Annotated in this window: 49 protein-coding genes and 1 pseudogene (1 of these 50 cut by a window edge); 14 read left to right on the top strand and 36 right to left on the bottom strand. The window is 73.6% G+C overall.

Features of this window, described 5'->3' with window-relative positions:
• Nucleotides 1-192 precede the first annotated feature (192 nt).
• The 3 genes from LFA75_RS20545 to LFA75_RS20535 all read right to left on the bottom strand — a co-directional run bounded on the left by LFA75_RS20545 (nucleotide 193) and on the right by LFA75_RS20535 (nucleotide 3330).
• Nucleotides 193-1395 carry an HNH endonuclease gene (locus LFA75_RS20545; protein WP_225235446.1) on the bottom strand — a complete coding sequence of 401 codons (1203 nt, stop codon included), beginning with the start codon at nucleotides 1393-1395 and terminating at the stop codon, nucleotides 193-195.
• A 75-nt stretch (nucleotides 1396-1470) separates the two neighbouring features.
• Nucleotides 1471-1989, bottom strand: a complete 519-nt coding sequence (locus LFA75_RS20540) for a VanZ family protein (RefSeq protein ID WP_225235445.1) — start codon at nucleotides 1987-1989, stop codon at nucleotides 1471-1473.
• A gap of 126 nt (nucleotides 1990-2115) precedes the next feature.
• Entirely contained in the window at nucleotides 2116-3330 is a 1215-nt protein-coding gene (locus LFA75_RS20535) for a 3-deoxy-7-phosphoheptulonate synthase (protein WP_225235444.1), read from the bottom strand.
• A 166-nt stretch (nucleotides 3331-3496) separates the two neighbouring features.
• Here LFA75_RS20535 and LFA75_RS20530 point away from each other — a divergent pair, with 166 nt between their 5' ends.
• The 4 genes from LFA75_RS20530 to LFA75_RS20515 all read left to right on the top strand — a co-directional run bounded on the left by LFA75_RS20530 (nucleotide 3497) and on the right by LFA75_RS20515 (nucleotide 6562).
• Complete coding sequence (locus LFA75_RS20530) at nucleotides 3497-4243, top strand: SDR family NAD(P)-dependent oxidoreductase (protein WP_225235443.1); 747 nt, start codon at nucleotides 3497-3499, stop codon at nucleotides 4241-4243.
• A gap of 61 nt (nucleotides 4244-4304) precedes the next feature.
• Nucleotides 4305-4934: a TetR/AcrR family transcriptional regulator gene (locus LFA75_RS20525; protein ID WP_225235442.1), complete on the top strand. Its 630-nt coding sequence runs from the start codon at nucleotides 4305-4307 to the stop codon at nucleotides 4932-4934.
• A gap of 77 nt (nucleotides 4935-5011) precedes the next feature.
• Nucleotides 5012-5527, top strand: a complete 516-nt coding sequence (gene msrA / locus LFA75_RS20520) for a peptide-methionine (S)-S-oxide reductase MsrA (protein ID WP_225235441.1) — start codon at nucleotides 5012-5014, stop codon at nucleotides 5525-5527.
• 60 nt (nucleotides 5528-5587) lie between these two features.
• Nucleotides 5588-6562: a quinone oxidoreductase family protein gene (locus LFA75_RS20515; RefSeq protein WP_225235440.1), complete on the top strand. Its 975-nt coding sequence runs from the start codon at nucleotides 5588-5590 to the stop codon at nucleotides 6560-6562.
• Here the strand turns inward: LFA75_RS20515 and LFA75_RS20510 are convergent, their stop codons facing one another.
• The 7 genes from LFA75_RS20510 to LFA75_RS20480 all read right to left on the bottom strand — a co-directional run bounded on the left by LFA75_RS20510 (nucleotide 6563) and on the right by LFA75_RS20480 (nucleotide 13142).
• Nucleotides 6563-7318 carry an amino acid ABC transporter ATP-binding protein gene (locus tag LFA75_RS20510; RefSeq protein ID WP_225235439.1) on the bottom strand — a complete coding sequence of 252 codons (756 nt, stop codon included), beginning with the start codon at nucleotides 7316-7318 and terminating at the stop codon, nucleotides 6563-6565.
• Entirely contained in the window at nucleotides 7315-7983 is a 669-nt protein-coding gene (locus tag LFA75_RS20505) for an amino acid ABC transporter permease (RefSeq protein ID WP_225235438.1), read from the bottom strand. The genes LFA75_RS20510 and LFA75_RS20505 overlap by 4 nt, the downstream gene beginning before the upstream one ends.
• A 19-nt stretch (nucleotides 7984-8002) precedes the next feature.
• The gene (locus LFA75_RS20500) at nucleotides 8003-8785 is read right to left on the bottom strand and encodes an amino acid ABC transporter substrate-binding protein (RefSeq protein ID WP_225235437.1); all 783 of its coding nucleotides are present in this window, start codon (nucleotides 8783-8785) and stop codon (nucleotides 8003-8005) included.
• A 129-nt stretch (nucleotides 8786-8914) separates the two neighbouring features.
• Entirely contained in the window at nucleotides 8915-9871 is a 957-nt protein-coding gene (locus LFA75_RS20495; protein WP_225235436.1) for a VWA domain-containing protein, read from the bottom strand.
• Nucleotides 9868-10788, bottom strand: a complete 921-nt coding sequence (locus LFA75_RS20490; protein WP_225235435.1) for a DUF58 domain-containing protein — start codon at nucleotides 10786-10788, stop codon at nucleotides 9868-9870. Before LFA75_RS20490 ends, LFA75_RS20495 begins: the two co-directional genes overlap by 4 nt.
• A 5-nt stretch (nucleotides 10789-10793) precedes the next feature.
• Nucleotides 10794-12122 (bottom strand): AAA family ATPase, encoded by a 1329-nt coding sequence (locus LFA75_RS20485; protein ID WP_225235434.1) that lies wholly within the window; start codon nucleotides 12120-12122, stop codon nucleotides 10794-10796.
• 33 nt (nucleotides 12123-12155) lie between these two features.
• Nucleotides 12156-13142 (bottom strand): phosphatase PAP2 family protein, encoded by a 987-nt coding sequence (locus LFA75_RS20480; protein WP_225235433.1) that lies wholly within the window; start codon nucleotides 13140-13142, stop codon nucleotides 12156-12158.
• 170 nt (nucleotides 13143-13312) lie between these two features.
• On the opposite strand from LFA75_RS20480, the gene acnA reads away from it, so the two are divergent.
• The 3 genes from acnA to LFA75_RS20465 are packed head-to-tail and all read left to right on the top strand — an operon-like array spanning nucleotide 13313 to nucleotide 17700.
• On the top strand, nucleotides 13313-16135 hold the full coding sequence (gene acnA, locus LFA75_RS20475; RefSeq protein WP_225235432.1) for an aconitate hydratase AcnA: 2823 nt from the start codon (nucleotides 13313-13315) through the stop codon (nucleotides 16133-16135).
• Nucleotides 16136-16138: 3 nt separating this feature from the next.
• On the top strand, nucleotides 16139-16900 hold the full coding sequence (locus tag LFA75_RS20470) for an SDR family oxidoreductase (protein ID WP_225235431.1): 762 nt from the start codon (nucleotides 16139-16141) through the stop codon (nucleotides 16898-16900).
• A complete protein-coding gene (locus tag LFA75_RS20465; protein ID WP_225235430.1) occupies nucleotides 16897-17700 on the top strand; it encodes a sirohydrochlorin chelatase in 804 nt (267 codons plus the stop codon). Before LFA75_RS20470 ends, LFA75_RS20465 begins: the two co-directional genes overlap by 4 nt.
• Before the next feature lie 4 nt (nucleotides 17701-17704).
• On the opposite strand, the gene LFA75_RS20460 is transcribed toward LFA75_RS20465, so the two are convergent.
• The 6 genes from LFA75_RS20460 to LFA75_RS20435 all read right to left on the bottom strand — a co-directional run bounded on the left by LFA75_RS20460 (nucleotide 17705) and on the right by LFA75_RS20435 (nucleotide 23669).
• Entirely contained in the window at nucleotides 17705-18502 is a 798-nt protein-coding gene (locus LFA75_RS20460; protein ID WP_225235429.1) for a sulfurtransferase, read from the bottom strand.
• Nucleotides 18499-18933: an SgcJ/EcaC family oxidoreductase gene (locus LFA75_RS20455; RefSeq protein WP_225236098.1), complete on the bottom strand. Its 435-nt coding sequence runs from the start codon at nucleotides 18931-18933 to the stop codon at nucleotides 18499-18501. Before LFA75_RS20455 ends, LFA75_RS20460 begins: the two co-directional genes overlap by 4 nt.
• 55 nt (nucleotides 18934-18988) lie before the next feature.
• On the bottom strand, nucleotides 18989-20881 hold the full coding sequence (locus LFA75_RS20450; RefSeq protein ID WP_225235428.1) for an ABC transporter ATP-binding protein: 1893 nt from the start codon (nucleotides 20879-20881) through the stop codon (nucleotides 18989-18991).
• Nucleotides 20882-20888: 7 nt separating this feature from the next.
• Entirely contained in the window at nucleotides 20889-21680 is a 792-nt protein-coding gene (locus LFA75_RS20445) for an enoyl-CoA hydratase/isomerase family protein (protein ID WP_263639397.1), read from the bottom strand.
• Nucleotides 21677-21928: a helix-turn-helix domain-containing protein gene (locus LFA75_RS20440; protein ID WP_225235427.1), complete on the bottom strand. Its 252-nt coding sequence runs from the start codon at nucleotides 21926-21928 to the stop codon at nucleotides 21677-21679. Before LFA75_RS20440 ends, LFA75_RS20445 begins: the two co-directional genes overlap by 4 nt.
• A gap of 130 nt (nucleotides 21929-22058) precedes the next feature.
• Nucleotides 22059-23669, bottom strand: a complete 1611-nt coding sequence (locus LFA75_RS20435; protein ID WP_318250038.1) for an ABC-F family ATP-binding cassette domain-containing protein — start codon at nucleotides 23667-23669, stop codon at nucleotides 22059-22061.
• A gap of 567 nt (nucleotides 23670-24236) precedes the next feature.
• Here LFA75_RS20435 and LFA75_RS20430 point away from each other — a divergent pair.
• Nucleotides 24237-26156, top strand: coding sequence for an SCO7613 C-terminal domain-containing membrane protein (locus tag LFA75_RS20430; RefSeq protein ID WP_225235425.1), 1920 nt, complete (start codon nucleotides 24237-24239; stop codon nucleotides 26154-26156).
• Between the two features lie 175 nt (nucleotides 26157-26331).
• Here the strand turns inward: LFA75_RS20430 and LFA75_RS20425 are convergent, their stop codons facing one another.
• From LFA75_RS20425 to LFA75_RS20380, 10 genes are all read right to left on the bottom strand, one after another.
• Nucleotides 26332-26751 carry a hypothetical protein gene (locus LFA75_RS20425; protein WP_225235424.1) on the bottom strand — a complete coding sequence of 140 codons (420 nt, stop codon included), beginning with the start codon at nucleotides 26749-26751 and terminating at the stop codon, nucleotides 26332-26334.
• Nucleotides 26752-26768: 17 nt separating this feature from the next.
• Nucleotides 26769-27146, bottom strand: a complete 378-nt coding sequence (locus LFA75_RS20420; protein ID WP_225235423.1) for a metal-sulfur cluster assembly factor — start codon at nucleotides 27144-27146, stop codon at nucleotides 26769-26771.
• Nucleotides 27143-27619 carry a Fe-S cluster assembly sulfur transfer protein SufU gene (gene sufU, locus LFA75_RS20415; RefSeq protein ID WP_225235422.1) on the bottom strand — a complete coding sequence of 159 codons (477 nt, stop codon included), beginning with the start codon at nucleotides 27617-27619 and terminating at the stop codon, nucleotides 27143-27145. Before sufU ends, LFA75_RS20420 begins: the two co-directional genes overlap by 4 nt.
• Complete coding sequence (locus LFA75_RS20410) at nucleotides 27619-28941, bottom strand: cysteine desulfurase (protein ID WP_225235421.1); 1323 nt, start codon at nucleotides 28939-28941, stop codon at nucleotides 27619-27621. Before LFA75_RS20410 ends, sufU begins: the two co-directional genes overlap by 1 nt.
• On the bottom strand, nucleotides 28938-29735 hold the full coding sequence (gene sufC / locus LFA75_RS20405) for a Fe-S cluster assembly ATPase SufC (protein ID WP_225235420.1): 798 nt from the start codon (nucleotides 29733-29735) through the stop codon (nucleotides 28938-28940). Before sufC ends, LFA75_RS20410 begins: the two co-directional genes overlap by 4 nt.
• Before the next feature lie 23 nt (nucleotides 29736-29758).
• Complete coding sequence (locus LFA75_RS20400; RefSeq protein WP_225235419.1) at nucleotides 29759-30103, bottom strand: Rieske (2Fe-2S) protein; 345 nt, start codon at nucleotides 30101-30103, stop codon at nucleotides 29759-29761.
• Nucleotides 30100-31419, bottom strand: a complete 1320-nt coding sequence (gene sufD / locus LFA75_RS20395; protein ID WP_225235418.1) for a Fe-S cluster assembly protein SufD — start codon at nucleotides 31417-31419, stop codon at nucleotides 30100-30102. Before sufD ends, LFA75_RS20400 begins: the two co-directional genes overlap by 4 nt.
• Nucleotides 31419-32855: a Fe-S cluster assembly protein SufB gene (gene sufB / locus LFA75_RS20390; RefSeq protein WP_225235417.1), complete on the bottom strand. Its 1437-nt coding sequence runs from the start codon at nucleotides 32853-32855 to the stop codon at nucleotides 31419-31421. Before sufB ends, sufD begins: the two co-directional genes overlap by 1 nt.
• The gene (locus LFA75_RS20385) at nucleotides 32852-33652 is read right to left on the bottom strand and encodes a helix-turn-helix transcriptional regulator (protein WP_225235416.1); all 801 of its coding nucleotides are present in this window, start codon (nucleotides 33650-33652) and stop codon (nucleotides 32852-32854) included. The genes sufB and LFA75_RS20385 overlap by 4 nt, the downstream gene beginning before the upstream one ends.
• Nucleotides 33653-33777: 125 nt before the next feature.
• Nucleotides 33778-36285: an ATP-dependent Clp protease ATP-binding subunit gene (locus LFA75_RS20380; protein ID WP_225235415.1), complete on the bottom strand. Its 2508-nt coding sequence runs from the start codon at nucleotides 36283-36285 to the stop codon at nucleotides 33778-33780.
• 159 nt (nucleotides 36286-36444) lie between these two features.
• On the opposite strand from LFA75_RS20380, the gene LFA75_RS20375 reads away from it, so the two are divergent.
• Nucleotides 36445-37356: a COX15/CtaA family protein gene (locus LFA75_RS20375; RefSeq protein WP_225235414.1), complete on the top strand. Its 912-nt coding sequence runs from the start codon at nucleotides 36445-36447 to the stop codon at nucleotides 37354-37356.
• Nucleotides 37357-37686: 330 nt separating this feature from the next.
• Here the strand turns inward: LFA75_RS20375 and LFA75_RS20370 are convergent, their stop codons facing one another.
• Nucleotides 37687-38985, bottom strand: a complete 1299-nt coding sequence (locus tag LFA75_RS20370) for a transposase (protein ID WP_225235413.1) — start codon at nucleotides 38983-38985, stop codon at nucleotides 37687-37689.
• A 476-nt stretch (nucleotides 38986-39461) separates the two neighbouring features.
• On the bottom strand, nucleotides 39462-40379 hold the full coding sequence (locus LFA75_RS20365; RefSeq protein ID WP_225235412.1) for a heme o synthase: 918 nt from the start codon (nucleotides 40377-40379) through the stop codon (nucleotides 39462-39464).
• 208 nt (nucleotides 40380-40587) lie between these two features.
• On the opposite strand from LFA75_RS20365, the gene tkt reads away from it, so the two are divergent.
• From tkt to pgl, 5 genes are all read left to right on the top strand, one after another.
• Nucleotides 40588-42807 (top strand): transketolase, encoded by a 2220-nt coding sequence (gene tkt / locus LFA75_RS20360; RefSeq protein ID WP_225235411.1) that lies wholly within the window; start codon nucleotides 40588-40590, stop codon nucleotides 42805-42807.
• Nucleotides 42808-42821: 14 nt separating this feature from the next.
• Nucleotides 42822-43925 (top strand): transaldolase, encoded by a 1104-nt coding sequence (tal, locus tag LFA75_RS20355; protein WP_225235410.1) that lies wholly within the window; start codon nucleotides 42822-42824, stop codon nucleotides 43923-43925.
• An 83-nt stretch (nucleotides 43926-44008) separates the two neighbouring features.
• The gene (gene zwf, locus LFA75_RS20350) at nucleotides 44009-45526 is read left to right on the top strand and encodes a glucose-6-phosphate dehydrogenase (RefSeq protein ID WP_225235409.1); all 1518 of its coding nucleotides are present in this window, start codon (nucleotides 44009-44011) and stop codon (nucleotides 45524-45526) included.
• 31 nt (nucleotides 45527-45557) lie between these two features.
• Entirely contained in the window at nucleotides 45558-46664 is a 1107-nt protein-coding gene (locus LFA75_RS20345) for a glucose-6-phosphate dehydrogenase assembly protein OpcA (RefSeq protein ID WP_225235408.1), read from the top strand.
• The gene (gene pgl / locus LFA75_RS20340; protein WP_225235407.1) at nucleotides 46661-47395 is read left to right on the top strand and encodes a 6-phosphogluconolactonase; all 735 of its coding nucleotides are present in this window, start codon (nucleotides 46661-46663) and stop codon (nucleotides 47393-47395) included. Before LFA75_RS20345 ends, pgl begins: the two co-directional genes overlap by 4 nt.
• Nucleotides 47396-47417: 22 nt before the next feature.
• Here the strand turns inward: pgl and LFA75_RS20335 are convergent, their stop codons facing one another.
• From LFA75_RS20335 to LFA75_RS24180, 8 genes and pseudogenes are all read right to left on the bottom strand, one after another.
• Entirely contained in the window at nucleotides 47418-47759 is a 342-nt protein-coding gene (locus LFA75_RS20335) for an RNA polymerase-binding protein RbpA (RefSeq protein ID WP_225235406.1), read from the bottom strand.
• A 136-nt stretch (nucleotides 47760-47895) separates the two neighbouring features.
• Entirely contained in the window at nucleotides 47896-48129 is a 234-nt protein-coding gene (gene secG, locus LFA75_RS20330) for a preprotein translocase subunit SecG (protein WP_263639396.1), read from the bottom strand.
• Nucleotides 48130-48180: 51 nt separating this feature from the next.
• Nucleotides 48181-49911: an ABC transporter substrate-binding protein gene (locus LFA75_RS20325; RefSeq protein ID WP_225235405.1), complete on the bottom strand. Its 1731-nt coding sequence runs from the start codon at nucleotides 49909-49911 to the stop codon at nucleotides 48181-48183.
• A 43-nt stretch (nucleotides 49912-49954) separates the two neighbouring features.
• Nucleotides 49955-50764, bottom strand: a complete 810-nt coding sequence (gene tpiA / locus LFA75_RS20320; RefSeq protein ID WP_225235404.1) for a triose-phosphate isomerase — start codon at nucleotides 50762-50764, stop codon at nucleotides 49955-49957.
• Nucleotides 50764-51972, bottom strand: a complete 1209-nt coding sequence (locus tag LFA75_RS20315) for a phosphoglycerate kinase (protein WP_225235403.1) — start codon at nucleotides 51970-51972, stop codon at nucleotides 50764-50766. The genes tpiA and LFA75_RS20315 overlap by 1 nt, the downstream gene beginning before the upstream one ends.
• A 2-nt stretch (nucleotides 51973-51974) precedes the next feature.
• Nucleotides 51975-52976, bottom strand: coding sequence for a type I glyceraldehyde-3-phosphate dehydrogenase (gene gap, locus LFA75_RS20310; RefSeq protein ID WP_225236095.1), 1002 nt, complete (start codon nucleotides 52974-52976; stop codon nucleotides 51975-51977).
• A 122-nt stretch (nucleotides 52977-53098) separates the two neighbouring features.
• The gene (locus tag LFA75_RS20305; protein WP_225235402.1) at nucleotides 53099-54010 is read right to left on the bottom strand and encodes a GGDEF domain-containing protein; all 912 of its coding nucleotides are present in this window, start codon (nucleotides 54008-54010) and stop codon (nucleotides 53099-53101) included.
• A gap of 64 nt (nucleotides 54011-54074) precedes the next feature.
• Nucleotides 54075-54198 (bottom strand): annotated as a pseudogene (locus LFA75_RS24180) (histidine kinase N-terminal 7TM domain-containing protein); its annotated part runs 536 nt beyond the window's last position; the annotation flags it as partial.

Below are 54198 nucleotides of genomic sequence, written 5' to 3'. Positions count from 1 at the left end.
GAGAGGGGGGTCGAGGGACGCAGAAACGGGGGGTGCTGGGGGGCGGTCGAGTGGGTATAAAGAGCAGGCCCGGTTCGCCAGGCCGGGCCCGGGCTGCGCGGGGGGGGGGACCGGGGTGGGGTTTTCCCGGCCGGGAGCCCCCCCAAAGGCCCCCCCCCCCCCCCGCAGCCGCAGCTCTGACCGCCGCCGGGGTCAGACGAGGCGTGGTTCGAGGAGGATCTCGGTGTCGTCGGGGCGGTAGGTACGCCATCGCCCACCGGCGTCACGTTCGATGCGGAACCCGTGGTGGACCTTGGTGTGGTGCCGTTCGCACAGCAGCGCCGAGTTCTCCAGCGAGGTCTCCCCGCCGTGCGCCCAGTGCACGAGATGGTGGACATCGGCCCAGTGGTGGGGTGCGCAGCAGCCGGCGAACACGCAGGTCTTGTCCCTCGCCACCACCGCCCGCCGAAGCGCCGGGGTGACCACCCGGTGGGCGCGGCCCAGGTCCAGCGGGACCCCGTCGGGGCCCATCACGATCCGGGAGACCACCGCATCGCAGGCCAACCATCGGGCCCGGGCGGCGGAGATGACCGCACCGAAGCCGGTGGCCGCCGTCCCGGGCCCGGTGCCCTCGCCGACCAGGTCGTCCGCGTTCACCGTGACGACCACGTGCGGCTTCTGGGTCCGCAGCACCGGCAGGTCCCCGGCGGCGAGCTGGTTGTCCGCCAGCTGCACCAGCGCGTCGGCGTTCAGCTGCCACCGCGATCGCAGGTCACCCTGCGGCCGGTCGGCCTGCACGATCGACTCCAGCGCCGCCTTGACCTTCTCCCCGCCCACCGCATCCAGGTCGAACCGGCCGGTCACGCTGCCGTCGGCGTGCGTGGCCACGCTGAGCCGCCGGTCCTCGGTGGGGTCAGGCTCAGCACCGTCGGGGTCCAGGGCGGCCTCGAACGCCTTCACCGCCACCGCCAGGGTCTGGTGCGACGAGGAGACAGCCAGCGCTGCCCACGTGCGGTCGAACGCGGCCAGGTCGACGTCCTGCTCAGCCGCCCGGGCCCGTTCCCGCTCCCCCACCGTCGAGGCCACCACGTCGACCTGCGCGGCGGTCACCGCACCCTCGGCGAACCCTGCGGCCAGCGCCGGGAAGTGCTCCAGCGCGCGACCGGTCCGCACGATCCGGCTCGCCTCGGCGGCCGAGAGCCGCAGGTGCCCGATCAACCAGGACCGCATCGACACCAGCCCGTCGTGCTCAGGGGCCTGGGTCAGCTCGGCGTGCCGGGCAGTGCGGGCGATCTCGGCATCCAGCCGATTCCGCGCCGCCACCAGCACCGCCGTCCGCTCCAGGGTCTGACCACCGGTGAGCCCGTGCAGGTCCTCTGCTCCGAAGCTGTCCAGGGCCGACCCGAGCTCGCTCACGACACCTCCCCGGCATTCGAATATGTGTTCGAATCCTACCGCGCGGCGCTCACCCAGACAAGCCGAACGTGCAGCTCAGAGCGCATATGTGGTCGGCGTGGGGGCCGGCCGGTCGGGGCGTCGACGAGCCCGCGACCACCGGCTGTGCAGCAGAAGTGCACCGCCGCCCAGGGCGACGCCGAGCGCCGTCCCCAAGGTGTTGCTCGACCAGTCGGTGGTGTCGCAGGCCCGGCCGAGGTCGAGGGCGACGGCCTGCACCGCTTCGATCCCGACCGACGACAGGGTGCCGCCGACCAGCGTCGCCAGCGGCCGTCGGGTGGCGATGGTCAGGAGCAGAGCAGGGACGGCGAACAGCAACACGTTCGCCATCAGCTCCGGGGTCGCGAACTGCGGCAGCGACCACTGCACCGTGCAGCCGACGACGGGGGACCGCCGTCCGGTCGGGGCCATCGTGAGGACGGCGACCGGGACCAGCGAGAGCGCCGCCGCCCAGCGCGCCCGGCCCGGGTGGGCGGCCAACCAGCTCCCCAGCGGCAGCCCGAGCACGAGCAGCAGCACCGCGCCGACGGCGTTGGACCAGGGGTGGTCGATCACCCAGTTCGTGATCACGGTGCGGTCGGGCGGTGGAGGACGGGCACGAGTCCGAGCATCACCGGCCGGCCGGGCGGGCGGATCCTCCGGAGGTACCGAGCGGGTCGGCCTCCAGGCCCAAGCCTCCCGTCAGCCCCGGCGGGCCCGGACGGCGGCGGCGAGCTCGGCGAGCAGCTCCTCGGTGGTCGGCAGGTCCACGCAGGCGTCGGTGACGCTCTGCCCGTAGGTCAGCGAACCGGGAGCGGTCCGGTCCAGGTCCTGCCGACCGGCGACCAGGTTGCTCTCCACCATCACGCCGCGGATGCCCTGCTCGCCGCCGGCCACCTGGCCGGCGAGGTCGCGCACGACCTGGATCTGGCGCAGGTGGTCCTTCTGGCTGTTGCCGTGCGAGGCGTCGACCACCAGCACCTCGGGCAGCCCGCGGGCGGCCAGCCGGCGCTTGGTGTCGGCGACGTGCGCCGCGGAGTAGTTCGGCCCGGCGGCGTCCCCGCGCAGGATGACGTGCCCGGTGTCGTTGCCGGTGGTGCCCAGCTGGGCGGAGACGCCGTGCCGGTCGACGCCCAGGAAGTCGTGCGGCGACCGGGCGGAGATGACCGCGGAGACGGCCACGTCGATGCTGCCCTCCGGCGAGTTCTTGAACCCGACCACGGAGGAGAACCCGGACACCCGCTCGCGGGCGGTCTGGTCGGTGACGTTGCGGGCGCCGACGCCGTTGTAGGTGACCAGGCCGTCCACGTACTGCGGGGTCAGGGCGTTGAGCGGCTCGGCGGCGACCGGGACGCCGAGCGCCGTGATCTCGGCCATCAGCATCCGGGTGGCGACCAGGCCGACGCTGATCCGGCTGGAGCCGTCGAGGAACGGGTCGTAGGCGAAGCCCTTCCAGTCCACCTCGGTGCGGGGCTTCTCGGTGTAGGTCCGCATGACGATCTCGAGGTCGGCGCCGTGCCGCTCCCGCATCGCGGCCAGGAAGGCCGCGTACTCCAGCGCGGCGACCGGGTCGTGGATCGAGCACGGCCCGGCGATGACGGCCAGCCGGTCGTCCTCGGCCCGGACGACGGCACCCACGGCCCGCCGTCCGGCCCGGGTGGTGTCCGCCGACGCCGCGGTCAGCGGGACCAGCGCCGCGACCGCAGCCGGCGTGACGACCGCGCTGGCGCCGGTGATCCGGGCGTCGACCAGGTCCCCGGGGTCGACCGCCCCGCCCGGCGCGATGCCGAGCGCCGCGTGCACGCCGGGCAGCAGCTCCGCCTGCGCGGCGTCGACCTGCTCGTTGACCCGGTGCTGCACCTCCAGCAGGGCGTCGGCGATCCGGGTCGCGGTGGGCAGGAGCTCGTCGGGGGTCATGCGGGGCGCTCCTCGTCTGGGTGCCCGGAGGGCACGAGGGCGGAGGTTACCGGCGAGCCCGGACGCACCACTGCCTCGCAGATCACCCGAGAAGTTTTTGACTGCTCGGTCCAGCAAGGCGTACGTTCGGGACCGTTCAGTCAACAACGTCCTCGAGGAGATCGTCATGACCGCAGTGCTCGACGGCAAGACCGCCCTGGTGACCGGTGGGACCTCGGGGATCGGGCTGGCGGTCGTCCGCCGGTTCGTCGCCGAGGGTGCGCACGTCGTCCTCACCGGACGGCGTCAGGCGCAGCTCGACGCGGTGGCCGCCGAGTTCGGCGACGCCGTGACCGCCGTCCGGGCCGACGCCTCGGACCCCGCCGACGTGGCCGCCCTGTTCGAGGTGGTCGCCGCCCGCGGCACCGGGCTGCACGCCGTGCACGTCAACGCCGGCATCGGGGAGTTCAAGCCGCTCGGCGAGGTGACCGCCGCCGACATCGACGCCGCGTTCGGCACCAACGTGCGCGGCACCACGCTGACGGTGCAGGGCGCCCTCCCCCACCTGGCCGACGGTGCCGCGATCGTCGTGACCGGGTCCACCGCGGCGTCCGGGACCGAGCGCAACTTCGGGCTGTACGGCGGGTCGAAGGCGGCCATCGCGACGATGACCCGCACCTGGGCGGCTGAGCTGGCCCCGCGCGGCATCCGGATCAACACCGTGATCCCCGGCCCCACCGAGACCCCCGGCCTCAAGGGCCTGGCCCCGGGCAACGGCGACGCACTCGTCGAGCAGATCGCCGCCGGGCTGCCCTTCGGCCGGGTGCTGCGCCCCGAGGAGGTCTCCGCCGTCGTCCTGTTCCTGGTCTCGGACCAGAGCTCGGGGATGACCGGCAGCGAGGTCTACGTCGACGGCGGCTCCTCGATCGCCTGACCGCCCTTGCCGGTGTCCCATCATGGACGGAGCGGTCCAGAACCCCAACCGGAGGACGACCATGGCCAGACCCCGCACGTTCGACGAGGCCGACGTCATCGCCCGCGCCCGCAAGGCGTTCGCCGAGACGGGCTTCGCCGGGACGTCGCTGGACACCCTGCTGGAGGCCACCGGCCTGGCGCGGCAGAGCCTCTACAACGCCTTCGGCGGCAAGAAGGAGCTCTTCATGCGGGCGTTCCTCAGCGACGCCGCCGAGGCCGTCGACGCCGTCGAGTCGATCCGGCACGGGGCCGACAGCCCCCTCGTCCGCATCCGGTCCCAGCTGGTGAAGGTCGCCGTCGAGCACGGCGGGGGGCAGGCGGCCCCGTCGCTGTTCACCAAGGCCGCCGTCGAGCTCTCCGCGCAGGACGACCAGGTCGCCTCGACGGTCGCCGCGGCGTTCGAGTCGATGCAGACGCACTACGGCGCCTGCATCGCCGACGCCCAGGCCGCCGGCGAGATCGACGCCGCCGCCGACGCCGGCTCGCTGGGGGCGTTCTTCGTCGCCCTCATCGAGGGGATGTCCACGCTCGGCGGGTCGGGCGTGCCCCGCGCGACCCTCCTCGACATCGGCCTCACGAGCATGGCGGCCATCCCGATCACCGAGCTCGGCCGCGAGCACCTGGGCACGGACGACGGCGACTGGACCTGAGGCCCCGGACCCCGCGCGGGAAGCAGGCTCGTGCTCGCGGTGTTCCCGGGGTGTACTCGACGAGAGGGAGACACACCATGACCACCGAGACCGCGATCCTCGCCGGCGGCTGCTTCTGGGGCGCGCAGGAGCTGCTGCGCAAGCGCCCGGGGGTGCTCTCCACCCGGGTCGGCTACTCCGGCGGCGACACCCCGAACGCCACGTACCGCAACCACGGCGACCACGCCGAGTCCGTCGAGATCGTCTTCGACCCCGACGTGATCTCCTACCGCGAGGTGCTGGAGTTCTTCTTCCAGATCCACGACCCCTCGACGAAGGACCGGCAGGGCAACGACGTCGGCCGCAGCTACCGGTCGGAGATCTTCACGACCAGCGACGAGCAGCGCCGGGTCGCCCTCGACACCATCGCCGACGTGGACGCCTCCGGCATCTGGCCCGGCCCGGTCGTCACCGAGGTCAGCCCGGCCGGCCCGTTCTGGGAGGCCGAGCCGGAGCACCAGGACTACCTGCAGCGGATCCCCTACGGCTACACGTGCCACTACGTGCGTCCGGACTGGGTGCTCCCCCGCCGCGCGGCGGAGTCCGCCCGCTGAGTCACCCGGCAGGCGCCCCACCCCGGCCACCCGGGGTGGGGCGCCCCTAGCCTGACCGGCATGCGTGCAGTCCAGATCACCCGCTTCGGCGGCCCCGAGGTCCTCGACGTCGTCGACCTCCCCGACCCCACCCCGGCCGACGGCCAGCAGCTGTACCGGGTCAGCGCGGCCGGGGTGAACTACGCCGACACCCACCAGGTCGAGGACTCCTACCTGGCCAAGCAGGAGCTGCCGCTGATCCCCGGCGCCGAGTTCGTGGGGACGCCCGACGGCGGGGGCGACCGGGTCGTCGGGCTGCTGCTGGGCGGCGGCGGGTACGCCGACACCGTCGTCACCGACCCGCGGATGACCTGGGCCCTGCCGGACGGCGTCACCGACGACCAGGCGCTGTCGCTGGTCCTGCAGGGCACCACCGCCTGGCACCTGCTGCGCACCAGCACCCACCTGGCCGCCGGTGAGTCCGTCGTCGTCATGGCCGGCGCGGGCGGCGTGGGCACGCTGGCCATCCAGCTCGCGAAGCGCTGGGGTGCAGGCCGGGTCATCGCCACCGCGTCGTCACCGGACAAGCGCGCGCTGGCCGAGGAGCTGGGCGCCGACGCCACCGTCGACCCGGCGCTGGCCGACGACGACCCCAAGGCGTTCACCGCTGCGCTGCGCGAGGCCAACGGCGGGAAGCGGGTCGACGTCGTCCTGGAGATGACCGGCGGCAACGTCTTCGACGGCGCACTGTCCGCGCTGGCCCCGTTCGGCCGGATCGCGGCCTACGGCATGGCCTCCCGGCAGGCCGCCTCCGCGGTCGCGCCGGCGTCGCTCATGGGCACCAGTCGCGGCGTCGTCGGGTTCTGGCTGGCGCACTGCACCGCCCGGCCGCAGATGCTGGACGACGCGATGACCGACCTGCTCGCGCTCACCGCCGCCGGCGACCTGCGCCCGGTGATCGGCGGCCGGTACCCGATGACCGCCGTCCGCGAGGCCCACCAGGACCTCCGCTCGCGCCGCAGCACCGGGAAGCTGGTCCTCGACCCCGCCCGCTGATCAGAGGGGGTCGAGCAGACGCTGCAGGAACTGGCGGGTGCGGGGTTCCCGCGGCTCGACCAGCACCTCCGACGGCGGCCCCTGCTCGACCACGACCCCGCCGTCCAGGAACAGGACCTGGTCGGCGACCTGCCGGGCGAAGCGCATCTCGTGGGTGACCACGACCATCGTCCAGCCCTCGGCGGCCAGGGACTGCATCACCCGCAGCACCTCGCCCACCAGCTCGGGGTCCAGCGCGCTGGTCGGCTCGTCGAACAGCACGACCCGGGGCGTGGTGGCCAGCGCCCGGGCGATGCCGACGCGCTGCTGCTGCCCGCCCGACAGCTGCACCGGGTAGGAGTCCGCCTTGTCCGCCAGGCCCACCCGGGCCAGCAGCTCGCGGGCCTCCTCCTGCGCCTGCGCACGCGGCCGGCCCTGGGCGAGCACCGGACCCGACGTCACGTTCTCCAGCACCGTCAGGTGCGGGAACAGGTTGTGCGCCTGGAAGACCATCCCGCTCTGGTCGCGCAGCCGGGCCACCGCCCGGGTGCCGGGGCGGTCCGCCCAGTCCAGGTGGACGTCGCCGACCCGGACCGTGCCGGTCTCCGGCCGCTCCAGGCCGTTGAGGCTGCGCAGCACCGTGGTCTTGCCGGAGCCCGACGGCCCGATCAAGCAGGTGACCGACCCGGCCGGCACGACGACGTCGACGCCGCGCAGCACCTGGTTGTCCCCGAAGGACTTGACCAGCCCGCGGGCCTCGAGCAGCGGGGCGGTCATGCGGCCACGTACCGGGACAGCCGGGTCTCCAGCCGGGTCTGGCCGAAGGAGAGCACGAGGCACACCACCCAGTAGTAGACGGCCGCCAGGCCGTAGAGCGTGAAGAACTCGAAGCTCGGCGCCGCGATCTCCTGCGCCCGGCGCAGCAGCTCCGTGACCAGGATGGTGGAGACCAGCGAGGTGTCCTTCACCAGCGAGATCAGCGTGTTGCTCAGCGACGGGACGGCGATCCGGGCCGCCTGGGGCAGCACCACCCGGCGCAGCGTGGTCGTCCGGTTCATCCCGACGGTCATGGCCGCCTCCCACTGCCCGCGGGGCACCGCCAGGATCGCCCCGCGCACGGCCTCCGAGGCGTAGCCACCGACGTTGAGGCTCAGCGCGATGATCGCGCTGGGCCACGGGTCGATGGTCAGCCCCAGGGACGGCAGGCCGAAGAACACGATGAACAGCTGCAGCAGCAGTGGCGTGCCGCGGATGATCGACACGTAGGCCCGGGCGATGCCCGCCACCAGGCGGTTGCCCGACAGCCGCATCAGCGCGAGCAGCACCGCCAGGGCCAGGCCCAGCACGAAGCTCACCGCGGTGAGCGGGATCGTCCCGGTCACCAGCCCGTCGAACAGCGGGCCCAGGCTGCTGCGGACCAGGTCCCAGTCGATCCCGTTCACCGCCGCACCGCCCGCCGGGTCACTGGCCGCTGACGTCCTCGCCGAAGTACCGCTCGGAGATCTCGGCCAGCGTGCCGTCGGCCCGCAGGGACTCCAGCGCGTCGTCGACGCGGGACTGCAGGTCGGCGCTGTCCTGGCGGAACACCAGCGCCTGCTCGCTGGGCTCGTCGATCTCCGCGGCGATCTTGACCTCGTCGTCCCCGGTGGTCTTCTGGTACTCCAGGAAGGCGAGGCTGTCGTTGATCGTCACGTCCACGCGGCCCTGCTTGAGCAGCGTGATCGCCTGGGTGAAGCCCTCGACGGTCTCGATCGTCGCGCCGGCCTCGGTGGCGACCTCGGAGAACGAGCTGGTGAGGGACTGCGCGCTGGTCAGGCCCGCGACGTCGGCGAGCGAGGTGACGCTGTCGTCGTCCGCGCGCGTGATGACCACGCCGGAGGAGACCGTGTACGGCGTGGAGAACAGGTAGCTCTCCTCGCGCTCGGGGTTGATCGTCACCTGGTTGGCGATGACGTCGTACCGGTCGGCCTCCAGGCCGGCGAAGATCGAGTCGAACGTGGTCTCGCTGAACTCGACCTCCATGCCGAGCTCCTCGCCGACCGCCCGGGCGACCTCGACGTCGTAGCCGGTCAGCTCGTCGGTGTCCGGGTCGTTGAAGGAGAACGGGGCGTAGGTGCCCTCGGTGGCGACGCGGAGGACGTCGCCGTCCCCACCGCCGGAGGCCCCGTCGTCGGAGCCCCCGCTGCAGGAGGTCAGCAGCAGGGCGGCGGCGAGGGACAGCGTCAGGGTCACACGGGTGCGCACGGGTGGCTCCGGGGTTCAGGGGTTCGGGGTCCGACGAGGTGCTCGCGGTCGAGCGGGCTCACCCGGACAACCCGGGCTGCCCCCGAGCATTCCGCCGGGTGGCCGGTCCCACAACCGGCAGCACCTGGGTCAGAGCAGGCGGTTGGTCCAGAGCAGGGACAGGACGACGCCGAGGAAGGCGAAGAGGATGCCGCCGCGGACGAACCACGGGCTGATGTCCTGCGGCTCGGTGGTGTAGCCGATCTGGCTGCCGAGGTCGGCGTAGATCTGCTCCAGCTCCGACGCACTCGCCGCCTCGGAGTAGCTGCCGCCGGTCTCGTCGGCGACCTGCTCCAGGGTGGCTCGGTCGACCGGCACCGGCTGCGACTGGCCCTCGATCTCCACGGTGCCGAAGTCGGTGCCGAAGGCGATCGTGGACACCGGCACCTCCGCGGCGATCGCGGAGGCCACCGCGTCCAGCGGCTCGGCGCCCACCGTGCTGAACCCGTCGGACAGCAGCACCACCCGGGCCGGCGGCGCCGCCTCCCCGGCGTCCTGCAGCGTCGAGGTGAAGTTCTGGATCGCGGTCAGCGACGTCAGGATCGCGTCTCCGATCGCGGTCGCCTCGTCCAGCTGCAGGTTGTCGATGGCCACGCTGACCGACTCGCGGTCGGTGGTCGGCGGCACCAGCGTGGTCGCCCGGCCGGAGAACGACACCAGGCCCAGGTTGATCTGCGCCGGCAGGATGTCGACGAACTCCTTGGCCGCGGTCTTCATCGCCTCGAACCGGCTGGGCTCGACATCGGTGGCCTGCATCGACAGGGACACGTCCAGCGCCAGCACGACCGTGGCCCGCTCCCGCGGCACCCGCACCTCGGTCGAGGGCTGGGCCAGCGACAGCACGAACGCCCCCAGCCCGAGGACGACGAGGCCGAACGCGAGGTGCCGGCGCCAGCCCGGGCGCTTGGGCACCAGCGCACCGAGCAGCGCGACGTTGGTGAACCGCGCGGCGTACTTCTGCCGGCGGCGCTGCAGCAGCACGTAGAACCCGGCCAGCGCCACGACGGCGAGCAGGGCCAGCAACCACCACGGGGCCTGGAAGCTCATCGGGACGCTCCCCCTGCCCCGGCGCGACGGCGGTCCGCGACGAACCGGACGACGTCGGCCACCCAGTCCCGGTCGGTGCGCAGCTGCAGGTGCCCCGCGCCGACCCGGCGCAGCGTGCGGGCGATCTGCTGGCGCTGCGCGGCGGCCCCGGCGGCGAACCGGCGGCGCACCTCGTCGTTGCCGGTCGGCACCTCCAGCATCTGGCCGGTCTCCGGGTCCACCACGGTGAGCAGCCCGACGTCGGCCAGCTCCAGCTCGCGGGGGTCCACGACCTCGACGGCGAGCAGCTCGTGCCGCACCGACAGCCCGCGCAGCGGCTTCTCCCACTCGGCGTCGCCGAGGAAGTCCGACACCACGCACACCAGCCCGCGCCGGCGGGGCGGCCGGCGCAGCGACTCCAGCGCCGCGGCCAGGTCGCCGCGGCGCCCGCCCTCGGCGCGCGGGGTGGCCACCACCTGGCGCAGCATGCGGTCGGCGGCCAGCCGGCCGGGCAGGGCCGGGTACCGGTCCACCCGCTCGCCGGTGGTCACCACCGCGCCCAGCCGGTTGCCGTCGCGCACGGTGAGGTGGCTGACCGCGGCCAGCCCGGCGATGGCCAGGTCCCGCTTCTCGCAGGCCGCCGTCCCGAAGTCCAGGGACGCCGAGAGGTCCAGCACCACCCAGGTCTCGAGCTCGCGGTCGGCGATGGTCTCCCGCACGTGCGGGGTCTGCGTCCGGGCGGTCACGAACCAGTCCATCCGGCGGACGTCGTCCCCCGGGTGGTAGGTGCGCGAGTCGCCGGCCTCGGTGCCCGACCCCGGCACGAGGCCGAGGTGGTCGCCCTGCAGCAGGCCGTCGAGCCGGCGCCGCACGGTGAGCTCGAGGCGCCGCAGCAGGACCCCGGCGTCACCGCCCTCGCCGAACCGGACGGGTTCCACCGACGTCACGCGGACTGCGGACCCTGCTGCTGGGGACCCTGCGGGCCCTGCTGGGGACCGAGCTGCGGCGGGCCCTGCTGCGGGCCACCCCAGGGACCCTGCGGGACCTGCGGGCCACCGGGGCTCCCGGGACCGAACCCGCCGGCGCGCTGGCGCGGGGAGACCTGCGGCAGCGGCACGCTCTGCACGATCCGCTTGACCACGTGGTCGGCGGGGACGCCGTCGGCCAGCGCGTCGTAGGAGAGCACCAGCCGGTGCCGGAGCACGTCGGCGGTGATGTCCAGGACGTCCTGGGGCAGCACGTAGTCCCGGCCGCGGACCAGCGCCAGGGCGCGGCTGGCCGACACCAGGCCCAGCGTCGCGCGCGGGCTGGCGCCGTAGGTCACCCAGTTCGCGACGTCGGGCATGCCGTGCTCGCGCGGGGACCGGGTGGCCACCACCAGGCGGACGACGTAGTCGACCAGCGCGTGGTGCACGAAGACGCCCGACGCGGTGCGCTGCAGCCGGCGCAGGTCGTCGATGCCCAGGACCGTCTCGGCGTGCGGCGGGTTGGCGCCCATCCGGTAGACGATCTCCCGCTCCTCCTCCGGCGTCGGGTAGTCCACGAGCACCTTCATCAGGAAGCGGTCCCGCTGTGCCTCGGGCAGCTGGTAGACGCCCTCGCTCTCGATCGGGTTCTGCGTCGCCAGCACCAGGAAGGGGTCGGGCAGCGGGTGCGTCACGCCGCCGATGGACACCTGGCGCTCGGCCATGACCTCCAGCAGCGCCGACTGCACCTTGGCCGGGGCCCGGTTGATCTCGTCGGTGAGCACGAAGTTGGCGAACACCGGGCCGAGCTCGGTGTCGAAGGCGTCCTGGCCGGCCTTGTAGATGCGGGTGCCGATGATGTCGGCGGGCACCAGGTCCGGGGTGAACTGCAGGCGGGCGAACGACCCGCCCACCGCGGTGGCCAGCGTCTCCACGGCGAGGGTCTTCGCGACGCCCGGGACGCCCTCGAGCAGGACGTGGCCGCGGGCGAGCAGGCCGACCAGCATCCGCTCGACCAGGCGGTCCTGCCCGACGATGACCCGCTTGACCTCGAACTGCACCCGCTCCAGCAGGGCCGCGTCGGTGGCCGGTGGGGTGTGCTGCTGCGGGGACGGGGCGGGCGNCTCCCCCACCCCTAGGGCGTCGAGCCCGGCGGCCAGCGCCCGGCCCCGCCGGGCGACCTCTCGGTAGGTCAGCCCGCCCAGCGACGGTGCGGGCTGGGTCGGCTCGTCGACGACGCCGATCCGGTCGCCGTAGACGAGCTCGGCGCGGTCGAGGAAGTCGCGGGTGGTCAGCGGGACGCGCATGCCGGCTCCGGGTGGTCGGGGCCGACCCGGGGGTCAGCCGCGGAGAGTGGTCGCCGTCACGCTATCGCCGCGGGTCGACCACCGGCGTTGCACGGTGCGCGCAACGCTCCCCAGCCGGGGCACCGCCAGCCAGACGCCCCCCGCGTACAGCGCCCCCAGGACGGTGTCGACGACGTAGTGCTCGCCGGACCAGACCAGCACCAGCGGCATCGCGACGGCGTAGGCGACCAGCAGCGCCCGCTGCCACCGGTGCCGCACAAGGCCCAGCCCGACCAGGCAGAGCAGGACGGCGAACGCCGTGTGCAGCGACGGGACGGCGGCCACCGGGTTCACCTGGCCCTGCCCGGCGTGCAGCAGGGCCTGGGCGCGCGGCAGCCCGAGCACGGCCCAGCCGTCGCCGCCGAGCCGGTGCACCTCGCCGACCACGCCCTCCCGGGCGGCCAGCCAGGGCGGCGCGGCCGGGTAGAGCACGTAGGTGGCCAGCCCGGCCAGCGACAGCGCGACCACCAGCCGGGCGTACCGCGCCCAGCGCGCCCGGTCGCGCACCCACAGCACGGCCAGCAGCAGCGGGGTGAGGACGAAGTGCGAGCTGTAGACCAGCGTCACCAGCACCGCCAGCCAACCCGGGGCGGTCAGGTGCGCCTGCAGCCAGACGGTCGGGACGACGCCGAAGACCGCCCGGTCCACCGCGGCGGGCTCGACGACGTGGACGGCGGCCCCCAGGGTGTTCGCCACGCCCCGGCTGGCGTCGTAGAGCAGCAGCACCGCCCCGAGCGGGACCCAGTCGGCCAGCAACCGCGCCGCGGACCGCCACCCGTGGCCGACGCAGCGGCAGGCCAGGCCGGTGAGCACCCACAGCAGCACGCCGAGCCGGTCGGTGGGCAGCCCGGCAGCGACGCAGACGGCGACGAACGCGGCCAGGTGGACCGCCGACAGCGTCGTCCGCACGGCCCGGCCCCGGACCCGAGGCACGACCGGGGCAGGGGTCACCGCGGTGGCGGGCACCGCGGTGGTGGTCACGCCGCGGACGCTAGGGGTTCCGACGCCGTCCACCCCGGAGACACCCCGCCGGAGGTGACCGGCGCCACCGCTGCCCGGGAAGGGTTGCCTAACCCCGCACGGCGCGCACGGGGCTGGGATGATGGCCGGTGGCAAGGAGCGCGACGGACCATCGAGGGTGAGGCGCAAGAGTGGCAGCCAGCAAGGACAGCTTCGGAGCCCGGGCGACGTTGAGCGTCGACGGCACCGACTACGACATCTTCCGGCTCGACGCGGTGGAGGGCGCTGACAAGCTGCCCTACAGCCTCAAGATCCTCCTGGAGAACCTGCTCCGCACCGAGGACGGCGCGGACATCACCGCCGACCACGTGCGGGCGATCGCCGGCTGGGACCCCTCGGCCGAGCCCGACCAGGAGATCCAGTTCACCCCGGCCCGCGTGGTCATGCAGGACTTCACCGGCGTGCCCTGCATCGTCGACCTGGCCACCATGCGCGAGGCCATGGCCGACCTCGGCGGCGACCCGACGAAGATCAACCCGCTCGCCCCGGCCGAGCTGGTCATCGACCACTCCGTCATCTCCGACGTGTTCGGGACCCCCGAGTCCTTCGAGCGCAACGTCGAGATCGAGTACCAGCGCAACGGCGAGCGCTACCAGTTCCTCCGCTGGGGCCAGGGCGCCTTCGACGACTTCAAGGTCGTCCCCCCGGGCACCGGCATCGTCCACCAGGTCAACATCGAGCACCTGGCCCGCGTGGTCTTCTCCCGCGACGAGGACGGGAAGACCCTCGCCTACCCCGACACCTGCGTGGGCACCGACAGCCACACCACGATGGTCAACGGCCTGGGCGTGCTGGGCTGGGGCGTCGGCGGCATCGAGGCCGAGGCGGCCATGCTCGGCCAGCCCGTCTCCATGCTCATCCCCCGCGTCGTGGGCTTCAAGCTCACCGGCCAGCTGCCCGACGGCGCCACCGCCACCGACCTGGTCCTCACGATCACCGAGATGCTGCGCAAGCACGGCGTCGTCGGGAAGTTCGTGGAGTTCTACGGCGCCGGCGTCTCCGCCGTCCCGCTGGCCAACCGCGCCACCATCGGCAACATGAGCCCGGAGTTCGGCTCGACCGCCGCGATCTTCCCGATCGACGGCGAGACGATCCGCTACCTGCAGCTCACCGGCCGCAGCGACGCCCAGGTCGCCCTGGTCGAGGCCTACGCCAAGACCCAGGGCCTGTGGCACGACGAGACCCGCGAGCCGGTCTTCTCCGAGTACCTCGAGCTGGACCTGGCCACGATCGTGCCCTCGATCGCCGGCCCGAAGCGCCCGCAGGACCGCGTGCAGCTGTCCGACGCCAAGGCCGCCTTCCGCGAGGTGCTGCCCACCTACGCCGGCTCCGCCGACGACAGCGTCGACGACGCCCCCACCGCCGAGTCGGTCTCCGACGAGGGCGTGGAGGAGACCTTCCCGGCCTCGGACCCGGTCTCGGCCAGCAACGGCAACGCCGGCGCCGAGCCGCACACCGTCGTCCCGGCCCGGGTACCGGACCGCGCCTCCAAGCCGACGAAGGTCGTGCTCGAGGACGGCACCGAGACCTACGTCGACCACGGCCACGTGACGATCGCCTCGATCACCTCGTGCACCAACACCTCGAACCCCTCGGTGATGATCGGTGCGGCGCTGCTGGCCAAGAACGCCGTCGAGCGCGGGCTGACCAGCAAGCCGTGGGTGAAGACCACCCTGGCGCCGGGGTCCAAGGTCGTCATGGACTACTACGAGAAGGCCCAGCTCACCCCGTACCTGGAGAAGCTCGGCTTCTACCTGGTCGGCTACGGCTGCGTGACCTGCATCGGCAACTCCGGGCCGCTCCCCCCGGCGATCAGCGAGGCCGTCAACGAGGCCGACCTGGCCGTCGTCTCGGTGCTCTCGGGCAACCGGAACTTCGAGGGCCGGATCAACCCGGACGTGAAGATGAACTACCTGGCGTCCCCGCCGCTGGTCATCGCCTACGCGCTGGCCGGCTCCATGGACGTCGACCTGAACAACGAGCCGCTGGGCCAAGACCAGGACGGCGTGGACGTCTACCTGCGCGACATCTGGCCCTCGCCGATCGACGTGCAGCGCACGATCGACGAGTCGATCACCAAGGAGATGTTCGTCGACGACTACGCCGACGTCTTCGCCGGTGACGAGCAGTGGCGCTCGCTGCCCACCCCCGAGGGCAAGACCTTCGACTGGGACGCGCAGAGCACCTACGTCCGCAAGCCCCCGTACTTCGACGGCATGCCGGCCGAGCCGGCCCCCGTCGAGGACATCGCCGGGGCGCGCACCCTGGCCGTGCTGGGTGACTCGGTGACCACCGACCACATCAGCCCGGCCGGCTCGATCAAGGCCGACTCCCCCGCCGGGAAGTACCTGTCCGAGCACGGCATCGAGCGTCGGGACTTCAACTCCTACGGCTCGCGCCGCGGGAACCACGAGGTCATGATCCGCGGCACCTTCGCCAACATCCGGCTGCGCAACCAGCTGGTGCCCGGCACCGAGGGCGGCGTCACCAAGAACCACCTGACCGGCGAGACGACGACGATCTACGACGCCTCGCGCGGCTACATCGACGCCGGCGTGCCGCTGGTGGTGCTCGCGGGCAAGGAGTACGGCTCCGGGTCCTCGCGCGACTGGGCCGCCAAGGGCACCGCGCTGCTGGGCGTCAAGGCCGTCATCGCCGAGAGCTACGAGCGGATCCACCGCTCCAACCTCATCGGCATGGGCGTGCTGCCGCTGCAGTACCCCGAGGGCCAGAACCGGGAGTCCCTGGGCCTGACCGGTGACGAGGAGTTCACGATCACCGGCATCACGGCGCTCAACGACGGGTCCACCCCGCGGACGGTCAAGGTCAAGGCCGGGGACGTCGAGTTCGACGCCCGGGTCCGGATCGACACCCCCGGCGAGGCGAACTACTACCGCAACGGCGGGATCATGCAGTACGTGCTGCGCTCCCTCCGCGGGTCCGTCCCCGCCTGATCCGTGGACCTGGGGCTGGGCGGTCGCGGGTACCTGCTCACCGGCGCGAGCCGGGGGCTGGGTGCCGCGACCGCCCGTGCCCTGGTCGACGACGGGGCCCGGGTGCTGGTCAGCTCCCGGTCCCGAGGATCCGTGGACGCCGCCGTCGCCGCCCTGGGTGGGGCGCCGGCGGCGTACGGCCTGGCCGCCGACCTCGCCGACACCTCGTCCGCCCAGGACCTGGTGGCCGCGGCGGTCCGCGACCTCGGCCGGGTCGACGGCGCCCTGGTGTCCGTCGGCGGGCCGAAGCCCGGGTCCGTGCTGGACACCGACGAGGCCGACTGGCGCGACGCGGTCGACTCCGTCCTGCTGGGCACCATCCGGCTGGTGAAGGCTTTGGTGCCCGTGCTGGCCGAGGGGTCGGCGATCGGGCTGGTGCTGTCCACCTCGGTGCGGCAGCCGATCGGTCACCTGGCCATCTCGAACGGCCTGCGGCCGGGGCTGGCGATGACCGCCAAGGCGCTGGCCGACGAGCTGGGCCCCCGCGGCATCCGGGTGTTCGGCCTGCTGCCCGGCACCATCGCCACCGACCGGATCACCGACATCGAGGCCGCGTCGGGCGACGCCGCCGCGATGCGGGCCCGCACCGAGTCCGGCATCCCGCTGCGCCGGGTCGGCCGGCCCGAGGAGTTCGGCGCGGTCGCCGCCTTCCTGCTCTCCCCCGCGGCGAGCTACGTGACCGGCACGATGGTCGCCGTCGACGGCGGCGTCACGAGGTCCCTGTGACGACGCAGGAGGCACACGACGCCGTGGTGGAGACCGCCCCGGTGCTGGTGGCCTGCGCGCACGGCACCCGCAACCCGACCGGCCGCCGGCTGATCGCCGAGCTCGCGCTGGCCGCGAAGGCGCTGCGGCCGGGGCTGGAGACGACCGCAGCGTTCGTCGACGTGCAGCCGCCCACGGTGGTCGACGTGGTGGCCGGGCTGGCGGAGCGGCGCACCTCGGCCGTCGTCGTCCCCGTGCTGCTGTCGGGCGGGTTCCACGTCCACGTGGACATCGCCGGTGCCGTCGACAGCCACCCGGGCACCCTGTCGGCCCGCCCGCTGGGCCCGGACCTCCGGCTGGCCCAGGTGCTGCACGACCGCCTGGTCGCCGCCGGCGCCGACCCCACCGACCCGACGACCGCCGTCGTGGTGGCCGCGGCGGGCTCCAGCGACCCCCGGGCGACCGCGGACGTCGAGGACACCGCCGACCTGCTGCAGCGCACCTGGGCCGGCCCGGTGACCACCGGCTACGGCTCGGCCGCCCAGCCCACCGTGCCCGACGCAGTGGCCACCGCCCGCGGGGCCGGCGCCGAGCGGGTGGTGGTCGCGGCCTACCTGCTGGCGCCCGGGCACTTCCGCGACAAGCTCGACGCCGCCGGCGCCGACCTGGTCACCGCCCCGCTGCTGCCCGACGAGCGGATCGCCGCCGTCCTGCTGGACCGCTACGACGCCGCGATCGCCTCGGCCCGCCGCGAGGCCGAGGTCCGCGGCCCGCACCGGGTCGACACCCTGGACTTCTGGCCGGGCCCCGAGGACGCCTGAGGGCTCAGGGCCCGGTGGCGACCGGGCGGGTGGGGTCGGCCGACCACTCCGACCACGAGCCCGGCCACAGGGCGGCGTCGACGCCGGCGACGGCCAGCGCGGCGACCTCGTGCGCGGCCGTGACCCCGGAGCCGCAGTAGACGCCCACCGTCGTCCCCGGGACGACGCCGAGCGCGGCGAAGTGCTCGGCCAGGTCGGAGCGGAACCGGCCGTCGGCCAGGGTGTCGGTGGTCGGCGCGCTCACCGCGCCCGGGACGTGGCCGGCCACCGGGTCGATCGGCTCGACCTCGCCCCGGAACCGCTCGCCGGCCCGGGCGTCCAGCAGCACGCCGCCCGAACCCGGCAGCGCAGCCGCCTCGTCGGCGGTGAGCACGGGCATGGCGCCCCCGGTCAGGACGACGTCCCCCGGCTCGGGCACCACCTCACCGGTCTCCAGCGGACCGGTCCAGGCGGCCAGGCCGCCGTCCAGGATCGACACGTCGACAAGTCCACCCCAGCGCAGCAGCCACCAGGCGCGGGCGGCCGCCGTCCCCGGGCCGGCGTCGTGCACGACGACCCGGGACCCGGTGCTGATCCCCCACCGGCGGGCCGCGGCCTGCAGGTCGGCGACCGACGGCAGCGGGTGCCGGCCGGCGGCCGAGGGCGGGGCGGCCAGCTCGGTGTCCAGGTCGACGTAGACCGCACCGGGCAGGTGGCCGGCCAGGTACTGCTCGTGCCCGTCGGTGCGGCCCAGCGCCCAGCGCACGTCGAGCACCACCGCGCCCGGGACGGCGCCCGGACCGGCCAGCACCGGGATGGTCACCCGGCGAACTCGGCGGCGAGCACGGCGACCGCGTCGGCCGGGGCGGACCGGAGAGCCGGGGTGGCGGCGAAGACGCCGATCTTCCACCGGCGGCCGTCCTTCACCAACACGACGGTGTGCACCGCGACCAGGTCGGGGTGCAGCGTGCCGTCGGGCGCGGGCATGCCGGCGATCGCCGTCAGCACGGCGGTCTCCTCCCCCATGGCCCGCACCGAGCGGACGGTGCCCGCGTACGGCGGCGGGGCGTGGTCGGCGAAGATCCGCCGGAGGTCGGCGGCGAACTGCAGCCGGCCGTGGTGCTGGGTGCCGTCGAAGCCGACCACGTCGGCGTCGTCGGCGAGGGTGGCCGCCTGCCGGGCGGCGCTGTGCGCGTTCCAGCCGGCCAGGTACTCGGCGTAGACGGCGCGGATCTCCGCGTCCTCGGGGTGCACGACGGACAACGGGACTCCAGGGGTGGTGCGGGTGGGACCCCTGTGACGGTAGTGCTCAGGCCGGGGCAGCGGTCGGCGACACGGGCCCCTGGGTGAACTGGGTGCTGTGCAGCTCGGCGTAGCGACCGCCGCGGACGAGCAGCTCGTCGTGCGTGCCCTGCTCCACGATCCGGCCCTCGTCGAGCACCAGGATCAGGTCGGCGCTGCGGATGGTCGACAGCCGGTGCGCGATGACCAGCGAGGTGCGGCCGGCCAGCGCGGTGTCCAGCGCCTTCTGGACGGCGACCTCGCTCTGGCTGTCCAGGTGCGCGGTGGCCTCGTCCAGGATCACCACCCCGGGCGCCTTGAGCAGCACCCGGGCGATCGCCAGCCGCTGCTTCTCCCCGCCGGACATCCGGTAGCCGCGGTCGCCGACCACCGTCTCCAGACCGTCGGGCAGCGAGGCGACCAGCGCGGCGATCCGGGCGCCGGTCAGCGCGGCCCACAGCTCGTCCTCGGTGGCCTCGGGCCGCGCGTAGACCAGGTTGGCCCGGATCGTGTCGTGGAACAGGTGGGCGTCCTGGCTGACCACGCCGATGGCGGCCCGCAGCGAGTCCGCGGTGGCCTCCCGCACGTCGACCCCGCCCACCCGGACGGCGCCGGCGGTCACGTCGTACAGCCGGGGCACCAGGTTGGCGATGGTGGACTTGCCGGCCCCGGAGAACCCGACCAGGGCGACCAACTGGCCGGCCTCGGCCCGGAAGCTGACGTCGTGCAGCACCTCGGCCGGCTCGCCGTGCTCGGGCAGCGACAGGTCCTCCAGCGAGGCCAGCGACACCTGCTCGGCGGTCGGGTAGCTGAAGGAGACGTGGTCGAACTCGACCGAGCGGTCCCCCGCCGGCACCGGCCGGGCGTCGGGCGCCTCGTCGATCATGGGTGCCAGGTCGAGCACCTCGAAGACCCGGTCGAAGCTGACCATCGCGCTCATCACGTCGACCCGGACGTTGGACAGCGCGGTCAGCGGGCCGTACAGCCGGGACAGCAGCAGCGCCAGGGACACCACGGCGCCCGGCGTCAACGAGCCGTCGAAGGCCAGCGAGCCGCCCAGGCCGTAGACCAGGGCGGTGGCGAGCGCCGCGACCAGGGTGAGCGCGGTGAAGAAGGTGCGGCCGTACATCGCCGACAGCACACCGATGTCGCGCACCCGGGCGGCGCGGGCCCGGAAGGACTCCACCTCGGCCTCGGGCCGGCCGAACAGCTTGACCAGCAGCGCGCCGGCCACGTTGAACCGCTCGGTCATGGTGGCGTTCATCGACGCGTTGAGCCCGTAGGACTCCCGGGTGATCTCCTGCAGCCGCGCCCCGATCCGCTTGGCCGGCAGCACGAACAGCGGGACCAGCACGACCGACAGCAGGGTGATCTGCCAGGACAGCGTGAGCATCACGCCGGCGGTGAGCACCAGGCCGATGACGTTGGAGACCACCCCGGACAGCGTCGAGGTGAAGGCCTGCTGGGCGCCGATGACGTCGTTGTTGAGCCGGCTGACCAGCGCACCGGTCTGGGTGCGGGTGAAGAACGCCACCGGCATCCGCTGCACGTGGGCGAACACCCGGGCCCGCAGGTCGTAGATGACGCCCTCGCCGATCCGCGAGGAGTACCAGCGCTGCGCCAGCGAGCTGCCCGCGTCCACCAGGGCCAGGCCGGCGATGACCAGCGCGATCCGCACGATGTCGCCGGAGGTGCCGGTCAGCCCGGCGATCCGGTTGACGATGTCGCCGGCCAGCAGCGGGGTGGCCACCCCGATCACCGCCGACAGCACCACCAGGGCCAGGAAGAACGTCAGATCACGTCGGTACGGACCGGCCACGCCGAGGATCCGGCGCACGGTCCCCTTCGGGATCTCCCGGGCGGGGGTGGCGTCGCGGCGGAAGGACCGCATCGCGGCCATCGAGGTCATCGGTCCGTCCACGACGTCCTCAACCCTGCGTCGACGTGCCCTGTTCCGCGAAGGCGTGCAGCCGCCGGACCTGCGCGGCCCGCTCGGCGGCGTCCTGCCCCTCGGTGTCGGCGGCTGCGGCCCGCCGCACGAGCGCGGCGGTCTCCCGGCTCGCACCGGCGTCGGGGCCGAGGATCGCGCCGACCAGCTCGCTGACGGTGCGCTCGAGCGCTTCGGCAGGGACGACGGCGTTGGCCAGCCCGGTGGCGTGCGCCTCGGCGGCACCGACCCGCCGTCCGGTCAGGCACATCTCCAGGGCACGGCTGTAGCCCACCGCCTGCACCAGGGTGGACGTGCCGGTCAGGTCGGGCACCAGGCCGAGCACCGCCTCGGGGAGGGAGAAGGTGGCCTCCTCACCGCAGACCCGGAGATCGCAGGCCAGCGCCAGCTGCGCGCCGGCGCCGATGGCGTGCCCCTGCACGACGGCGATCGAGACGACGCCCGGCCGGCGCAGCCAGCGGAACCCGGCCTGGTAGCCGCGGATCCGCTCCTGGGCGCCCTCCGGGCCGAGGCCGACGAGCTCGCCCAGCCCGCCCGGCAGCGACGGGTCGGCGGAGAACAGCGACCGGTCCAGCCCCGCCGAGAATGCCCGGCCGGCGCCGCGGACGACGACCACCCGGACGTCGTCGGGCAGCGTCGCGCCGATCTCTGCCAGGGCGTGCCAGGTCGCCGGGACCTGGGCGTTGAGCTGGTCGGCCCGGTCCAGGGTGACGGTGAGGACGGGGCCGTCCAGCGACGTGGTGACCCAGCCCCGGGCCGGGTCGCCGCTCACTTCTTCGCGTCGGGCGCGCTGGGGCGGTTGGCGCCGCCGCGGCTGCGCAGGGTCGCCCCGGACTCGCTCAGCAGGCGGTGCACGAAGCCGTAGGAGCGCCCGGTGGAGGCGGCCAGCAGCCGGATGCTCTCCCCGGCGTCGTACCGCTTGCGCAGGTCGTCGGCGAGCGTGTTGCGGTCGTCGCCGGTGATCCGCTTGCCCTTGGTCAGGTCAGCGGTGGTGTCGGCTGCTGCGTTCGAGTCGGCCATGACTCCCCTCCGTGCCAGCGTCCACCCCGGCTGCGCCGAGGTCCCCCACTGGTCGCCCGGACCGTCGTCCCGGTGACGTCGGTCTCGTCCGAATGATCACCCAGTGGCGGGCGCGCCGCTCGGTGAGCGGCTACGCCAGCTCGACGAGCTCGGCGAAGTCGGCCGACCAGGTGTCCTCGGTGCCGTCGGGCAGCAGGATGACCTTGTCCGGGTCCAGCGCGGTGACCGCGCCCTCGTCGTGGGTGACCAGCACGATCGCGCCCTGGTAGGTGCGCAGCGCCTCGAGCACCTGCTCGCGGCTGGCCGGGTCCAGGTTGTTGGTCGGCTCGTCCAGCAGCAGCACGTTGGCCGCCGAGCAGACCAGCGCGGCCATCGCCAGGCGGGTCTTCTCGCCACCGGACAGCGTGCCGGCGCGCTGGTCGACGGCGTCCCCGGAGAAGAGGAACGCGCCCAGGATGCGGCGCAGCTCGGTCGCGGTCTGGTCCGGCGCCGCGGACTGCATGATCTCCAGCAGCGAGCGGTCCATGTCCAGCGTCTCGTGCTCCTGGGCGTAGTAGCCCAGCCGCAGCCCGTGCCCGGCCTTGACCTCGCCCGTGTCCGGCTTCTCGGTGCCGGCCAGCATGCGCAGCAGGGTGGTCTTGCCCGCGCCGTTGAGCCCGAGGACGACGACCCGGGTGCCGCGGTCGATGGCCAGGTCCACGCCGGTGAAGATCTCCAGCGAGCCGTAGCTCTTGCTCAGCCGCTCGGCGGTCAGCGGGGTCTTGCCGCAGGGCGCCGGGGTCGGGAAGCGCAGCTTGGCCACCCGGTCCTGCACGCGCACCTGCTCCAGGCCCGCGGCCAGCCGCTGGGCGCGCTTGTCCATCGACTGCGCGGCCTTGGCCTTGGTCGCCTTGGCCCGCATCTTGTCCGCCTGCGCGGTCAGCGCGCCGATCTTCTTCTCGGCGTTGGCCCGCTCGGAGCGGCGGCGGCGCTCATCGGTCTCCCGCGCCTCCAGGTACCGCTTCCAGCCCAGGTTGTAGACGTCGACGGTGGCCCGGTTGGCGTCCAGGTGCCAGACCTTGTTCACCACGGCGGCCAGCAGGTCGACGTCGTGGCTGATCACGATCAGCCCGCTGCGGTGGGTGGCCAGGAAGCCCCGGAGCCAGGCGATCGAGTCGGCGTCCAGGTGGTTGGTCGGCTCGTCGAGCAGCAGGGTCTCGGCGTCGGAGAACAGGATCCGGGCCAGCTCGACGCGGCGGCGCTGGCCACCGGACAGCGTGGACAGCGGCTGCTCCAGCACCCGGTCCGGCAGACCCAGGTTGGTGCAGATGCGCGCGGCGTCGGACTCGGCGGCGTAGCCGCCCATGGCGGCGAACTGGTCCTCGAGCCGGCCGTAGCGGCGGACGGCGCGGTCGCGCTCGGCGTCGTCGGCGGGCTCGGCCATGGCGATCTGGGCCTTGGTCAGCTGGGCCTTGAGCTCGTCCAGGCCGCGGCCGGACAGCACCCGGTCGCTCGCGGTGATCGACAGGTCGCCGCTGAGCGTGTCCTGCGGCAGGTAGCCCAGCTCGCCGACCTGGTCGACCTTGCCGGCGTGCGGGACGCGCTCACCGGCCAGCGTGGTGAGGGTGGTGGTCTTGCCGGCGCCGTTGCGCCCGACGAGGCCGATCCGGTCACCGGGCTGCACCCGCAGGTCCGCCTCGCTGATCAGGATGCGCGAGCCCGCGCGGAGCTCGAGGCCGGTGGTCGTGATCACTGGTTCCATGGTACCGGCGGAACGGCCCTGGTCCGAGGACCTGCGGTGGTGACATCCGCAGCACTACTCAGCCCGGGTCGGGTAGCACGCCGGAGGCCGGGGGCCCTGGACCCGGACAGCCTGGGTGGCATGACTGCTCCGACCGCCGCCCCGTGGGTGCTGCGCTGCCCGGTCTGCTCGACGCCGGTGCCCCCGGGCGCCCCGCCGAGCACGCCGTGCCCGACCTGCGGGCTGCCCGCGGCCGCGCACGCCGGCCTGGTGGTCGGCCGGATCGGCGTGACCCTGGCCGACCTGCACCGCGACCGCGACGCCCTGCTCGCCACGCTCCGCACCGCCGCCCCCGGACCTCGACGCCCNGCGCGTCGTGGAGAGGGTAGTCGCGCGCGGCGGCGTTGGGGGGAGGCGGCGGCCGGGGGCCCGGGGCCCGCCGCAGAACAGGGTGTCGCCGGTGAAGACGGTGTCCAGCTCGGGGGCGTAGAGGCAGGTGCTGCCCGGGGAGTGGCCCGGGGGGTGACTGGCCACGAGCTGGGATGGGGTGTCGTCGGCGGCGTCGGATGTGTATAGGGGGCAGTCGCGGTGCTGGGGTCGGTGCTGTCCACCTTCACGGTCGGGACGCCGGCCGGGGTCGTCGCGGTCTCGGTCCTGCTGCTCGTCGCGGCCGCGCTGGGCGTCCTGGCCGGGCACGCCGGCAGCCCGACCGCCGGCGAGGCCCTGGCCGTCGGCTCGGTGCTGGCCGCGGCGGCGCTGGTCGTGGTCGGCGCGCGGACGGCGCCCGACCCGGAGCTGGCCGCCGGCACGCTGGTGCTCTTCGTGGCCGTCGGCACCGGCGCGCTGGCGCTGGTCAGCCCGCAGCTGCGCACCTGGCGGGTCAGCTGCTGGGTCGCCGCCCAGGTCGCGGTGCTGGTGGCCGTGCGGGCCGGGGACCTGCCCAGCGACCTGCTCGCCGGGGCCCTGCTGGGCGTGGCGTTGACCGGCCTGGCGATCGCCTGGTTCGCCGACGGCGTCGTCGCGCTGTCCGGCCTGCTCTGCTCGGTGCCCTGGTGGGTGGTCGGCGTCTGGGTCGCCGAGCGGGCCGCCTGGTCCGGCGACCGGCCGGCGGTCGCCGCGCTGCTGGCCACCGGGGCCGCGGTCGGCCTGCTGGTCACCACGCACGAGAAGGTGCCGGAGCTCCCCCTGGGCGGGGCTGCCGTCCCGGTGCTCTCCGGGCTCACGGCCGGCTCGGTGGTCGCCGGCGCCGCGGCGTCCACCGGGCCGCAGTGGGTGCTGGGGTCGGGGTTCCTGGGCCTCGGACTGGCTGCGCTGGTCGCCGTCGCCGCGTCCCGGGGGCCGGACTGGGTGCCGCGGGACGCCGGGCTGGCCGCCGCGGCCACGCTGACCGTGCTCGCCGCCGTCGGCACCGCGCGCGCCGGGAACTGGGCCGACCTCGGGCTGCTGATGGTCACCACCGCGGCCGCCGCGGTGCTGCTGTCGGTCCGGGACCGGGACACCAGACCCTCGACGGTCCCGATCGCGGTCGGGACCGTGGCGCTGGCCGTGGTGCTGCTGACCAGCGAGGGCCAGGTGTCGGGCGCGGCGGTCGGCGCCGCGCTGGTCGCCGTCGCGGTGGCCGCGCTGGCCGAGGCGGTGGTGCTCGCCGTCGTCTTGCCGTGGTGGTCGCGCCGGCGGGTGCAGGCCTGGGTGTCGGCCCGGATCGGGCGCCGGGCGGCTGCCCCGACCGGACCGGTGGACGACGTCCGGTCGGCGTTCGCCGCCGCTGATACCGGGCGCAGCCCACCCCCGGCGACCGAGGAGGACGACCCCGCGTCGCCGGACCGGCGGGCGTCGGTCTCGGCCGCGGGCACCGGTGCGGTCGTCGGCTTCCTCGGCATCGCCACGGCGTCGTCCTCCGGGCGGCTGGGCGCCACCGCGCTGCTGCTCGCCGTCCTGGGGCTGGCCCTGATGGGGCACGGTGACGTCACCCGCGGCACCCGGGACCCCGACGTCCCGCTGGACGAGCAGGAGGTCCGCGGGCGGGGCACCCGGGTGCTCGGCGGCCTGGCCCTGGTGGCCGCCGCCTGGCTGGGCGCCGACCAGCTCGGCTGGGGTGCGCCGGAGGTGGTGACCGTGCCGGCCGGGGTGGTCATGCTGGCCGGCCGGTGGCGCTCGCTGCCGCACGGCACCAGCTGGCCGGCCTGGGGGCCGGGTCTGGCTGTGGGGCTGATGCCCTCGGTGCTGCTCACCGTGCTCGACCCGACGCCGGTGCGCCAGGTCGTGACCCTGGTCGCGGCGCTGCTGCTCGTCCTGGGCGGGCTCGGCTGGGCGGTGCGCGCACCGTTCGTGCTGGGCCTGGTCGGCGTCCTCGGGGTGACCGCCGGCTGGCTGCTCGACGGCGCGCCGACCCCCTGGGTGGTCGCCCTGCTGGTCGTCGGCGCCCTGCTCATGGCGGCGGGCGCCGTCCGGGAGCAGCAGCGCCGCCGGGGGGACGCCGTCCCGGCCCGGGTGCGGACGCTGCGCTAGCTGCCGAACAGGGACTCGGCGCAGACCACGCGGTAGCCCGCTGCCAGGAACGAGCGCATCGACGCCGTGTTCGCCGGCGCGACCTGCGCCCACAGCCGGCCGTCGACCAGGGCTTCGGCCCGGCTGCAGGGGCCCGCAGCGCGCGGAGCGCGTTGTGGGGGGCAGCGGGGTCCTTCTACTCCCACCGGCCGGCCAGCCCGCGGCCCAGCGAGAGCAGCGCCGCGCCGTCGGGTGTGCCGAGCACCCGGACGTCGGTGCGGTGCCGGTGCGCCCGCTGCACCCGCGGGTGGTCGGCTGCCTGCAGCGGCTGCAACGGGATGGCCGGTGCGACCGGCGCCGTGGGTGCGACCAGCACGGCGTCCACGACGCCCGGCTCGACGCCGGTCTCGTCGGCCAGCGCGCTCAGGAACCGGGCCGACAGCGGTGCGGCGACCGGGTCCGGCGACGCGGCCACCCAGGCGGCGACCCAGGCCGGGTCGACGTCGGCGCCCACGTAGGCCCAGGCGGTGCCGCCGACGACGACAGCCCGCGCCCCGAGGGGCGCGGGCTGCGTCGTGACGCTGCCGTCGGCCGCGGGGTCCTCCCCCGCGGCCAACCGGTCCAGCAGCTGCTTCAGACCCGGAAGCCCAAGGCGCGCAGCTGCTCCCGACCGTCGTCGGTGATCTTGTCCGGGCCCCACGGCGGCATCCAGACCCAGTTGATCCGGATGTCCTCGACCAGGCCGGGGCCGGGGCCGCCGGTGAGGGCCTGGCGGGCCTGGTCCTCGATGACGTCGGTCAGCGGGCAGGCCGCGGAGGTCAGCGTCATGTCGATGACGGCGACGTTCGCGTCGTCCACCTCGATGCCGTAGACCAGGCCGAGGTCGACGACGTTCACGCCGAGCTCGGGGTCGACGACGTCGCGCATGGCCTCCTCGAGCTCCTCGAGGTCCGGCTTGATCACCGGGGCCTTCGGGGTCGCGGCGACGGGGGTGTCGGTGGTCTCGCTCATGCGGGCTCCTCCGTAGGGGCGGTCTCGGTGGGCGTCCAGGCCCGGGCGCTGGCGTCCTTGAGGGCCATCCAGCTCATCAGCGCGCACTTGATCCGCGCCGGGTACTTCGACACCCCGGCGAACGCGACGGCGTCCTCCAGGCTGTCCTCGAGCTCGTCGGCCACGGCGGTGTCGCCCTTGGCCTGCATCAGGCGCATGAAGTCCTCGCCGGTGGCCAGGGCGTCGGGGACGCTCTTGCCGACCACCAGGTCGTACATCGCCGACACCGAGGCCTGGCTGATCGAGCAGCCCATGCCCTCGTAGGACACGTCGGTCAGGGTGTCGCCGTCGACCTTGACCCGCAGCGTGACCTCGTCCCCGCAGGTCGGGTTGACGTGGTGCACCTCGGCGTCGAACGGGTCGCGCAGTCCGCGGCCGTGGGGGTTCCGGTAGTGGTCCAGGATGATCTCCTGGTACATGTCCTGCAGCTTCATCAGGCCTCCTCCCCACCGTCAACGCCGAAGAAGCGCTGCGCATGCCGCACGCCCTCGACCAGGGCGTCGACGTCGTCGTAGCCGGTGTGCACGTAGAACGTGGCGCGGGTGGTCGCCGGGACGCCGTAGCGCCGGACGACCGGCCAGGCGCAGTGGTGCCCCACCCGGACGGCGATGCCCTGGTCGTCGAGGACCTGGCCGACGTCGTGCGGGTGGATGCCCTCGACGGTGAAGCTGATCGCGCCGCCGCGGGCGACGGTGTCGACCGGGCCGATCACCCGGACGCCGGGGATGGCCTGCAGCTGGGCGAGGGCGTACTCGGTGAGCGCCTCCTCGTGCGCCTGCACCTTGTCCATGCCCAGCGCGGTCAGGTAGTCCGCGGCCGCGGCCAGCCCGATCACCTGCGCGGTCATCGGGACGCCGGCCTCGAAGCGCTGCGGCGGCGGGGCGAAGGTGCTGCCCTCCATCCGCACGACCTCGATCATCGAGCCGCCGGTGAGGAACGGCGGCAGCGCGGCCAGCACCTCGGCGCGGCCCCACAGCACGCCGACCCCGGTGGGGCCGAGCATCTTGTGCCCGGAGAACACCAGGAAGTCCGCGCCCAGGGCGGCGACGTCCACCGGCTGGTGCGGCACCGACTGCGCGCCGTCGACCATGACCAGCGCGCCCACGGCGTGCGCGCGCTCGATGATCGGCGCCAGCGGCGGCATGGTGCCCAGGATGTTGGACTGCTGGGTGACCGTGACGAGCTTGGTCCGCTCGTTGACCACGGTGTCCAGGTCCGACAGGTCCAGCCGGCCGTCGTCGGTGAGCCCCAGCCAGCGCAGCGTGGCGCCGGTGCGCTCGCACAGCTGCTGCCACGGGATGAGGTTGGCGTGGTGCTCCATCTCGGTGACGACGACCTCGTCGCCCTCGCCGACGGCGTACCGGTGGAACTCCGGCTCCTTGGCGGTGACCGCGTTGCTCATCGCGTAGGCCACCAGGTTGATCGCCTCGGTGGAGTTGCGGGTGAACACGACCTCGTCGGGCTGCGCGCCGATGAACGACGCGATCGTCACCCGGGCCTGCTCGTAGGCCTCGGTGGCCTCCTCGGCCAGGGCGTGCGCGCCGCGGTGCGGGGCGGCGTTGACGTTCTCGTAGAACCAGCGCTCGGCGTCGAGCACCTGGCGGGGCTTCTGCGAGGTCGCCCCCGAGTCCAGGTAGACCAGCCGCTTCCCGTCCCGGACCGTGCGGCCCAGGATCGGGAAGTCGGCACGGACCGCCTCGACGTCCAGCGGGAGCGGCGTGCGCCCGGTCGCGGGCGCCGTGGCGGTCGCGGTCATGCCGAGGCCACCGCCGCCGCGTCCGCGTCGGCCTTGAGGTAGGCCGCGTAGCCCTCGGCCTCGAGCTTGTCGGCCAGCTCCTTGCCGCCCTCCTCGACGACCCGGCCGGCGACGAAGACGTGCACGAAGTCGGGCTCGATGTAGCGCAGGATCCGCGTGTAGTGCGTGATCAGCAGGACGCCGACGGAGCTGTTGGCCTTGGCCCGGTTGACGCCCTCGGACACGACGCGCAGGGCGTCGACGTCGAGGCCCGAGTCGGTCTCGTCGAGGATCGCCATCTTGGGCTTGAGCAGGCCCATCTGGAGGATCTCGTGGCGCTTCTTCTCGCCGCCGGAGAAGCCTTCGTTGACGTTGCGCTCGGCGAAGGCGGCGTCCATCTCGAGCGCCTCCATCTCGGTGCGCATGTCCTTGACCCAGGTGCGCAGCTTCGGCGCCTGGCCGGTGACGGCGGTGGCGGCGGTGCGCAGGAAGTTCGACACCGAGACGCCGGGGACCTCGACCGGGTACTGCATGGCCAGGAACAGGCCGGCCCGGGCGCGCTCGTCGACGGTCATCGCGAGGACGTCCTCGCCGTCGAGGGTGACGGTGCCCCCGGTGATCGTGTACTTCGGGTGCCCCGCGATGGAGTACGCCAGGGTGGACTTGCCGGAGCCGTTGGGGCCCATGATCGCGTGGGTCTCGCCGCTGCGGATGGTGAGGTCGACGCCGCGGAGGATCTCCTTGGTCTCGTCGCCCTCCCCGACCGTGACGTGCAGGCCGCGGATCTCCAGCACGCTGCCGGTGGTCTCGCTCATGTGATGCCTCTCAGTTCGGTGGGTCAGCCGGTTGCCGCGGAGGTGTCGACGAGGACGTCGTCGCCCTCGACGCGGACCGGGTGGGTGGTGACCGGCTGGTTCGCCGGCAGGTTGGTGGGGACACCGGTGCGCAGGTCGAAGCACGACCCGTGCCAGGTGCACTCGATGGTGGGGACGCCGTCGACGATCTCGACGTCCCCGTCGCTCAGCGGGTAGTCCTGGTGCGAGCACAGGTCGGTCAGCGCGAAGACGTCGTCCCCGTGCCGGGCCACGACCAGCTCGATGGCATCTGCACCGTCGCCGACGGAGACCGGGAGGGCCTCGCCGTCGGCGACCTCGGAGAGGGAGCAGACCCGCTGGTAGCTCATGCCGGCTGGAGCTCTCCGGCCTCGACGTCCTGCTCCTCGAGGCCCGGGAGGGCACCCAGCCGCTGCTCGATGGTGCCCATCAGGCGGTCGGCCAGCTCGGGGACGGCGATCTTCTGCACCACGTCGGCGAAGAAGCCGCGGACGACCAGGCGGCGGGCGGTCTCGGCGTCGATCCCGCGCGAGCACAGGTAGAACAGCTGCTCGTCGTCGAACCGGCCGGTCGCGCTGGCGTGGCCGGCGCTGACGATCTCGCCGGTCTCGATCTCCAGGTTGGGCACCGAGTCGGCGCGGGCGCCGTCGGTGAGCACCAGGTTGCGGTTGAGCTCGTATGTCTCCGTGCCGGTGGCCGCGGGGCGGATCCGGACGTCGCCGACCCACACCGTGTGCGCCTGCTCGCCCTGCAGCGCGCCCTTGTAGACGACGTTGCTGACGCAGTTGGGCGTGGCGTGGTCGACCCAGAGCCGGTGCTCCTGGTGCTGGGTCTCGTCGGCGAAGTAGACGCCGGACAGCTCGGCGGTGCCGCCGGGGCCGGCGTACTCGACGTTGCTGACCAGGCGGACCAGGTCCCCGCCGAGGGTCACCACGACCTGGCGGAAGGTGGCGTCCCGGCCGACGACGGCGTCGAACTGGCCGCCGTGCGCGGTGCCGGGCTCCCACTCCTGGACGCTGATCAGCTCGACCTGGGCACCGTCGCCGACGAGCACGGTGACGCCGCCGGAGTACTTCGCCGAGCCGGCGTGGTCCAGCACGATGGTGGCCTTGGCGAAGTTGCCGACCTGGACCACGGTCTGGCCCCACACGACCTCGTCGGAGCCGGTGCCGCGCAGCGACAGCGTGACCGGGCGGTCCAGCTGGGCCTCCGCGGGCACCCGGACGACGGTCGCGCCGCCCGCGCGGACGCGGGTGAGGGCGGCGAGCCGGTCGACGGGCTCGGGCAGCCCCTTGAGCAGCGGGTCGTCGGCGCCGACGGTGGTCAGCTCGACCCCGTCGGGCAGGTCCGACGTCAGCTCGAGGCGGGCGTCGGAGTCCGCACCCTCCAGCAGCGGGCGGACCCGCTTCATCGGGGTGAAGCGCCACTGCTCCTCCCGGCCCGTGACGACGGGGAAGTCGTCGGGGTCGGCGGAGGTGAACCGCTCGGCCGGCGAACCGGTCGGGGCGGGGCCACCGTGGCTGTGCGACCCCGGGCCGGCACCGGCGGTGCCGGTGTCGGACGCGGGGGTGGTCGGCGGGCCGGCCTGCGCACCGACGCCGGGGGCGAAGAGCTCCTCGGCGAGGGTGGCGGAGTCGGTCGTCAGGCTCGTCTGTGGGTCGGTCATCAGCCGACGGCACCTTCCATCTGCAGCTCGATCAGGCGGTTCAGCTCGAGGGCGTACTCCATCGGCAGCTCCCGGGCGATCGGCTCGACGAAGCCGCGCACGACCATCGCCATCGCCTCGTCCTCGGACAGACCGCGGCTCATCAGGTAGAAGAGCTGGTCCTCGCTGACCCGGGAGACCGTGGCCTCGTGGCCCATGGAGACGTCGTCCTCGCGGACGTCGACGTAGGGGTAGGTGTCCGAGCGGCTGATCGTGTCGACCAGCAGCGCGTCGCACTTCACCGTGGAGCGGGAGCCGTGGGCGCCCTCGTCGATCTGCACCAGGCCCCGGTAGGAGGTCCGGCCGCCACCGCGGGCGACGGACTTGCTGATGATGTTCGACGAGGTGTGCGGCGCGGCGTGCACCATCTTGGCGCCGGCGTCCTGGTGCTGGCCCTCGCCGGCGAAGGCGATCGAGAGCACCTCGCCCTTGGCGTGCTCACCGGTCATCCACACGGCCGGGTACTTCATCGTCACCTTGGAGCCGATGTTGCCGTCGACCCACTCCATGGTCGCGCCCTCGTGGGCCACGGCCCGCTTGGTGACCAGGTTGTAGACGTTGTTCGACCAGTTCTGGATGGTCGTGTACCGGCAGCGCGCGTTCTTCTTGACGATGATCTCGACGACCGCGGAGTGCAGCGAGTCCGACTTGTAGATCGGCGCGGTGCAGCCCTCGACGTAGTGCACGTAGGCGCCCTCGTCGACGACGATCAGCGTCCGCTCGAACTGGCCCATGTTCTCGGTGTTGATCCGGAAGTAGGCCTGCAGCGGGATCTCCACGTTGACGCCCGGGGGCACGTAGATGAAGGAGCCACCGGACCACACGGCGGTGTTCAGCGCGGAGAACTTGTTGTCCCCGGACGGGATCACCGAGCCGAAGTACTCGCGGAACAGGTCCTCGTGCTCGCGCAGCGCGGTGTCGGTGTCCAGGAACAGGACGCCCTGCTCCTCGAGGTCCTCGCGGATCGAGTGGTAGACGACCTCGGACTCGTACTGGGCAGCGACACCGGAGACCAGGCGCTGCTTCTCGGCCTCGGGGATGCCCAGCTTGTCGTAGGTGTTCTTGATGTCGGCCGGGAGGTCGTCCCAGGTCGCGGCCTGCTTCTCCGTCGACCGCACGAAGTACTTGATGTTGTCGAAGTCGATGCCGGAGAGGTCCGAGCCCCAGTCGGGCATGGGCTTCTTGCCGAAGAGCTTGAGGGCCTTGAGGCGGCGCTCGAGCATCCACTCGGGCTCGTTCTTCCGACGGGAGATGTCGCGCACGACCTCCTCGTCGATGCCGCGGCGCGAGGAGGCGCCGGCGACGTCGGCGTCGGCCCAGCCGTACTTGTAGCGGCCGAGCTGGTCGATCTGCTCGTCCTGGGTCAGGGGGGTGACCGGCTGCTCTGTGGTGGTCATGCGGATGTCCTCTCCCGGGCGTTCTGTCGGGTGTGGCTCGGTGCGGGGCGGCGCGCGTCCGCCCGCTCGTTCGGTACAGGGCTCCCGGGGCGGGTTGTGTTCCCGCTCCGGGGGGTCCCGGGTATGTGGGTGGTGCAGATCCCGTCGCCGTGGGCGATGGTGGCCAGCCGCTGCACGTGCGTGCCGACCAGGCGGCCGATGACCGCGGTCTCGGCCTCGCACAGCTGCGGGAACTCCGCGGCGACGTGCGCGACCGGGCAGTGGTGCTGGCACAGCTGCCCGCCGCTGGAGATCGCCGAGGCCGAGGCAGCGTAGCCCTCGGCGGTGAGCGCCTCGGCGAGCACCTGGGCCCGGTCCACGGGCTCGGGACCGGTGGTCGCCGCGGCCCGCTCGACGGCGGTCGAGCATCGCTGCTCGAGGCCGGCCAGCTGCTGCCCGGCGACGTCCCGGACGGCGTCGGGCCCGCCGTGCGCCGCGACGAACCGCAGCGCGGTGAGCGCCAGGTCGTCGTAGGCGTGCGGGAAGCCCGACCGGCCGGCGTCGGTGAGCACGAAGTGCCGCGCCGGGCGGCCGCGGCCGCGGACCGACCCGGGCAGTGCACGCTCGGCGACGCGGCCCTCGGCGACCAGGGAGTCCAGGTGCCGGCGGACGGCGGCCGGCGAGACACCCAGCCGGGTCGCCAGCTCGGTGGCGGTCTGCGCGCCGTGCTCCAGCAGCAGACCGGTCACGCGGTCGCGGGTGCGCCCGTCGTCGGCCGGGGCCGAGGACCGGGCGGACTGCGCCGCAGTGGATTCCACAACACGAGTGTGCGCTATTTCCCGGAGCCCGCAAGCAAGGTCGCCCTAACCCGAACGCGCCGGTCACGGCCGCGGGGAGGGGTCCCGACGGACCCCTCCCCGCAGTCGTGGCACCGGGTGCCAGGTCAGACGGCCGCCGGCTCCTGGACGGCGAAGTCCAGCTCGCCGTCGACGACGTCCACCCGCAGCCGCGCGCCCTTGCCCAGGTCGCCGGACAGCACCATCCGGGACAGCGGGTTGTCCACCGACCGCTGGATCGCCCGGCGCAGTGGACGGGCACCGAAGGCCGGCTCGTGGCCGCGCTCGGCCAGCCAGGTCACCGCCCCCGGGGTGAACTCCACCTCGATGTCCTGCGCCGACAGCCGACGACGGGTCTCGTCCAGCAGCAGGTCGGTGATCCGGGCCAGCTGCTCGGTCTCCAGCTGCCGGAAGACGACGATCTCGTCGATCCGGTTGAGAAACTCGGGCCGGAAGGACTCCTTGAGCCGCCGCATCACGGCGTTCCGCACGTCGTTGCCGCCGCCGTCGGCGGACGTGAAGCCCAGCGGCCCGCGGGCGGCGTTGACGATCGCCTCCGAGCCCAGGTTCGACGTCATGACCACGACGGTGTTCGCGAAGGACACCGTGCGGCCCTGGCTGTCGGTGAGCCGGCCGTCGTCCAGCAGCTGCAGGAGCGTGTTGAACACGTCCGGGTGCGCCTTCTCCACCTCGTCGAGCAGCACCACCGAGTACGGGTTGCGGCGGACCGCCTCGGTCAGCTGACCGGCGTCCTCGTAGCCCACGTACCCGGGGGGCGAGCCGACGAGCCGGCTGACGGTGTGCCGCTCCTGGAACTCGCTCATGTCCAGCCGGACCATCTTGTCCTGGTCGACGAACAGCGCCTCGGCCAGTGCGCGGGCCAGCTCGGTCTTGCCGACGCCGGTCGGGCCCAGGAACAGGAAGCTGCCGATCGGCCGGTCCGGGTCGCCCAGCCCCGCGCGGGACCGGCGGATGGCCTCGGAGACCACCTCGACGGCCTCGTCCTGGCCGACGACGCGGGCGTGCAGCACGTCCTCCAGCCGCAGCAGGCGGTCGCGCTCCTCCTCGGTCAGCTGGGCCACCGGGATGCCGGTGGAGCGGGAGACCACCTCGGCGATCTCGGCCACCCCCACCTCCGGGATGCCGGCGTCCCCGCCGGTGCGGGCCTGGTCCAGGCGCTGCTGGGCCGCGGCGAGCTCGTCGCGCAGCGCGGAGGCCTGCTCGTACTGCTCGGCGGCCACCGCCTGGTCCTTCTCCCGGCCCAGCCGGTCGACCTCCTGCTCCAGCGAGCGCAGGTCGGTGGTCGGCGTCTTCACCCGCAGCCGCACCCGGGCACCGGCCTGGTCGATGAGGTCGATGGCCTTGTCGGGCAGGAACCGGTCGGCGACGTAGCGGTCGGACAGCTCGGCCGCGGCCACCACGGCCTCGTCGGTGAAGCGGACCTGGTGGTGGGCCTCGTAGCGGTCCCGCAGGCCGCGCAGGATCTCGATGGTGTCCAGCACGCTGGGCTCGGGAACCAGGATCGGCTGGAAGCGCCGCTCCAGGGCCGGGTCCTTCTCGATGCTGGTGCGGTACTCGTCCGGGGTGGTCGCCCCGATGCCGTGCAGCTCGCCGCGGGCCGGGGCCGGCTGGAGCATGTGGCCCGCCCCCGCCGAGCCCTCGGAGCCACCGGCGTTGACGACGGTGTGCAGCTCGTCGACGAAGACCAGCACGGAGTCCGAGTTCTCCCGGATCTCGTCGATGACCTTCTTCAGCCGCTCCTCGAAGTCCCCGCGGTAGCGGGTGCCGGCGACCAGGCCGGTGAGGTCCAGCTCCACCAGCCGTCGTCCGCGCAGCTGGTCGGGGACGTCGCCGGCCACGATCGCGGCGGCGATGCCCTCGACGATCGCGGTCTTGCCGACGCCGGCCTCGCCGATCAGCACCGGGTTGTTCTTGTTGCGGCGGGACAGCACCTCGATGGTCTGCTCGATCTCCGAGGCCCGGCCGATGACCGGGTCGATCTTGCCGTCGCGGGCCATCGCGGTCAGGTCGCGGCCGTACTCGTCCAGCGTGGGCGTGGTCGAGGGAGGCTGCTCGCCGGAGCCACCGCCCGCGGCCGGGACGCCGGCCGCGGCGCGCTGCAGCGCCTCGGGCGTGACGCGGGAACCGCCGAGGAACCGGCCGGCCCCGGACTCGGGGTTCAGGGCGAGGGCGAACAGCAGGTGCTCGGGGCCGATGTAGGTGGAGCCGCTGGCGCGGGACACCTGGTGGGCGTCGAGCAGGGCCCGCTTGGCCGCCGGGGTCAGCACCGGGGGCTGCTCGGTCGGCTCGCCGCGGCGCAGGGCGCCCTCGAGCTGGGCGCGCAGCTGCTCGGGGTCGGCGCCGGCGCGGGCCAGCAGCCCGCGGGTGGGCTCGTGGCCGGCCAGCGCCCACAGCAGGTGCTCGGCGTCCAGGTCCCGGCCGCCCCAGGCCGCGGCCTGGCGGGCGGCGGCGGAGACGACCTGGCGGGCGTGGTCGGAGAGCAGCTGGGTGATGTCCACGCGCTGCATGCCGCGCCGCGCGCCGGAGGAGAGGAAGGCGGAGAAGAAGTCGTCGAACGGGCTCCTGCCGGAGCCGGTGTCGAAGGGATCGGTCACGGTGTCACTCCTGGGGGTCGTCCTGCGTCGGCCCTCCCCGACCGGGGTTGGGTCGGTGGCCGCGCGCTGCCGTGCACAGCGCGTCCGCACCCCCCGTCCTTCCCGCATTCGCCGCAGGCGAACACCGGGTCGGGGGCGCGGCCACCTACCCTGGGACCCGTGCCGGTCTCCTCTGTCGTCGTCCGCCGCGTGGCCCTCGCCAACGCCGTCGCCAACGGCCTGATCGTCGTCACCGGGGGTGCGGTCCGGCTCACCGGTTCGGGCCTGGGCTGCCCCACCTGGCCCGAGTGCACCGACGGCTCGATCACCCCCACCGCCGAGCTCGCCGGCCACGGGCTCATCGAGTTCGGCAACCGGCTGCTGACCTTCGCCCTGGCGGTCATCGCGATCGCCACCGTCGTCGTGGTGTGGCGCTCGGCCCGCCGCGAGCTGCGGAAGTGGGCGATCGGCAGCTTCCTGGGCATCCCGGCGCAGGCCCTGCTCGGCGGGGTCACCGTGCTCACCGGCCTGAACCCGTGGACGGTCGCCGCGCACTTCCTGGTGTCGATGGTGCTGGTGGCGGTGGCGACCACGCTGTGGCTGCGCTCCCGGGAGCCCGGCGTGGGCCAGCTGCTGGTCCGCCGTCCGATCGCCCTGCTGATCACCGGGATCGCCGTGGCGGTGGGCGCCGTCCAGGTGTTCGGCACCGTCGTCACCGGGTCCGGCCCGCACAGCGGCGACCCGGAGGCCGGGCGCACCGGCCTCGACCCCGAGCTGGTCAGCCAGCTGCACGCCGACGTCGTCTTCCTGCTCATCGGGCTGACCGTCGCGCTGCTGGTGGCCCTCTACGCCACCGACTCCGCCAGTCGGGTCCGCCGGGCCGCCCGAGACCTGCTGGTGGTCGAGCTGGCCCAGGGCGTGATCGGCTACGTGCAGTACTTCACCGGCCTGCCCGTCGTCCTGGTGCTGCTGCACATGGCCGGCGCCGTGCTGATCACCGCCTACACCGCCCGGCTGCTCTGGGCGGTCCGCGGCCCGCGCACCGAGGCCACCCTCGAGCCCGCCGCCGACGCCTTCGCCACCACCCGCTGACCCCTGGGGCGCCTCCGCGGCGTCGCGTGACAGCTCAGTGCGGTCCGGCGACGCCCAGCACCGCGCTCAGCCGCCACTCGACGGGCCGACGCCGGCCATCCGGGCGCATCGCCGTCGAGTGACGGCTCAGCGTGGATCAACAGCCCCCGCATCCACGCTCACCCGTCAGCCGGCGCCCTGGCCCCGGCCACCCGGGCCCAGCACCAGCTTCACCACCGTCGAGTGACAGCTCAGTGCGGCCCGGCGGCATCCAGGACCGCGGTCAGCTGTCACTCGACGAGCGGCGCCGGCCATCCAGGCACGTCATCGTCGGCTGACGGCTCGGTAGCGTCAAGCAGCGTTGAACTTCAGGGTGTGGATCTTGAAGTCGATGGTGTTGGTCGGGCGTAGAGCTTGGGTCAGTGTGGTCCAGGCGGGGTGGTCGGTCATCCGGGCCAGTTGGATGGTGACCAGGTCGCGTAGGCCCTCGACTGACCAGCGGGTGCCGCCGATGTCGGTGCGGGCGTTGAGTTCGCGCATGACGCGCTCGATGACTCCGGAGCCCAGTTCGGGTCCGCCCAGGGGTGCCAGTCGTTGTCGGAGTTCGGGGCGCAGGCAGGTGAAGACCTGGTCGCGGGCGCCGGTGAGCAGCTGTGCGGCGGCGTGGTGGTCGGCGTCGGTGATGGTGTCGACGAAGGCGTCGTAGAGGTCCAAGGCCTGGGCGTGGGTGAGTCGTTCGCGGGCCACGCGGTGCAGGAGGTCGACCAGTCCGGCGCGCTGGGCGTTGGCCCAGGGGTGCGGTGCCTTGTCGGCGTAGAGGGCCCAGCGCAGCGCACGGGGCAGGTGCCACCAGCAGCGCTGGATCGGGGCGTCGGGCCACACGTCCTGGGCCAGTCGGGTGATCGCCAGCTCCCCGTCCACGACGACCATCGCCGGTGGGTCCACCGCACGCAGCTGGGTGGCCATGGCCGACCACGGCTGGCCCAGGGTCAGCCCGAGCAGGTTGACCGTGGCGCGGCGGCGGCGGCGTGGGCCGGTGCGGGCGGTGAGCCCGATGGCGATGTTGGTGTCCACGCCCAGCCTGCGGCGACCGGCGCGCATGCCGGTGCCATCCAGGATCACCACCTCGGCCCGCCCGGGGGCACCAGGTAGGTCTGCGCACCCCACCCCATCAAGCATCGCGGCCAGGTCGGCCACAGCCGAGTGCGCTCGCCCGGCCGTCCCGGGTGCCCCGAACTGCGCGGCCACAGCCCCGGCGCGGGCGAAGGACATCTGGGTGGCCAACTCGGCCAGCTCGACCATCAACCGATCAGTGCGTCGCCGGCCCGACAGGTCCAACAACAACAGCAGCGGGGCGAACACCCGCCCGCACGACCGGCACCCCACGTTGGCCAACTGGATGCGCACGATCCCGGTGGCGGTGTCCAGCCGGCGCGGACGGGTGCGCTTGCCCTTGCGGGCGAAGTCGCTCATCACCCCGCACCCCGGGCACCCGAACGGCGCCGGCAGGTCCCACACCGGCAGCCATCTGGGACCACACACCCGGTCGATCAGCCTGTCCTGCAGCTCCTCCACAGCCGCCGCTACCGCGGCGGCGGGCACCTCATCGCGCATCGCCACCGCCCACGCCTCCAGCTGCGACCAGGTCAACGAACCACCCAGCTCAGGCAGCTCAACGGTCAGGGCAAGGGTAGTGACAACCACCAGGAACTCCTCGGATCAGGCGACCCCCACCTCAAGCCCAAGATCCGAGAACTTCAACGATGCTCTGCGCTACCGACGGCNCAACGAACCACCCAGCTCAGGCAGCTCAACGGTCAGGGCAAGGGTAGTGACAACCACCAGGAACTCCTCGGATCAGGCGACCCCCACCTCAAGCCCAAGATCCGAGAACTTCAACGATGCTCTGCGCTACCGACGGCTCAGCGTGGATGGCCGGCCTGCGGGTCCACGCTGAGCCGTCACCGGACGCGCGGCGTGCGGTCACACCCGCGGCAGGACGTCGAGTGGCAGCTCAGCGTGGATAGCCGGCGTCCCCGCGCCCGCTCAGCTGTCGGTCGACGCAGCAGGGCGCCTAGGCGAGCACAGCGACCGGCCATCGGTCGCCGCGCGATCGACGTGCACCGTCAGACGAGGACGTCGACGACCAGGGCGATGGACAGCAGGGTCATGTAGGTGATCGACACCGAGAACAGCCGCATCGGGCGGTCGGCGCCGCCGCCGCGGATCCGCGCCAGCCAGGCGTGCGACTCGTAGACGTACCAGGCACCCAGCGCGATGACCGGGACGCCCGCGATCCAGCCCAGCCCCGGGGTCACCGGCACCATCAGGGCCGACACGGCGAGCGTGCCCCAGGCCCACGCGATGGACTGCCGTCCGACGCTGACCGGGCCGGCCACCACCGACAGCATCGGGACGCCGGCGCGGAAGTAGTCGTAGCGGTAGCGGCTGGCCAGCGCCCAGAAGTGCGGCATCTGCCAGCAGAAGACGATGCCGAAGAACACCACGGCCGGCCAGGCCAACGACCCGGTGACCGCGGCCCAGCCGATGAGCACCGGGGCCGCGCCGGGGAGGCCGCCGAACACCGTGTTGTGGTGGGTCCGGCGCTTGAGCACCATCGTGTAGAAGACCGAGTAGGCCAGCATCGCCACGGCGGTCAGCGCGGTGGCCAGCGGCGTGGTGAAGACCCCGAGCACGACCAGGGAGACCCAGGCCAGCAGGACGCCGAAGATCAGCGCCGAGCGCGGGCTGATGACGCCGGTGACGATCGGCCGGTCGCGGGTGCGCGACATGATCCGGTCGATGTCGCGGTCGTACCAGCAGTTGATCGTGTTGGCCGCACCCGCGGCCAGCATGCCGCCGACCAGGGTGGCCAGCGCGAGGCCCGTCCCGGGCCAGCCGCCGGCGGCCAGCATCATCGCCGGGAGCGTGGTCACCAGCAGCAGCTCGACCAGCTTGGGCTTGGTGAGCGAGACGTAGGCGCCCACCAGGGCCAGCGGCGGGGTACGCCGCACCACGGCACGCCGTTCGGCCACGGAGGTCACGAGTCGACTCACACCATTCAGACCGGGGCGGGCAGAGGTCGACCCCACTCTAGCCCCGAGACCGGGTGCGGTCCTTCCCTACCACTAGGGTTCCCGACGTTGATGGTGCGCGCCTCGCGGGTAGGGCCCAGGTCGGCAACGACGACGACCGGCAGTCACCCCGGCATCGCCCCCGACCCATGACCGATCCCGAGGGAGCACCCGCCAGATGGCAGACAAGAGCACCGAGTCCGAGGCCCCGGCCGAGGCCGCGACCGACAGCCCGACCGGCGCGCCCGAGCAGCCGAACCCCACCCTCCCCGAGGGCTTCACCGAGCTGGACCGCCGGGCGATCGACACCGCCCGCGTGCTGGCGATGGACGCCGTCCAGAAGACCGGCAACGGCCACCCCGGGACGGCGATGAGCCTGGCCCCGCTGGCCTACCTGCTCTTCCAGAAGCACCTCAAGCACGACCCGTCGGAGCCGAACTGGGTCGCCCGCGACCGCTTCGTCCTCTCCCCCGGCCACACCGCGCTGACGCTCTACACCGAGCTCTACTTCTCCGGCTACGGCCTGGAGCTCGACGACCTCAAGGCGCTGCGCACCTGGGGCTCCAGGACCCCGGGCCACCCCGAGGTCGGCCACACCACCGGCGTCGAGACCACCACCGGCCCGCTGGGCCAGGGCGTGGGCAACGCGGTCGGCATGGCCATGGCCGCCCGCCGCGAGCGCGGCATCTGGGACCCGACGACGGACCCGTCCGCCGACAGCCTCTTCGACCACACCATCTGGGCGATCGCCTCCGACGGCGACATGGAGGAGGGCATCTCCGGCGAGGCGTCCTCGCTGGCCGGCACGCAGCAGCTGGGCAACCTCGTCGTCGTCTACGACGACAACAAGATCTCCATCGAGGACGACACGACCGTCGCCTTCACCGAGGACGTCGGCAAGCGCTACGAGGCCTACGGCTGGCACGTCCAGCACGTCGCCGACGGCGAGGACCTCGCCTCCCTGGACGCCGCGCTGACCGCCGCGAAGGCCGAGACCGGCCGTCCCTCGCTGATCGTGATGCGCACGGTGCTGGCATGGCCGGCGCCGAACAAGCAGAACACCGGCGCCGCGCACGGCTCCGCCCTCGGCGACGACGAGGTCGCGGCCACCAAGGAGATCCTCGGCTTCGACCCGGCGCAGACCTTCGAGGTCGCCGACGAGGTCATCGCGCACACCCGCAAGGTGATCGAGCGCGGGCAGGCCGCCCGCGCCGAGTGGCAGCCCCGCTTCGACGCCTGGCGCTCGGCGAACGCCGACCAGGCCGCGCTGTTCGACCGCATGACGACCCGCACCCTCCCCGAGGGCTGGGCCGACGCGCTGCCGACCTTCGACGCCGACCCCAAGGGCATGGCCACCCGCAAGGCCTCCGGTGCCGTGCTGGCCGCCATCTACCCGGCGCTGCCGGAGCTGTGGGGCGGGTCGGCCGACCTGGCCGAGTCCAACAACCCCGCGGTCGAGGGCGAGCCCTCGTTCCTGCCCTCGGTGCACCAGACCAAGATGTGGAGCGGTGGCCCCTACGGCCGCACGCTGCACTTCGGCATCCGCGAGCACGCCATGGGCTCGATCATGAACGGCATCGCGCTGCACGGCGGCACCCGCGTCTACGGCGGCACGTTCCTGACGTTCTCGGACTACATGCGCCCCGCCGTCCGGCTCGCCGCGCTCATGCAGCTGCCGGTCACCTACGTGTGGACGCACGACTCCATCGGCCTGGGCGAGGACGGCCCGACGCACCAGCCGATCGAGCACCTGGCCGCGCTGCGGGCGATCATCGGCCTGGACGTCGTCCGCCCGGCCGACGCCAACGAGACCGCGGTCGCCTGGCGCACCATCCTCGAGCACGACGACCGGCCCGCCGGCATCATCCTGTCCCGGCAGAACCTGCCGATCGTGGACCGCGCCGAGTTCGGCTCGGCCGAGGGCACCGCCAAGGGCGCCTACGTGCTGGCCGAGGCCAGCTCCGGCACCCCCGAGGTGATCCTGATGAGCACCGGGTCCGAGGTGCAGATCGCCGTCGCCGCGCGCGAGCAGCTCGAGGCCGCGGGCACCCCGACCCGGGTGGTCTCCATCCCGTGCCAGGAGTGGTTCGCCGAGCAGGACCAGGCCTACCGCGACGAGGTCTTCCCCCCGTCGGTCAAGGCCCGGGTCTCCATCGAGGCCGCCATCGCCATGGGCTGGCGCGACTTCGTCGGCGACGCCGGCCGGATCATCGGGCTGGACCACTACGGCGCCAGCGCCCCGTACACGAAGCTCTACGAGGAGTTCGGGCTCGCCGCCGAGGCCGTCGTGGCCGCGGCCCGCGAGAGCATCCAGGCCGCGTCCGCGGGCACCGGCCTCTCCGCCGGCGGCGACGTCGTCGGCGGCCTGCACACCCAGCGCACCGGCGACCAGAAGTAGAGAGGGACACCGAGATGACCCAGAACGAGAACCTGGCGAGCCTGTCGAAGGCGGGTGTCGCCGTGTGGCTGGACGACCTGTCCCGCGACCGGATCCGCAGCGGCAACCTGCAGTCCCTGGTCGACGAGCACTCCGTCGTCGGCGTCACCACGAACCCGTCGATCTTCGCCGCCGCGATCAGCGGCTCGGAGTCCTACGACGACCAGCTGCACGCCATGGCCGTCCGCGGGGTCTCGGTCGAGGAGGCGCTGCGCACCATCACCGCCTCCGACGTCCGGGACGCCTGCGACCTGCTCGCGCCGGTCGCCGCCCGCACCGGCCGCGACGGCCGCGTCTCCCTCGAGGTCGCCCCCGGGCTGGCCCACGAGACCGACGCGACCGCCGCCGAGGCCGCCCACCTGTGGTGGCTGGTCGACCGGCCGAACCTGTTCATCAAGATCCCGGCCACCGTCGAGGGCCTGCCGGCCATCACCGAGACGATCGCCAACGGGATCAGCGTCAACGTCACCCTCATCTTCAGCCTCGAGCGCTACAAGGCCGTCATGGAGGCCTACCTCGCCGGCCTGGAGAAGCGCGCCGAGGACCCCGAGGCGAGCTTCGAGGGCATCGAGAGCGTCGCGTCCTTCTTCGTGTCCCGCGTGGACACCGAGATCGACAAGCGCCTGGACGACGCCGGTGCCGACCCCTCCCTCAAGGGCAAGGCTGGCATCGCCAACGCCCAGCTGGCCTACGAGGCCTACGAGGAGATCTTCTCCTCCGACCGCTGGAAGGCCCTCGAGGCTCGGGGCGCCAGCAAGCAGCGCCCGCTGTGGGCCTCCACCGGGGTGAAGAACCCCGACTACAGCGACACGATGTACCTGTCCGAGCTGGTCGGCGCCGACACCGTGAACACGATGCCGGAGAAGACCATGCAGGCCTTCGCCGACCACGGCCAGGTCGGCCGCCCGGTGACTGACACCTACGCCGACGCCGCGGCCGTCATGCAGTCGGTGACCGACGCCGGGGTCGACCTGGACGACGTGTTCGCCGTGCTGGAGACCGAGGGCGTGCAGAAGTTCAACGACGCCTGGGATGAACTCTCGACGTCGGTGGCCGAACAGCTCAAGGACAAGAAGTAGTCGAAGGACTCCTGACCGGGGGCCGGCGCACCGCCGCGCCGGCCCCTGTTGTCCCCCACCACCCCACAGCACCTGAGGGACGGATGACCACCAACCCGTTGCGCGACCCGAGGGACCGGCGGTTGCCCCGGGTCCCCGAACCCTGTGCCCTCGTGGTCTTCGGCATCACCGGGGACCTCGCCCGCAAGAAGCTGCTGCCGGCGGTCTACGACCTCGCCAACCGCGGCCTGCTCCCCACCAACTTCGCGCTGCTGGGCTTCGCCCGCCGCGACTGGGACGACGTCGACTTCGCCGAGCTGTCCCGCACCGCGGCCCGCGAGCACGCCCGCACCCCGTGGCGCGAGGAGGTCTGGGAGCGGCTGTCGAACTCGGTCCGCTTCATCCAGGGCTCCTTCGACGACGACGACGCCTTCGACGAGCTCGCCCGCACCCTCGGCGAGCTGGAGGGCAGCCACGGCATCGGCGGGAACGCGGCGTTCTACCTGTCCATCCCGCCGAGCATGTTCCCCGTCGTCCTCAAGCAGATGCAGCGCACCGGGATGGCCGAGAGCACCTCCGACCGCTGGCGCCGGGTGGTCGTGGAGAAGCCGTTCGGCACCGACCTGCCCTCCAGTCGCGAGCTCAACGGGCTGGTCGACTCGGTCTTCAGCGCCGACGACGTCTTCCGCATCGACCACTACCTGGGCAAGGAGACGGTGCAGAACCTCCTGGCCCTGCGCTTCGCCAACACCCTCTTCGAGCCGGTCTGGAACGGCGCGCACGTCGACTCCGTGCAGATCACCATGGCCGAGGACGTCGGCATCGGCGGGCGCGCGGAGTTCTACGAGCGCACCGGCGCCGCCCGCGACGTGCTGCAGAACCACCTGCTGCAGCTGCTCGCGCTCACCGCGATGGAGGAGCCCGTCGAGTTCTCCGCCGAGGAGATCCGCACCGAGAAGCTCAAGGTGCTGCGGGCCATCTCGGTGCCCAAGGACATGGCCCGCTTCGCCGTCCGCGGCCAGTACGAGCAGGGCTGGCTCGCCGGCCAGCGGGCCAAGGGCTACCGGCAGGAGGACGGCGTCGCCGAGGACTCCCGCACCGAGACCTACACCGCCGTCCGGCTGGGCGTGGAGACCCGGCGCTGGGCCGGCGTCCCGTTCTACCTGCGCACCGGCAAGCGGCTCCCCCGCCGGGTCACCGAGATCGCGCTGTCGTTCCGAAAGGCCCCGCACCTGCCCTTCGCGCCCACCGACACCGAGGAGCTCGGCCACAACCAGCTCGTCGTCCGGGTGCAGCCCGACGAGGGGGTCACCCTCAAGTTCGGGTCGAAGGTGCCGGGCAGCGTGATGGAGGTCCGCGACGTGTCGATGGACTTCCTGTACGGCGAGCAGTTCACCGAGTCCTCCCCGGAGGCCTACGAGCGGCTGCTGCTGGACGTGCTGCTGGGCGACGCGACGCTCTTCCCGCGCAACGCCGAGGTCGAGGCCTCCTGGGCGGTCATCGACCCGCTGGAGGAGTACTGGTCCAGCACCACCCCGTTCTCCTACCGGGCCGGCGAGTGGGGCCCGCGGGCCGCCGACGAGATGCTCGCCTCCGAGGGCCGGGCATGGCGCCGGCCGTGACCGCACCCCACCGACTCCTGGAGGACCCCAAGTGAGCACGCTGTGGGACACCAACGGCTCCGCGATCGTCAAGGAGCTCGCCGCGCAGCGCCGCACCGGTGGTGCGGTGATGAGCGGGGTCGCGCTGACCCTGGTCGTCGTGGCCGACGAGGACCGGGTCGCCGAGGCCGAGGCCGCTGCGGCCGCCGCCGCCGAGGTGCACCCGTGCCGGCTGCTGGTGGTCGTCCGCCGCCAGGTCGAGGCGCCGTCCCCGCGGCTGGACGCCGAGGTGCTCATCGGCGGCCGGCTGGGCCCCGGCGAGGCCGTGGTCATGCGGATGTACGGCCGGCTCGGCCTGCACGCGGAGTCCGTCGTGCTGCCGCTGCTCGCCGCCGACGCCCCCGTCGTCACCTGGTGGTTCTCCGCCGCCCCCGACCGCATCGAGACCGACGCGCTGGGTGTGATCGCCAACCGGCGGGTCACCGACAGCCTGATGGCCGCCGACGGCGTCGCGGCGCTGCGGCAGCGGGCCGAGGACTTCGCCCCCGGCGACACCGACCTGGCCTGGACCCGGAGCACGCCCTGGCGGTCCACGCTGGCCTCCACCCTGGACGCCGTGGTCGGTCGCCGCGGTGGCCCGGTGCAGGTGCTCGCGGGCCAGGTGGTCGGCGACCCGGAGAACCCCACCGCCCAGCTGGTCGCCGGCTGGCTCAGCGCCCGCTGCGGCTGCAAGGTCACCGTCGAGGCCGGGCAGCGCAGCACCGGGTCCAAGGGCATCGACACCGTCGTCCTGACGCTGGACCAGGACGAGGAGGTCCGGCTCACCGACGACCGCAAGGGCGGGGCGGTCATCAGCCAGCCCTACCGGCCCGACTCCACCGTCGCGCTCACCAAGCGGTCCCTCGGCGAGCTGATCGGCGAGGAGATGAAGCGGCTGGACTCCGACGAGCCCTACCGCGAGGCCCTGGAGGCGGCCACCGGCCTGACCGGGCTGGCCGACCGCCCGGCGGTCCGCGAGCACCGCTGGTTCGACCCCATGCGCCCCGTGCAGCCGGCTCCCACGGTGCCCGCGGACTCGACCGAGGACGACGAGGTCGCGCAGACCGGCACCGGCCCGGGCGACGACGACGGCGGCGACGACTCCCCGGCGGAGGCGTGAGCAGCCCGGAGGTCGTCGTCCGGCCCGACGCCGACGACCTGGCCGCCACGGTGGCCCGGGAGCTGGTGGCGCGGCTGGCCGCGGCCCAGGCCGAGCACGGCACCGCCTCGGTGGTGCTGACCGGCGGGGGCATCGGCACCGCGGTGCTGCGCGCGGTCGCCGCGGCCGGCTCGGCGGTCGACTGGAATGCCGTCGACGTGTGGTGGGGCGACGAGCGCTGGGTGGCCGCCGACGACGACGACCGCAACGAGAAGGGCGCCCGCGAGGCGCTGCTGGACGTCGTCGGCGTCCCGGCCGACCGGGTGCACGCGATCCCGGCCTCGGACGCCGGCTTCGCCGAGCCGGAGGACGCCGCGGCCGCCTACGCCGCGGAGCTCACCCGGGTCGGCGGCGGGGCGCTGCCGCGGATCGACGTGCTGCTGCTCGGCGTCGGGCCCGAGGGCCACGTGGCCTCGATCTTCCCGGACTCCCCCGCGGTCGGCGACGACCGGGCGGTGGTCGCCGTCCGCGACTGCCCCAAGCCGCCCCCCACCCGGGTGAGCCTGGGGTTCGCCACGATCACCGCCGCCGACGAGGTGTGGCTGCTGGTCTCCGGCGAGGGCAAGGCCGAGGCCGTGGCCCGGGCGCTGTCCGGTGGCGAGACGCCGGCGAGCCTGCCGGCGGCCGGCGCCGTGGGGCGCCGGGACACCCGCTGGATGCTCGACCAGGACGCCGCCTCCCAGCTCGGCTGAGCCGGGCGGCGGCGTCCTGTCGTCATGCTCCGCGTCGGGCGCGGAGCTTGCTGAGCGCCTCCTCGAGGAGGGCGTCGCCGTCGGCGTCGGTCCGGCGTTCCCGGACGTAGGCCAGGTGCGTCTTGTACGGCTCGTTGCGCGGCGGCGGCGGCGGGTTCTGCTCGTCCTGGCCGGCCGGGAGCCCGCAGCGCGGGCAGTCCCAGGTCTCGGGGACCTCGACGTCGTGCGCGAAGGCGATCGGGGTGTCGTGGCGCTTGGCGCACCAGAAGACGACCCGCACCCGCGGGGCCGACTCCCCCCGCTCGGACTCACCCATCGGACCTGCCCCGACCCGGCTGCCCCGGATCGCGCTCCCACCAGCCACGTGCGCTCCCACCCTCAGGTTTCCCGTCCGAACCCCCGCGGCGTGGAGTGTAGGCCCACTCAGGTGACACCCAGGTCACGATGAGGAGACGGGAAAGTCCTGGTCAGGTCGGTGTTGCCCGACCGGATGGCGGGCGTCAGACCTTGAGGAGGATGCCCAGCCCGATGATGCACACGGTCCAGATGGCCGCGGTGAAGACGGTCAGCCGGTTGAGGTTCTTCTCGACCACCGAGGACCCGGACAGCGAGGACGACGCGGCGCCGCCGAACATGGAGGAGAGCCCACCGCCCTTGCCGCGGTGCAGCAGGATGAGCACGATGAGCAGCAGGCTGGTGAGCACCAGCAGCACGTTCAGGACGATCTCGATCACGGGTTCTCCAGTTCGAGCGGGCAGCCGACGGACCAGCCTACGGGACGCCGGTCAGCCGCCGACCACACCGGCCGTGGCCACGTCGTAGCCGTTGTAGGGCAGCATCACGACCCCGTTGCGCAGCCGCTGGCCGGCCAGCAGCTGCACCCGGGTCTCGGCCAGCGGCACGAGGGCGTGGGTGGCCAGCGCGGTGTCCGCGACCGCCGCCCACGCGGCGACGTCCCCGGCCCCCACCGCGGCGTCGACGGCGGCGTCCACCCCGGGGTCGGCCAGGAGCGCGTAGTTGGCGTTGCCGGCCTGCTCGGTGATCGACCGGCCGTCCACCAGCGGGACCAGGAACGAGGCCGGCGTCGGCAGGTCGGCGGCGTAGCTGGCCAGCACCATCCCGTACTGGCCGCCGTTGATGGCGGTCGGCGAGCCGATGCCGGCGGTGTAGTAGGTGGTGGCGTCCAGCGGCGCGAGGGTCACCACGATGCCCACCTGCGCGAACTGGGCGACCAGCCGCTCGGCGACGGACACCGACATGGGCACGTCGGGGACGGCCATCGTCACCGCGAAGCCGTCGGGTCGACCGCACGCGGCCAGCGCCTGCCGGGCGGCGTCCAGGTCGGCCGCCGGGTCCGGGTCGGCGGGGCCGCCGGGGAGCGAGCGGGGCCACAGCACCGAGCTGCGCACCGCGTCGCCCAGGTCCTGCAGGGCGTCCTGCACGTCGGCCCGGTCCACGACCGCGGCCACCGCGGCCCGGCAGTCCGGGATCATCATCGGCTCCACGGTGGTGGGCAGCGCCAGCACGCGCAGCGACCCGGTGGTCAGGTCGTCGACCCGGCCAGCCAGGTCCTCGTCCTCGGCGAACCGGTTCACGGTGGCCTGCTGCACCCCGATGCCCGACAGGTCGACGTCCGCGGACCCGGCCAGCAGCGCCTGGTCCCGGTCCAGCCCGGTCAGCCCGGTCCGGACGACCACCTGGTCGGGCAGAGCGGTCCGCACCGGGTCGCTGTCGGCGGTCCACGCAGGGTTGCGGTCCAGGACGATCCCGGTCTGCGGGTCGACCGAGGTGATCGCGTAGGGCCCCGACGAGACCGGGTCGGCCTCGTAGCCCGCACCGGTGTCGTTCTCCACCGGCACCGGGGACGACGACGGCAGCGCCAGCACGAACGGGAAGTCCGGTGCGGCGCGGGAGAGGGTGAACTCGATCGTCGCGTCGTCCGGGGTGGCGATGGTGGTCAGGCCCAGCCGGTCCGGGGACTCGTCCTGGTAGGGCCCGGCGTAGAGGCTGTCGGGGTCCAGCAGGTCCAGCACGAAGTTCGGCCCGCCGCTCACCACGTCGACGGCGAAGGATCGCTCGATGCCGTACTTGACGTCGCGGCTGGTGATCGGCCGGCCGGTCTCGAAGACCGCCCCCGGGCGCAGCGTGAACCGCCAGGTGACCCCGCCGTCCGGCGTCGTCCCGAGGTCGGTGGCGAGGTCGGGCACGAGCTGGTCGGTGCTGCCCGGGGTGCTCGAGTAGGTGACCAGCGTGCGGGTGTAGAGCCGCATGAGGTTCCAGATGGCCGGCACGTTGGACCGCTGCGGGTCCAGGCTGTCCACCTGCGCGGTGACCAGTCGCAGGGTGCCGCCCCGGGCCTCCGACGGGGACCGGACGCCGTCCAGCCCGCCGTCGGGGGTGCCCCCGGCCGTCGGCACCGAGGTGTCGGCGGGGTCGCCCCCGCTGCAGCCGGCCAGGAGGGCGACCAGCACGAGCAGGGCGAGGACGGCACGGGACCGGTGCGGGTGGGGCCTCACGGGGGCGGCGGTCCTCCGGTGGGTGGGCCGCCGCCCCTGCGGGTCAGCGGCTCTCGGCTGCGGTGCGGCAGATGGAGACGAACTCGTCGGCGTCCAGGCTCGCGCCGCCCACCAGTGCCCCGTCCACGTCCGGTCCGGCGAGGATGCCCGCGGTGTTGCCGGCCTTCACCGAACCCCCGTAGAGGATACGGACGACGTCGGCGGTCTCCGGCCCGAAACGCTCGGCGAGCCGCGCCCGGATCGCGCCGCACACCTCCTGCGCGTCCTCGGGGGTCGCCACCTCGCCGGTGCCGATCGCCCACACCGGCTCGTAGGCCACGACGACGCCGGCCACGGTGGCCGCGTCGAGGCCCTCGAGCGCCGCGTCGAGCTGCGCGGTGGTGTACGGGACGTGCTCGCCGGCCTTGCGGACGTCGAGCCCCTCCCCCACGCAGAGGATCGGCACCAGCTCGTGCTCGATCGCCTTGCGCACCTTGGCCGCCACGACCTCGTCGGTCTCGGCGTGCAGCGCCCGCCGCTCCGAGTGGCCGACGACGACGTAGGTGCAGGCCAGCGCCTTGAGCTGGGCACCGCTGATCTCACCGGTGTAGGCACCGGAGTCGGCGACGGACAGGTCCTGCCCGCCGAAGCCGATCTCGATCTTGTCGCCCTGCACCAGCGTCTGCACGCTGCGGATGGCGGTGAACGGCGGGACGACGACCACCTCGGCCGCCTCCAGCTCGGGCTCCTTGAGGCCGAACGCGACCTTCTGGACCAGGCCGATGGCCTCCAGGTGGGTCAGGTTCATCTTCCAGTTGCCGGCGATGAGCGGCCGGCGACCCTGGTAGACCTTCCCGGACTTCGTGCGGGCCATCAGACGGCCCCGTCCGCGAGGACGGCCAGGCCCGGGAGCTCGCGCCCCTCCAGGAACTCCAGCGACGCACCGCCCCCGGTGGAGATGTGGCCGTAGGCGTCTTCGTCCAGCCCGAGCTGGCGGACCGCGGCAGCCGAGTCGCCGCCGCCGACCACGGACAGCCCGTCGACGGCGGCCACCGCGGTGGCCACCCCCCGGGTGCCGTGGGTGAACGGGGCCAGCTCGAACACGCCCATCGGGCCGTTCCAGAAGACCGTGTGCGCGTCGGCCAGCTGGCCGGCGAACAGCTCGACGGTGTGCGGGCCGACGTCCAGGCCCTTGAGCCCGTCGGGGATGGCCTGCACCGGCACCACCTTGACCTGGGCGTCGGCGACCAGCGCCTCGGCGCAGACCACGTCGACCGGCAGCACGATCTTGTCCCCGGCCTGCTCGAGCAGCCGGCGGCAGGTGTCGACCTGGTCGGTCTCCAGCAGCGAGTCGCCGACCCCGTGGCCCTGGGCAGCCAGGAAGGTGAAGCACATCCCGCCGCCCACCAGCAGCTTGTCCACCGTGGGCAGCAGCGACTCGATGACGGCCAGCTTGTCGCTGACCTTCGAGCCGCCGAGCACCACGACGTAGGGCCGCTGCGGCTCCCCGGTCAGCCGGGTGAGCACCTCGAGCTCGCGGGCGACCAGCCGGCCGGCCGCGTGCGGCAGCCGCAGGGCCACGTCGTAGACCGAGGCGTGCTTGCGGTGCACCGCCCCGAAGGCGTCGTCGACGTAGAGGTCGGCCAGGGCGGCGAACCGGTCGGCCAGCGCGCCCCGGGCGTCGTCGTCCTTGCTGGTCTCGGCCGCCTCGAAGCGGACGTTCTCCAGCAGGCAGACGTCGCCGTCGGTCAGCGCCGCGACCGCGGCCTGGGCACCGGAGCCGGCGGTGTCGGTGGCCAGCGGGACGGGCACGCCCAGCAGCTCCGACAGCCGGGCGGCGACCGGCGCCAGGGAGAACCGGGGGTCCGGCTCGCCCTTGGGCCGGCCCAGGTGCGCCGCGACGACGACGCGGGCGCCGGCGTCGCGGAGCGCCTGCAGGGTGGGCAGGCTGGCCCGGATCCGGCCGTCGTCGGTGATGACCCGGTCGCCGGTGGAGTCGTCGAGGGGCACGTTCAGGTCGGCGCGCAGGAGCACGCGCTTGCCCTCGACCCCCTCGGCGATCAGCTCGTCGACGGTCCGCATCGTCAGAGCTTCGAGCCGACGAGCGAGGTGAGGTCGACCAGCCGGTTGGAGTAGCCCCACTCGTTGTCGTACCAGCCGACGACCTTGACCTGGTTGCCGAACACCTTGGTCAGGCCCGAGTCGTAGATGCACGACGCCGGGTCGGTGACGATGTCCGAGGAGACGATCGGGGCGTCGGTGTAGACCAGGTACGGGGCCAGCGGGCCGTCGGCGGCGGCCTTGTAGGCGGCGTTGACCTCGTCCACGGTGACCTCGCGGGACAGCGTGACGGTCAGGTCGGTGGCCGAGCCGGTCGGGACCGGGACGCGCAGGGCGTAGCCGTCGAGCTTGCCCTTGAGCTCGGGCAGGACCAGGCCGATGGCCTTGGCCGCACCGGTCGAGGTCGGGACGATGTTCAGCGCGGCGGCGCGGGCGCGGCGCAGGTCCTTGTGCGGGCCGTCCTGCAGGTTCTGGTCGGCGGTGTAGGCGTGGATCGTGGTCATGAGACCGCGCTCGATGCCGAAGGCGTCGTTGAGCACCTTGGCCAGCGGGGCCAGGCAGTTCGTGGTGCAGGACGCGTTGCTGATGATGGTCTGCGAGCCGTCGTACAGCTCGTGGTTGGCGCCCATGACGATGGTGATGTCGTCGTCGGTCGCGGGCGCGGAGATGATGACCTTCTTGGCGCCGGCCTCGACGTGCTTGCGGGCGTCGGCGGCCTTGGTGAAGAAGCCGGTGGACTCGATGACCACGTCCACGCCCAGGTCGCCCCAGGGCAGGTTGGCCGGGTCGCGCTCGGCCAGCGCGGTGATGGTCTTGCCGCCGACGACGATGCCGTCCGCGGTCGAGGAGACCTCCTCGGGGAACTTCCCGAGGACCGAGTCGTACTTGAGCAGGTGCGCGAGGACGTCGTTGCTCGTGAGGTCGTTGACCGCCACGATCTCGATGTCCTGGCCGCTGGCGGCGACTGCGCGGTAGAAGTTGCGGCCGATCCGACCGAACCCGTTGATGCCGACCCGTACCGTCACTGGGACCTCCGTGGGTGCGATGTGTGATGTCCATCCGGGGGTCGCGCAGGGCGCACGACACCGCCTCGCACAGAACCCTAGCGGCCTGCCCCAGGAGCGCGAGAGCTGCCCGTCCTCGCAGGTCAGGCGGTCGACAAGACGTCGCGGACGTCTGCACCGGCGTCCCCGGCCACCACGACGCGGTCCCGGCCGCCGCTCTTCGCCCGGTAGAGCGCCCGGTCGGCCCGGGCCAGCAGGTCCGCCGCGCCGTGCCCGCCGTGCCGGGCCACCGCGACCCCGGCGCTCAGCGTCACGGCCAGGACCCCGTCGGGCACCGGATGCAGCAGGGCCCCGACCCGGGCCCGCACCGTCTCGGCCCGGGCGAGCGCCTCGGCCTCGTCGGCGCCGGGCAGCACCAGCACGAACTCCTCGCCGCCGGCCCGGGCGACGGTGTCCCCGGTCCGGGTGCCGGCCCGGAGCTCGGCGGCCACGGCGCACAGGACGGTGTCCCCGGTGCCGTGGCCGAAGCGGTCGTTGACGGACTTGAAGCGGTCCACGTCGACCAGGACGACGGCGACCGGCAGGCCCTCGTCCACCGACCGGGCGAGGTCGTGGAGCAGGGCGCGGTCCAGGTGCCGGCGGTTGTGCAGTCCGGTGAGCGGGTCCCGGACGGCCTCCTCGGCCAGCGTGGCCCGCAGCCGGTCGATGGTGGCCACCTGCTCGGCCAGCTGCTGGGCCAGCCGGCGCAGGTCGGCCTCCCGGAGCTGGGCCTCGGTGACGTCCCGGACCACGGTGACCCGCCCGATCCGGCGTCCGCCGGCGGCGACCGGGACCGACTGCACGTCCAGCCAGCGCCCGGGCGCTGCCTCGACCACGGCCCGGCCGGTGGAGTAGGTGCCGTCGGCGGCCGGGCCGTCGGGGAGCACCGCGTCGAGCAGGTCCGGCCCGGTGAGCTCCCGCAGCGGGCGGCCGAGCAGGGTGGTGCCGGCGCCGGGTCGCAGCGCGGTCAGCAGCGCGCGGGCGGCCGGGTTGAGGTCGATCACCCGCGACGGCATCGGTGACCAGCACGCCGTCGGTCATGGTCTCGACCACCTGGTCCCGGGCGACGGGCACGACCGCCAGCAGGCCGAGGCGGAGGATCGCCCACCCGGCGACCAGGCCGGTGACGATGAAGAACAGCGGCGTCAGGTCCACCACGCCGGTGCCCTGCATGCCCACGGTGAGGACGAGGTTGCCCGCGGTC

It is taken from the genome of Klenkia terrae (assembly GCF_900491935.1).
Taxonomy (GTDB): domain Bacteria; phylum Actinomycetota; class Actinomycetes; order Mycobacteriales; family Geodermatophilaceae; genus Klenkia; species Klenkia terrae.
This window is presented reverse-complemented; position numbering and strand designations above follow the sequence as displayed.

Coding starts and splice junctions, on each gene's coding strand:
- LFA75_RS20420 (WP_225235423.1), bottom strand. CDS start 27,146: ATGAGCGAGACCACCGACACCCCCGTCGCCGCGACCCCGAAGGCCCCG.
- tpiA (WP_225235404.1), bottom strand. CDS start 50,764: ATGGCCCGCACGAAGTCCGGGAAGGTCTACCAGGGTCGCCGGCCGCTC.
- zwf (WP_225235409.1), top strand. CDS start 44,009: ATGACCACCAACCCGTTGCGCGACCCGAGGGACCGGCGGTTGCCCCGG.
- LFA75_RS20440 (WP_225235427.1), bottom strand. CDS start 21,928: ATGGCCGACTCGAACGCAGCAGCCGACACCACCGCTGACCTGACCAAG.
- tkt (WP_225235411.1), top strand. CDS start 40,588: ATGGCAGACAAGAGCACCGAGTCCGAGGCCCCGGCCGAGGCCGCGACC.
- LFA75_RS20515 (WP_225235440.1), top strand. CDS start 5,588: ATGCGTGCAGTCCAGATCACCCGCTTCGGCGGCCCCGAGGTCCTCGAC.
- LFA75_RS20525 (WP_225235442.1), top strand. CDS start 4,305: ATGGCCAGACCCCGCACGTTCGACGAGGCCGACGTCATCGCCCGCGCC.
- LFA75_RS20535 (WP_225235444.1), bottom strand. CDS start 3,330: ATGACCCCCGACGAGCTCCTGCCCACCGCGACCCGGATCGCCGACGCC.
- msrA (WP_225235441.1), top strand. CDS start 5,012: ATGACCACCGAGACCGCGATCCTCGCCGGCGGCTGCTTCTGGGGCGCG.
- sufB (WP_225235417.1), bottom strand. CDS start 32,855: ATGACCACCACAGAGCAGCCGGTCACCCCCCTGACCCAGGACGAGCAG.
- LFA75_RS20400 (WP_225235419.1), bottom strand. CDS start 30,103: ATGAGCTACCAGCGGGTCTGCTCCCTCTCCGAGGTCGCCGACGGCGAG.
- sufC (WP_225235420.1), bottom strand. CDS start 29,735: ATGAGCGAGACCACCGGCAGCGTGCTGGAGATCCGCGGCCTGCACGTC.
- LFA75_RS20435 (WP_318250038.1), bottom strand. CDS start 23,669: ATGGAACCAGTGATCACGACCACCGGCCTCGAGCTCCGCGCGGGCTCG.
- LFA75_RS20305 (WP_225235402.1), bottom strand. CDS start 54,010: ATGCCGTCGCGGGTGATCGACCTCAACCCGGCCGCCCGCGCGCTGCTG.
- LFA75_RS20495 (WP_225235436.1), bottom strand. CDS start 9,871: ATGAGCTTCCAGGCCCCGTGGTGGTTGCTGGCCCTGCTCGCCGTCGTG.
- LFA75_RS20510 (WP_225235439.1), bottom strand. CDS start 7,318: ATGACCGCCCCGCTGCTCGAGGCCCGCGGGCTGGTCAAGTCCTTCGGG.
- LFA75_RS20530 (WP_225235443.1), top strand. CDS start 3,497: ATGACCGCAGTGCTCGACGGCAAGACCGCCCTGGTGACCGGTGGGACC.
- sufD (WP_225235418.1), bottom strand. CDS start 31,419: ATGACCGACCCACAGACGAGCCTGACGACCGACTCCGCCACCCTCGCC.
- sufU (WP_225235422.1), bottom strand. CDS start 27,619: ATGAAGCTGCAGGACATGTACCAGGAGATCATCCTGGACCACTACCGG.
- LFA75_RS20410 (WP_225235421.1), bottom strand. CDS start 28,941: ATGACCGCGACCGCCACGGCGCCCGCGACCGGGCGCACGCCGCTCCCG.
- tal (WP_225235410.1), top strand. CDS start 42,822: ATGACCCAGAACGAGAACCTGGCGAGCCTGTCGAAGGCGGGTGTCGCC.
- LFA75_RS20315 (WP_225235403.1), bottom strand. CDS start 51,972: ATGCGGACCGTCGACGAGCTGATCGCCGAGGGGGTCGAGGGCAAGCGC.